The sequence below is a fragment of the Saccharothrix sp. NRRL B-16348 genome (genome assembly GCF_001280085.1).
Taxonomy (GTDB): domain Bacteria; phylum Actinomycetota; class Actinomycetes; order Mycobacteriales; family Pseudonocardiaceae; genus Actinosynnema.
The window spans coordinates 1-45,321 of sequence record NZ_LGED01000236.1 but is presented as its reverse complement, the minus strand read 5'-3'; the positions used below and the strand labels follow the sequence as shown (position 1 = coordinate 45,321).

The following is a 45,321-nucleotide window of genomic DNA, read 5'->3' as shown; positions in this document are numbered from 1 at the left end:
GACTGTGAGACTGGTGGTTGCCACCAGGCGGCCTGACTCCTGTTTACGACTGACCCCGCGGTTCGGGTGTCCTTGCTGTTGATCTGTCGTCCGCCTGGTGGTGCACCACCCAGTGGTGCCGGCCGGACGGGCAGTGACCTCATAGGAGCCTGATCGCAGCAGGTCCCGTCACAGTCCCGTCCACCCGACCGGCCGGCGTCACGAGCCCCGTGTCCCCGGTCCCGGAGGTGGAGCCCACGATGCCCAGTGTGAAGCGCGATCCCAGGTTGCGTCGAGTCGTCATCGGCGTCGACACCCACAAACACATCCACGTCGCCGTCGCCCTGGACGACATCGGCGGACGCCTGGACGACCGCTCGTTCCCCGCCGACCAGGACGGCTACGAGCATCTGCTGGACTGGGCCGCCGGATTCGGCGCGAAGCGGCTCGTGTTCGGCATCGAGGGCACCGGCTCCTACGGCGCCGGCCTGACCTCCGCCGTCCGCCGCCGCGGACTGGGCGCGGTCGAGGTGCTGCGCACCGACCGACGCGACCGCAGGCTGCGCGGCAAGAGCGACACCATCGACGCCGAGAACGCCGCCCGCGCCGTGCTGAACAACACCGCCACCGCCGTGCCCAAGACCAACGACGGCACGGTCGAGATGATCCGCCAGATCAAGGTCGCCAAGGACGTCGCGGTCAAGGCCCGCACCTCCGCCATGATCACCCTCAAAGCCGTGCTCGTCACCGCCGACCCCGAACTGCGCGAGCAACTGCAACCCTTGACGAAGATGGCGCTGATCCACCGCTGCGCCGGCCTGCGCCCCGGCACAGTCGACACCGTCACCGCCGCGACCAAACACACGCTGCGCGCCATCGCCCGCCGGTGGCAACACCTCGACGCCGAAATCAAGGCACACGAGGCACTTCTGGCCCAGCTCACCGGACAACTGGTACCCCAGTTGGTCGACGCGTTCGGCATCGGCGCCGACACCGCATCCGAGATGCTCATCGTCGCCGGCGACAACATCGACCGCGTCCGCTCCGAACCGGCCTGGGCACGGCTGTGCGGCGTCGCCCCGATCCCGGCATCCTCCGGCATGACCAACCGACACCGACTCAACCGCGGCGGACACCGCCAGGCCAACGCAGCCCTCTACCGCGTCGTCATCGTCCGCATGCGCTTCCACCAGCCCACCATCGCCTACGTCGCCCGACGAACCACCGAAGGCAAGACCAAGGCCGAGATCATCCGCTGCCTCAAACGCCTACTGGCCAGGGAAATCTGGGCACTGCTACGACCCCTGCGCACCCACTGCTACGACCCCTGCGCACCCTGTCCACCAACACCGCACAGGCCGCTTGACAACTATAGGAGCGTCAACGCCGTCGCGGAATCGTTCTTCGCCACCCTCAAGACCGAGATCGGCACCACCGTCTGGGACACCCGCGACGACGCCCGACGCGACGTCTTCGCCTACCTCGGCTACTACAACCACGACCGTCTACATTCGACACTCGACTACCGTACCCCGCACGAAGCCCGCGTCGACTATCGTCAAGACCTCACCCACGTGGCATGAAATCCGGTGTCCGGTATCCGGGGACAACCTCCCTGGGCCGCCACCACGTCGTTTGGCACCTTGCCCAGGCACTGGACACTTTTCATATTCGGCGGGGGCACCGGCACGACGCGCTCGCCTCATGGTGGGCTGCGCTGGACGACCGGCGGGCGCTGGACCACGCCCGGCACGCCCTCGACTTCTACCGCGCACTCGACCAGCCGGTGTGGGAAGCCGACGCGCTCAACGCGATGGGCTGGCACACCGCGCGCCTGGGAGACTTCGACACCGCCCGCAGCCGCTGCCACGCCGCCCTCACCTTGCACCGAAACCACCAACGCCACCCGCAGGCGAGGCACTGGAGCTGTACCGGGAACAAGGCCGCGACACCGACGCCGACCGCGTCCAGCATCAACTCAATGATCTCGATGGCACCAGCAGCACTACGCGGTAGCCGAGACGGCCCGTGCGCCGACGACATCTTCGAGGGACTGAGCCCCGGTTTCAGCCGGGCAGGAACACGTGCACATCGACCGGGCCGCTGTTCGGCGGCGAGTCGCACCGGAGCGAGTGCGGACGCCCGAAGGCCTCCCCCGCGCGCGGCCGGTGGCGTTCGACTTCGGGTACATCACTCATCTCAATCCGATACGCCGGACAGTCGATTTATTCCCCGTGATCACGCCACACATCCCGGGCACGCCCGAACGGTGGCTGGTGGCCGCCTCAGGGGCAACCGACCATTGGCATGCTTGAAATCGTGCCGAACCACGGTTTCGCTTTTCGAAAACCCACGGAGGAACGCTTGTCATCGCATCGCCCGATTACCAGGCGCTCGCTGGTCACGAGGACCGTCACGGCCGTCCTCGTCGCGGTGGCCTCATTCGCCGCCGTCACGCCGGTCGCCACTGCCGAAGTCTCGGCCCAGGCTTCGCTCACCACAGCGTTCTACCGGCTCTACAACCCGAACACCGGCGACAACTACAACACCACCAACCGGAACGACGCCATCAGCCCTCCGGCCGGCTACACCTACAGCAGCCTGGACGCGTTCGTGTCCAACTCGTCGCAGGCCGGGTTGATCCCCTTCTACCGGATCTACAGCCCGCAGCGAAAGGACCGGTACCACACCGCGAGCTGGGATGAGGTCGTATCCGCGACCACGACCCAGGGTTACACCTACGAGGGAATCAGCGCCTACGTCTACCCGCCCAATTCCGGATCGGGTATCCCGTTCCACCGGTTGCGCCACTCCGGCAATGGCGACCACGTGCTGATGACCAGCGCGGCCGAGGTGGACACGGCGATCCGCGGCGGCTACGTCTACGAGGGTGTGGCGGCCAACGTCGGCTGACCAGTCCAAACCGCGTGTCCGGACGACCTCGCACACGTCCCAAGGACGATTCGATCATGGCATTGTCGTAGCAGCCACCGATCGAGTCCATCGACGGTAGAAGCCCGGATTCCTTGGCACGCCTGGTGGAAGTCCACGATGCGTGCTCCCGACGAACGGCTCAACCCGACAGCCGACGGTACAACAGCACGTGGTCGGCTGCTGCCTTCTCCCAGCTGTAGCCGGCCGCGAGGGCACGTCCGGCCGCCCGCAGGGAGACGGGGGCGGCGAGGGCCGAGCGCAGCTGCTCGGCGAACCCGGCCGGGTCGTCGGCGAACCGGGCGGCGCCGCCGAGGACCTCCCGCAGCACGGGCAGGTTGCGGGTGACCACGGGCACCCCGGCGGCCAGGGCCTCCATCGCGGCCAGGCCGAAGCCCTCCTTGGTGGAGGGGAAGGCGAACACGCTCGCCGCGGCGACGAGAGGAGGCAGTTCGTCGTGCGGCACCTGGCCGAGCATGACCGGCGCCACGCCGAGCTCGGCGGCGCGCCGGTCGAACCGGTCGCGGTAGCCGCGGTAGTCGAACAACGTCTCGCCGCCCGCGATCACCAGGCGCATGTCCGGTGTGGACGGTCGCAGCAGGGCGTAGGCCTCCAGCAGGTCGAGTGTGCCCTTGCGGGGCTCGATGCCGCCGACGGCCAGCACGTACCGGCCCAGCCGCGCACGCCACCGCTCCAACGCGGAACCGTCCTGCGCGGCGAGCGCGAACCGCCGTGCGTCCACGCCGTTGGGGATGACGTCGGCCCGGATCCCCCAGCCCTGCCGCAGCTCCTCCGCCACCGCCGCGGACACGCACACGTGGGCGAACGGTTCCGTGATCGCCCGTTCGTGGCAGGCGGCGAGCTCGGGGGTGGTGAAGTGGTCGATGTGGTGGACCGTGCGGACGCACCGCGGCGCCGCGTTGGCGCTGATGCAGTCCTGGGCGTGGACGACGTCATAGCCCGCGGGGTCGAAGGCGGCGCGCAGGGTGTCGATGGAACGCAGGATCCGCGCGCCGACGCCTTCGCCTTCGACGTCGGGGAACGGCACGACCCGTAGCCGCACAGCCGGGTCGACCGGCCGGAAGAAGCCGCTGTCGCCGCCGCGTCCGAGCGTCCACACCGTCACGTCCTCGCCCGCCGCGGCCAGCGCTTCGGCCAACGCGAGGGTGTGCACCACGCCGCCGCGCGGTTTGGTCGAGTAGCTCAGGAGCGCGATCTTCACGGGATTCTCCGGTAGGCGGCCGAGTTGAGCTCGCCGAGGTGGTGCAGCACCCGCCGGGCGTTCGCGATCTCCGCCGCCACGTCGAGCTCGGCCACGGCGATGCCCGCCTTGCTCCAGGTGCGGGCCAGCACCTCGCCGCCCGGCCCGACCACCTTGGCCTGCCCCAGGAACCGCATGCCTCCCATGGCGCCGGTCTGGTTCGACGAGACCAGTACGACCTGGTTCTCGGCGGCACGGGCCTGGTCGTAGAGGTCGAACAGCCGGGACTGGCGGTCCTGGGCCATGCGGGGCGCGCGGTTGGTGATGCTCGTGGGCCACGCCGACAGGCACGCCACGATCTCGGCGCCGTCGAGCGCCAGGGATCGCGCCGACTCCGGGAACGTCTTGTCGTAGTCGACCAGCATGCCGACCCGGCCGACCGGGGTGTCGAACGCCGCGAACGTGTCGCCCGGCGAGTACGCGACGCTCTCCCCCGGCGGCTGGTGCACCTTGCGGTGGTGGCCGAGCACGCCGTCGCCGGTCACGCAGACCGCGGCGTTGTACCTGTCGCCGTCGGCCGCCTCGCAGTACCCGACGCACACGACCATCTCGGCGGCGAGCGTCGCGATCTGCTTGACCAGCGGGCTGTCGCGTTCGAGGGCGGGTGGCAGCGCGTGCGGGTCGGGGTGGCGCAGGTCGGCGAGGTAGCCGCCGAGCGCCGCGTCCGGCAGCACCAGCAGGGAGACGCCGGACGCGCGCGCGTGGTCGATGAGCGTGGTGATGCGCTGCAGGGCGAAGTCGAGGTCCCGCCCGAAGTGCGCGGCAACCGCGCCGATGCGGATCGCGGCCATCCGGTCAGCCGCCCGTCACGGTGAGGTGGTCGTACGCCTCCGGTCGCCGGTCCCTCAGGTGTCCCATGTGCCGCCTGGCCGTCTCCAGTGCCTGCCGCACGTCCAGCTCGGCCACCGCGACGCCCTCGGCGACACCGGTGTCGGCCACGATCTCGCCGCCGGGGTCGACCACCTTGGCGCTGGCCACGAACCGCAGGTCGCCGAACGTGCCGGACTGGTTGGCGGACAGCCACACGACCTGGTTCTCGAGCGCGCGCGCCCTGTCGAAGAGGTCGAACCGGCGTTTCCACCGGTCCTGCGCGAGGTCCGCGGCCGGACTGGTCCGGCTGCCCGGCCAGGCCGACATGCACACCACGATCTCGGCGCCGTCCACCGCGAGCGACCGCGCCGACTCGGGGAACGCCTTGTCGTAGCAGATCATCATGCCCAGCCGGCCGACCGGCGTGTCGAACGCGGCGAACCCGCCGCCCGCCCGGTAGGTCGCGTCCTCCGACAACGGCTGGTGCACCTTGCGGTGGTTGCCGAGCACCCCGTCGCCGTGGACGCAGACCGCGCTGTTGTACCGCAGCCCGTCCGCCTCCTCGCAGTACCCGGCGGTGACCACCAGGTCGCCGGCGAGCGCGGCGAGCCTGCGGATCTCCGGCCCGTCGAGCGCGAGCGCCGGTGGCCCGTCCGCGTCACCGTCGAGGTTGGCCAGGTAGCCGCCGAGACACGCCTCCGGCAGCGCGAGCAGCCCGACCCCGTCGGCACGCGCCCGGTCGACCAACCGTGCGATGCGGGCGAAGGCGGCCTCCAGGTCGCGGTCGAACGGCGCGGCCACCGCGGCCATGCGCAGCTTGCTCATGCTGTCCCCATTCCCGTGACCCCGGCCTCGATCGCCACGGTCTGCTCACCGTCGGGCCAGCGCAGCATCACACCCTGGCCCGCCACCAGTTCACCGCACTCGGCGCTCATCGCGGGGCTCACCAGCGCACCGGCACCGGGTTCGTCCGCCGTGAGCACCGCGAAACCGGGGAAGCAGGTGAGCCAGTCCCCCACCGTCGCGCCGGACGGCCGGGGCACGTCGGCGACGGTGAGCACCGACCCGCACCCGCTCGCCTCGGCGAGCATGCCGAGCGTCCCCACGACGCCCGCCATCGACACGTCCTTGGCGGCCGCCGGGAGGGCCGTCCCCACCGACGCGAGCATCGCCCGCAGCTCGGGTGTGCGCCGCGTGGTCGTGGAATCCCATTGCCTGCCCGCGTATCCCGGCCGCCAGCCTCCGGCGAGGTCCGCCGTGAGCCGCACGCGGTGGCCCGGCTTCCCGCCGCCGCCGGGCACCGGCCGCCCGGTGCGGCCGAGCGCGGTCACCGACAGGGCCGCGGGCACGCCGAGCTGGGTGTGCCCGCCGAGCACGGGCACCGCGTAGGCCTCGCTCGCCCGCCGCAGCCCGGCCAGCACGCGGGTCGCGAACGAGCGGTCGCGGGCGCCGAGCGCGTCCAGCAGGCCCACCGGATCGGCGCCCATGGCGGCGAGGTCGTTCACGTTGACCAGCACCGAGCACCAGCCCGCCCAGTCCGGGTCGCGTTCCACCATCGACGGCAGGATCGCGTCGCACGCCGCGACGAGATCGCTGCCGGGCACCGGCACACCGTCGTCGCCGACGAAGCCGGGCATGCCGGTCAGGCCGGCAAGCAACGGTCCGAGGTCGCTCTTGGTGGCCTCGGCCAGCGCGGCGATCCGCCGGATCGGCCACCGCATCAGCACGTGCGCCGAACCGGCCACGGACACCGGCCGCACAGGCGTCCACCCCAGCCGGACGAATAGCGCCTCGGTGCGGACCTGGACCGTGGCCTCGAACCGGAGCACCCCGGCGTTCTCCGCGTACGCGCAGGCCGCCCTGATCAACGCCGAGCCGACCGTCCCGCGGCTCGCCGGCGCGACCACCAGCCGCCCGCCGAGCCACCAGCCGAGGTCGGTGCCTCTGGTCGCGGGACCGAGCCGCACCCCGCCGACGACCGTGCCGGCGCGGTCACGGGCGACCAGCACGACGGTCCGCGGGTCCTCGTCGCGCTCGTCGCGGTCGTGCCCGGTGAACAGGCCTTGGTCGCGCACGAACACGTCGGTCCGCAGCGCGTGGTACGCCGCCATCGTCGCCGCGTCGTCGGCCTGCTCGACGCGGAACTCGGGCTGGCGCGCGATGGTGGCCCGGTCGCCGAGGACCGCGAGGACGTCGATCATCGTCAGGCTCCCGCCGCGCTCAGCGCGCCGCAGGCTCCGCAGGCCGCGCAGCCGGCGCCCTGGTCCGCGCCCTTCATCCCGGCGGCGCGCAGCAACGCGGCCACCCGCTCGGTGACGTCGCGCACCAGCGCCGGCGCGGGAGGCTCGGCACCGTCGCGGCGAGCCAGCGTGCCCAGCATCGGCCGCATCGGCACCACGAACGGGTACACGCCGCGCTCGACGAGTCGCGCCGCGCCCGCCACCAGGTCGTCGGGGTCCTCGCCCAGACCGATGAGCAGGTAGGTCGAGACCCGGTTGCGGCCGAACACCCGGACCGCCTCGTCCCACGCGGCCTCGTACTCGGCGAGCGGCACGGTGGCCTTGCCCGGCATCCACCGCCGCCGTACCTCGTCGTCGAGCGACTCGACGTGGATGCCGATCGACGTCGCGCCGGCCGCGCGCAGCTCGGACAGCACCGCCAGGTCGGCCGGCGGCTCGATCTGCACCTGGATCGGCAGCCCCGGCACGGCCTCGAGCACCTCCCGCACGCACCGCGCCAGATGCCGGGCGCCACGATCGGGCCCGTTCGTGGTGCCGGTGGTCATCACCATCTGCCGGACGCCGTCGAGCCGCACCGCGGCCTCTGCCACCTCGGCCAGCTGCGCCGGGGTCTTCGCCGCGACCGTGGCCCCCGACCGCAGGGACTCCTCGATGGCGCAGAACCTGCAGCGCTGGTCCTCGGCGTACCGGACGCAGGTCTGCACCGCGGTCGTGGCCAGCACGTCGCGTCCGTGCAGCAGGGCGATCTTGCGGTACGGCACGCCGTCCGCCGTGGTCAGGTCGTAGAACTTCGGCCGCGCGACGGGTTCCACCGACAGGCCGAGGTCGATCGCACCGTCGAACACCCGCCCGTCCCTGACGGTGTAAGGGCTGTCCGGGTTCAGCGGCAGCGCCGCGTTGGCACCGTCGATGACGAGGTGGCCGTCGTCGCTCGGCCCCGCGCCCTTGCTGCGCCGCACCGGCGCGTCGACCCGCACGCCCCGAACGGCGAGATCGATCCTCGTGGCCAGTTTCCCCGCCGCTTGCCCATCTGTGTCAACGCGCACGATCACACCCCTGACTCTCCAACGACATCGGACGTCGGGCTGCCGGCCGGACCTCCCGGCCGGCGGCCCGCGTTGCGGAGGAACGCGAACGGGTCAGCGCTCGGCTACCACATGTAGGTCGAGTTGATGATCGCTCCCTTGCGGGCGTAGTGGATCAGCGCGTCCTGCACGTCGAGCGGGTGCGTCGGGATGACTCCCGCGATCAGGTCCTCCTCGCGGAGTCCGTGCAGCGACAGGCCGAAGCGGCAGCAGTAGACCTTGCCGCCTTCCTTGATGAAGGTCTTCAGCTGGTCGTTGATGTTGTGCTCGCCGGGGAAGGCGGAGTTGCCGGTGGTCGGGAACCCGCGCGTGGCCATGCAGTTCATCGCGCCCGGTCCGTAGAAGTAGATCGCGGCCTCGAACCCCTTCCGCAGCGCGCGGGTCGCCTGCAGGATCGCCACGAAGCTGACCGACGACTCGTGCGCGATGCCGTGGACCAGGGTGAAGTAGGACTGCCCGGGCTCGGCCTGGTAGTCGGGGAAGACCTTCGTCCCGCCGTAGAGGTTGGACCCCTCGGGCAGTGAGGGGTGTGGGATCTCCTCGAGGCTCTGCTTCTCGGTCTCGGTCAGCTCGGACACGCGTCCTCCTTGTTGTTCGGTGGGTCTTTCACCACGGGGTGCTACCCGTAGAGCCTTTCGAAGGTGCCGCGGAAGACCAGGTCGGCGAGCTCACCGTCACCTGTGGCGGCGCGCAGGCGGGCGTACTCCCCCTCGTGGTCTCCCCAGGGCTGGTCGCTGGCGAAGAGGATCCGGTCGTGCCCGATCCCGCGCCGGTCGATCTCGCGGGCCAGCCAGCGCGGCGCGAAACCGATCGCCCACGAGAGGTCGGTGTAGACCTGCTTGCCCGCCTCGATCCAGTCGAAGAACCGGTGCGAGACGAGCTTGATGTGACCGCTCATGCCGCCGCCGAAGTGCACGAGGTGCACGGCCACGTCGTCGCCGTACCACTCGACGAGGTTGCCGACCTGGTCGACGTCCGAGGCGGCGCCGGGCGAGGTGTGCACGTGGACGACGAGCCCGTGCTCGCGGGCGACCGCGAAGATCCGGTCCAGGCCCGGCCGGCACGCCGGGTCGTCCGGCCGGCCGCCGAGCAGGAAGCTGAGCTTCAGAGCCCGCACACCCGGTTCCCCGGCCAGCGCCAGCGCGGCCTCGGTCCGGTGCGCGTCGCGCGCCAGCGCCGACACCCACAGGCAGGCGCGGATCCGGTCGTCGCGCGTCGCCGCCTCCACGCACAACTCGTTGAAGGAGAAGGCGAGGTCCGGGTCGGGCACACCGTAGTTGGGCAGGACCAGCGCCCGCTCGGTGCCTTCGGCGTCGAGGTCGGAGAGCAGTTCGTCGATCGTGGCACGGGCGGTGGTGTCGGGCCGCACCGCCGGGCCGCCGTAGAAGGGGTACTCGGGCATCACACCGATGTGCCGGTGCGCGTCGTGGACGGTTCGATCGGCCATGGCACCCCATTCCGTCGGTTCGGGACCTACGCCACGGTGCGCGTGGCTGTCCAGTACTCGTCGCTGGGGAAGGTGCTCTCGGGCGTGCCCGCGATCCACGGCACGTCGCTCGTGGTCTCGGCGCCGCGTGCCCAGGCGATGTGGGTCGCCAGGTGCTCGGCGTCGTCGGCCACACCGCAGAACCGGCCTGAGCCCCAGGTGTGCTGCCACGGCAGGCCGATGAAGTAGAGACCGGGCCGGCTGGTGACGCCGCGCTCGTGCGTCGGGTAGCCCCGCCCGTCGAAGACCGGGACGTCGATCCAGCGGTGGTCGCGGCCGAAACCCGTGCACCACACCACCGCCGCGATCCGCGAGAGGTCCAGTTCGGACGGTTCGGTGTCCGGCGCCCACACGGGCACGTACCTGGCTTCCTCGGGCGCGTCGACGCCGTGGGCGAGGATGTGGCGGTCGATCGAGTCCTTGATCCCCTCCGACACCGCGTCGGCGTTGTCGAGGTTCTCGCGCAGGTCCGGCGCGAACCGGGCGAGGCCGTCGCGGATCTCGGTGAGCCTGCCGTACAACCGCATCCCGTCACGGGCGAACGCCCGCAGGTCGATGTCCCTGCCACCGTCGCGACCCGTGACGTAGTGGTTGGCCCGCAACCGCACCGCCTCGGCGTCCTCGAACTCGTCGATGCCGCGCCGGTAGTAACCCATGTCGTCCAGCCACGCCACCACGTCGCGGCCCCGGTAGAACCGCGCGACCCGCGGCGCGCCGCCCACCGCCAGGTGCACCCGCCGACCGGCCAGGTGCAGGTCCTCGGCGATCTGGCAGCCGGACTGCCCCGTGCCGACGACCAGCACCTCACCCGGCGGCAGCGCACCGGCGTTGCGGTACTCGGAGGAGTGCAGCTGCACCACGTCCGTGGGCACCCGTTCGGCGACCCTCGGCCGGACCGGCACCTGGTACGGGCCGGTGGCGAGCACGACGTGGTCGGCGGTCAGCTCGCCGTGCGTCGTGGACACGCGGAACCCGCCCCCCTCGGCGCGCCGCAACCGGATCGCCGTCACCCCTTCGACGAGCGGGCAGTCGAAGGACCGGGCGTAGTCCTCGAGGTAGCGGACGATCTCGTCGCGGACCATGAACCCGTCGGGATCCGGCCCGCGGTAGGGAAACCCGGGCAGCCGGCACTGCCAGTTCGGCGTCACGAGGCAGAAGGAGTCCCAACGCCGGTCGCGCCACTCGCCACCGGGGCGATCCCGCTCCAGCACGACGTGGTCGATGCCCGCCTGGTGCAGGCAGTAGCTCGTGGACAGCCCGGCCTGGCCGCCACCCACGACCACCACCGTGCGGTGAACGCCGTCCAGGTCGGTGGTCATCGCTCGTACCCCTCGACCACGATGTCCGCCTGCTGGTCGGCGGACCCCGCCGCCTTCAGCTCGATGCCGGCGAGCTGCGCCTCCGCCCGGGCGCACCCGAACCCGTGGCCGGCGCGCACCCGTTCCGATGCCTCGGTCAGCGCCTTCCTGCTCAGCGCGACGAACTCCGTCAACGCGGAGGAGCCGCCCACCCGGAAATACTCCTCGATGACGGTCGAGGGGGAATAACACCGGTGGACCGAATCGTCCGGCCACCGCACGCGAAACAGCACCTCGGGCACGGTCGCCTCCCGGAGTCCGTTGATGACACGGACAAGTTCAACCGCAGATCATATCCGTTCTGTTTCATCCGGAACAGCGTCGAGTTACGTCGCGGTCCGGTTGTTACGAGCACTCGCCCGCCCGGCGGCCCGCCACCCGTAAAGAAGATCTCTGTCCACCCGACACGGATTCGTCTAATTTCCGTGATTCCACGTCGGGTCGACGACCAGGAAACCTCCTTGCGCCCCGTCCGATTCGGCGTCGGGCCAGACCACGACCTTGCCCGCATCCCGGCGAACGTCAGTTCGCTGCCGGCCTGCACGACAGATGGAGTCGCACCCGAGCCGCCGTCGCCGCGCCGCTCGGTGGTCAGGACCCCCTGCAACGTGCCGGTGAAGACGCGGATGCCACCCGCGTCGGCGTAGCCGAGCGCGGTCGCCACCGTGCCGCTGCGGTCCTCGACACCCGCCGCCATGTCGAGGATGGATCCGGCGGACCAAGACGCGAAAGCAGACACGTACAGGTTTCCTGCAAAGAACTAAAAGGCCTTTCGCCGGATGGCTCTGACTCCGAGCGCGGAAGTACACCAGAATCGCCCAGTGGTGTAGCGCACTTCAGTCCGAAGCTGCCCGATGCGCCGAGTCGTGTCACCGACTCGGCGGTACGAGCGTGCCGAACGGGGAAAGTATCGTCCCGAATCCGCCGGGTTCGCAAACGGCGTTGCCGGTCGGTTCCTGAGTTCCGCTCGCATATCTCGGGCGACCGACCGGCGCTTCCTCGCACCCTCGCCTGAAGGGGCTGCCCAAGTGACTTATTCACGTACCGTCCGATTAGCCGGCGCGGTCGTCCTCGCGATCGGTCTCGCCATTCCGTCCCTGCCCGCGGTCGCCGCGCCCGGCGGCGTGGCGACCACGTCCCCCACCTCCGCACCGCGCGTCTCCCTCGGAATGGCCGAGGCGATGAAGCGCGACTTCGGCCTCACCGCCGAGGGCGTGCAAACACGTCTGGCCCAAGAGGAAAGGGCCCGTGGCGCCGAGGTGGTCGCCCGCAAGCTCTACGGCTCCGCCTACGCGGGCAGCTGGTTCGACCCCGCGACCGGCAAGCTCTCCGTCGCGGTGGCCGGTGACGCCGCTGCCGACAAGACCGGTCTCGACGTGACCGTCGTGCCCGTCGCGCACAGCTCGACGCCACCAAGACCGCCCTCGACCGGCAGGCCGGCAAGGCCGCGCCCGCCGGAGTGAACGGCTGGTACGTCGACGTGCAGACCAACACGGTCGTCGTCACCGTCAACCGGCACAAGGTCACGCTCCATCGGCTTCGCCGTGTACGGCGGATTCGTGACCGCCGGCCACTGCGGCACCCCGGCTCTGAGGCCACCGACCAGTACGGCGCGCTCTACGGCTACTTCGCCGGGTCCACGTTCCCCTACTACGACTACGCGTGGGTGCAGACCGTCGCGGGCGTGAACCTGTGGGGCTACATGGAGGGCTACAACGGCTATTGGTACTACGTGCGCGGTTCCGCGCAGGTCCCGGTGGGCTCCGGCGTGTGCCGCTCGGGCTCGACCACCGGCATGTGGTGCAACTACATCCAGGCCCGCAACCAGACCGTGAACTACCCCCAGGGCGTCGTCTACAACCTGACCCGCACGAACGTCTGCGCCCAGCCCGGCGACTCCGGCGGCTCGTCGCTCAGCTCGAACCAGGCCCAAGGCGTGACCTCGGGCGGCTCGGGGAACTGCTCGACCGGTGGAACCACGTACTACCAGGAGGTCAACCCGATCCTGTCCGCCTACGGCCTGTCGTTGATCCTGACCTGATCGCCGGCACGTCTCCCTATCAGACGACCCGACCGGCCTTCGTCCTCTGCCCGAAAGCCGGTCGGGTCGGCCCGGTTACCGAGGTGCGTTCGTTGCCGCAGTCGGTATTGACCCCTCATCCGTTGGTCCATGGGCACCCGGCGGAATAGCACCCTCGACACACTGGACGACAACAGCAAGTGCCCGAACATCCGGGGCCGCTCAGTACCAGCGTTGCCACAAGCCCGTACTCCAGGTCGTGCCGGTACCAAGCCGATCGAAACGCCCGTTCTCATCGGTACGGGTGTCTACCATTCACCGATGCGTGTCCTTGCTCTCGCGCTGATCGCGACACTCCTCAGTGGATGCACCAGCCCCGCCAAGCCCACGCCGACGACGTCCGGGGACCGCGACTTCGACGCGGTGGTCGCGGCGCTGCGAGCGCTGGACCCGTGCGCGCTGCTGGCGGACGCCCGGACCACCGTGCGGAGCGGGCCTTTCGCCTGCCGGAGCGGCGACGATCCGGTGCTGACCGTGACGGTCGGCGTGTGGCTCGATCCGGTAACACCCCGTGCTGCCGCTCCGGTGGCCGGAGTGCGGGCGGTCCGGGCTTCAGGTGACCGGTACTGCTCGACAACCCTGTTCACCGGCGCCGATCTCGGCATCGCCTTCACAGCCGACACGACCAAGGCGGGGCAGGAAAACACACTGTGCCGCGTGGCTGCCGACGCGGCCGCCGCGGCGGCGGGCCTGCTGGCCGAGCCGGACGAGCTGACCGCATCCGCACCACGCCAAGACTCCTGCGACCTGCTGCGCCGGGCCGGCCGTGACGCGGCAGTCGACGTGACCGACGGCCTGGAGCTGCGGTTCGGCACCACGACCGCCACGGGGCTCGGACTGTGCCAGGCCCGGGAGGCCGTCGACGGTGGTTGGCGAACCCGTTTCTCGGCTCGGGTCGTCCACACCAGGTTCGGCTCGATCCCCAACGAGCGCCCGGACGTCCTGAACGGCCGCGACGTGCGGATCTACACAACCGGCGAGGACTGCGAATACGGCTGGCGGGCACGAGGCTCCGGCGAGACGGACCCGGCCTACACAGACACAGTGATCCAGGTGCGTGGCCGCGACTGCGCCGAAGCAGCCAAGCTGGCCGCCGCACTGATGACCACGGACAACGAGGCCTCACCGGCAGTCACCCCACAACGGCCGATCACGGAGCCCGCATAGCCACCCGGTTCGTGGACCGCCGGCGACCGGCAGCGGCACTCGACCGCTTCTGGCGGGGTCTCGCGCTCACCGGGCGCTCCGGTTCCGGAATCCTTGGCTTACCGATCGGCAATCCTCCGTGACACGCGGACCATTCCAAGATCACCGGCAGGGTCGGGCAGCCCATAGACGTCCGATAGGGCCCGGGGTTCCACAATGCGGTCGATCGTGGCGAAACCGTGCCGAATTTCCGTGCCATCAACTCGGAACGGTCACGTTTTCGGCCCGATCTGTCAAGAACGGCGCGTCACAGCGATATGCAACCAGAGAGGAGAAATGCCATGTCGCGATTAAACCGATCCATTGGCGCGCTGTTGCTGGCGGTCGTCGTCTGGGCGGGGGCGTCGGTGGGTCCGGCGTTCGGTGACACGTCGGCTCCGACCGAGTCCACCACGACCGGGTCCACCACCACGGAACCCCCGGCAACCCAACCGACCGAGACCGAACCGGGCACCGCGAAGCCGACGGTCGAGCCCACCGTTCCCGGGGAGCCGTCAGCCCCGGAGGTGCCCGCCGACCCGGCGGAGGGATCGGTCGACCTGACGATCTCGGTCACCTTCGACAAGCCCTCCTTCGTCGCCGACGAGACCATCCGCGCGCAGGCCCGCGTGACCAACACGGGGACCGCCACCGCGACCCATGTCGAGGTCATCTCGGCCGCCGCCGTCGACAGCAACTACTGGCACGGATTCGGCTACGGCGTATCGATCGAGCCCGGTCAGACCGTGGAGGGCGTGCTCAGCGCGCGCCTGAACTCCCGGATCGACCTGCTGACGCTCGAGGTCACGACCCGGTCCGAGGAGCCGGACGCCGATCCGGCCGACAACACGGCCACGGCCACCGTCCCGATCACCTACGTCCGGGGCACCGTCAACGGAACCGTGTACGCCGACTACAACGGCAACACGGTCAAGGACGCCGGCGAGGAGTTCACAAACCTCACGGTCACCGTGATCGGGGGTCATGTGTCGCAAGGCACGTACGCCACGGTGACCGACACGGCCGGGCGCTTCGCGTTCCACGACTTGCCGCGAGGCGGCTACCGGATCTCGTTCGCCGCCCAGGACTGGGCATTCCCGTCGACCAACGTCGAAGTGGACGGGGAGGACGACCCAGACCTCTTGTTCCGGGCCGCCCACCTGCTCGACCCGGTGCTCACCGCCTCGGCGGCGTTCGACCTGCGGAACTACCAGGTGAACGACACCGCCCTGCTGACGCTGACCCTCACCAACAGCGGTGCGGCGCCGATCCCCGGCATCACGGCGTCGTGCACGACCTCGGTGTGGTCCCGACTCGAACTCGGGGAGCTGACGCCCGACGGTCCGGGCGCCACCGTGCCCGCGAACGCCGGCCGCGCCTTCGGCGTGCGGATCCCGATCGACCAGCGGATGGCCGGTCAGGGCTATCTGACGGTCCAGTGCGGGTTCGGCGAACAGCACTACACCAACGGTCACGTCACCGCGAGCACGATCGCGCGGATCCCCGGAGCGACCGCGGAGAAGGTCTCCGGCCAGGTGACGTTGCCACGGACAGCGGTGTCCCCCGGGCCGTGGTGCGGTTGTTCCGGGCCACATCCGGGCCAGCCCGTGCCGGACCTGAAGGTCTACCTGAAAGACCAGTTCACCGGTGCGGTCCTCGCCCGTGCGACGACCGACACCTCCGGCAGGTTCGAGTTCCACCACATCCCGACAGGACTGCACACCCTCGGCGTGGTCGGACCGTGGAAGATCACCCTGGGTGGGCCGGAGTTCCCCGTCGTCGCCGGAGAGAGCCGGCCACGCCTGGTGTACGTCGAACCGGGCCCGGACCAGGCGGACCCCGACCCGCCGCAACCGGGCGGCCCAACCGCGCCCGCGCCCGGCGGCGCCGCGGGGCAACAACCCGCCGGCCAACTTGCCTCGACGGGAGTGAACGCGACCTGGCTCGCGCTCGGCGGGCTGCTCACGTTGCTCGCCGGCGCCGGCCTGATGTTCCACGCCCGCCGGAGGGCGACCTGAGGTGAAGCGGGCCGGATCGTCGAGCACCGTGGATTCCTTGCGGGCTGCGGTGTTCGGTCCGTTCAGGGCTCACGGGCGGTGGTCGGGCCCGTGCGGTGGTGGTTCCTCGATCGGGAAGAAGATCGCGCTCACCAGGTGTGGCCTGCGCTCGGGCGCGGGTTCGTTGTCCGCCTTGGCCCTGAGGACGTCGCGCAGCGCGCCGATCATCTCGGTGTGTTCGTCGGGGCTGAGCCACAGGGTGCCCTGCCGGTAGCCGACGGAGTCGGCGGTGGGGTCGGCTCCCGGGCGGTCGAGGTAGGCGTTGAACTCGGCGAGCAGGGCGGCCATGGCGGCGGCGAACCCGTGGCGGTGGTCGTCGAGGGTCATCGACGCCGCCGCGTCGGCGTCGATGACCGTCTTGTCCCGGCGCAGTCGGTAACTGCGCTCCACGGCGCCGCGCACGCGCTGCTCGTCGGCGACCTCCAGCAGGCCGCCGTCGACCAGCAGGCCGACGTGCCGGTAGACGGTGGTCTTGGGGATGTCGGGCAGGTGGGCGCACAGCTCGGACGTGGTGCGCGTGCGTCCGCCGGACATGCTCCAGGTGATGCGCAGCCGTACCGGGTGCAGGAGCAGTTCGAGCGTGTCCACCGCACCACTGTCCCATATCTGGTACCTTTCCCAAAATTGGAAACGATCGGCTTCGGGGGCTCGGACATGACCACGAACACGACGACGGCCCGGCTCAGTGACGAGGCGGTGATCCCGCTGCGCACGCTGGACCCGGCCCAGCCGCTGGACGACCTCGAATGGCTGGACGAGGCGATCGGCGACGCACGGGTGGTGGCGATCGGCGAGAGCGCCCACTACAACCGCGAGGCCTACCAACTCCGCCACCGGCTGCTGCGCTACCTGGTCGAACGGCACGGGTTCAGCGCCTACGCGATGGAGACGGGGTTCGCCGAAGGGCGGCTGACCGACAGCTGGGTCCGTGGCGGCGACGACCGGCTCGGCCACGTCATGGCGAACGGTGTCACGTCGTTGATGGGGCTGTGGACGCAGATGGGCGCCCATCTGGAGTGGATGCGGCAGCACAATCGCACGGCCGCGCATCCCGTCGGGTTCCACGGCATTGACCTGGGCGGCTCGAACGCGTCCCTGCTACCCGCGCTGGACGCCGTGATCGCCTACCTCGCGCAGGCCGACGACGGGTTCCGGGTCGATCCGGTGATTCGGGACACCGCCGAGGCCTTCGCGGCGATGTCCGCGTTCTCCGCGCCCGCGTCCGTCGTCGCGTACGGCAACCTCGCCGCCGAACACCGTGACGCGCTGACCGCGGGCCTTGCCGATCTCACGGCACGCATGACGGCGCGGCGCTTCGACTACGTTCCCGGGACGTCCGTCGACGCTTACGAGCGTGCGCTCCGCTGCCTGCGCATCGCGGTCACGCTCGACTCGATGTTCCGCTCCCTGATCCGCGGCGACCAGCGCGGGATGATGATGAGCCGTGAGGCCACGATCGCCGACACGGTCGACTGGATCCTGGGCGGGGAAGGCCGGATCGTCGTCGCCGCTCACGACGCCCACGTCCAACGCCAACCCGCCGCCCTTCCCGGCATGTCCCCGGCCACGGTGATGGGCGTGCACCTCGCCGACCGGCTCGGCGCCGACTACCGCGTCATCGGCACGACCACGGGCACCGGCTGGACCCTCAGCGAAGGAGCCGACTTCTACGCCGGCGAGTTCTTCCAGGAGCTGTCAGCGCCTCGGCCGGACAGCCTCGACGGACTCATGGCCGCCAGCCACCACGCACCCTTCGCGACCGACCTGCGGCGACTGTCACCGGCCGACACCGCCACCGTGCAGGCCGTCACCCGGCAGCGCTACGGCACGTTCTACTCCGACCTGAACCCGCTGGACGCCTACGACGTCATCGTCCACCTCCCCCACGTCACCCCGGCCGAGCCCGACCACGACGCGCTCGCCCACTCGCCTCTCGACGTCCGGGAGGCATTCTCCCGTTGGCAGCCGGAGTGATACCCGCTGCGGTGGTCATCACGGACAGGGCTTCCCGTCGGGCGTGAGCCAGTCCGCGATGTCCGCGATGACGGCTGGGTCGACGTGGTGGGCCGCCTGGTAGTCGGCGGGCGTCGAAGGGCCTGTGCCAGGGAAGAACAGGTGGTTGTCGGCGTCGTGGACGCGGATCGAGACGTCCGGTCGGTGTGCGAGGCCCGTCCGCCATCGGGCGAGGTCGTCCTCGACGGTCACCTGGTAGTCGCGGCCACCTTGGAGGATGAGCATCGGCCGGTCCAGCGCCGCTGCGGTAGAGACCGGGTCGTAGCCGCGCAGGTCGAGCCAGTACGCGCCGGTCAGGCCGAAGGGCAGCGCTGCGACCGGTGTGGCGGGTGACAGGTCGGGGCTGTCGACCACCGCGGCCTGCCGGGTGATCGTCTCGACGGCGGCGTCGCCGGCGGGACCGGGGTTGAGCGAGGCGAGGTAGCGGATGACGCGGATGGCGGCGTGGTGCATCGGTTGCGTGTCGCCGGCCAGGATCACCAGTCCGGCGACGGACGGCTCGGCGGTCGCGACCCGCGGGGCGACCTTGCCTCCCATGCTGTGGCCGAGGACGAAGACGCGTGCAGGGTCCACGGTCGGCTGGTGCCGGAGCGCGCGAACGGCGGCGACCGCGTGCGGCACGTACTCGTCCGTCATTCTGAAGTCCGGCATGTCCGCGACGAGAGCGGCGTGGGTGTGGGTGACCTTGTCGAAGCGCACCACCGCGACGCCACGGCTCGCCAGCCCCCAGGCCAGGTCCTTGAGCGGCTTGTTGGGCCCGGTGGTCGCGTCGCGGTCGAACGGGCCACCACCGCTGAGCAGCACGACGCCGGGCCATGGGCCGTCACCCCAGGGAAGGCTCACCGTGCCGGACACGGCAAGCGGACCCGAACCGATCGTGACGTCGTGCTCGTCGAACGTTTCCAGGACGGCGTAGGGCGGCGGTGTCCACGACTCGGTGACCGCCGGGGCCAATTGCAGACCGTGCAGCCTGCCCACGTCGTCGATCGCCATGACCACAGCGAGGGCCCCGTGCTCGCCCTCGACCGGAACGGTCACCTGGACCAGCCCCGTCCCGGCCGACTCGCTCACCGGCTGACCGACGGCCGACACGGCACCGATCCCCGTCATCCACGCGGCGCGCACCGCCTCCGCGTCGATCAACGCCCGCAGCGGCGGGGCGAACAGCTTCTCGATCTCCGCGAAGCGGCCGGCGCGCGCCAGCTCGACAACCGCGACGCCGGTCGCCTCCGGATCGGTTCCCCGCACCATCGGTGCACCTACCTTTCTCAGTTTTGCGAAAGGTAGCAGACGTGAGATCGTCACGGGGTGGACTCGGCGGAACTCCTCACGCACCCGGTGCGGCTGCGCGTCGTGCACGCGATGCGCGGCGGCCGCACGCTCACGACCGCCGAACTGTGCGCCCTGATACCGGACGTCTCGAAGGCGACCGTCTACCGGCACGTCGACCTGCTCGCCACGGGCGGGGTCCTGGAGGTGGCCGACGAACGCCGGGTGCGCGGCGCCGTGGAACGCCGCTACCGACTGCGCCAGGACCGGGCGGTGATCGACGCCGAGACGGCCGCGTCGGCGTCACCCGACGACTACCGACGCGCGTTCGCCGCCGCGATGGCCGTCCTGCACGCCGAGTTCAACGCCTACCTCGACCGGGACGGCGCCGACCCGACGGCGGACCTCGTCGGCTTCCGGCAGCACGCGGTCTGGCTCAGCCCGGACGAACTCCTCGACCTGATCGGCGAACTGCGCACGGCGATCCTGCCGCGCCTGGCCAACGAAGCCGCACCGGACCGCGCGCGCTACCTGCTCAGCCCGATCCTGTTCCCGACCGAAGAACCGCACACCGACTGAACGCCCGGACCTCGATGCGGCCGGCCACGCTAGCTGTTCGGGTGGTGCAGCACGTTGTCGGCGAACGTCCCGATGATGCGGGCGACGTGTTTCGGGGCTTTGAGGTCAGCGCCGTGGTCCCGGTTGCGCATCACGACCCGTTCGGCGTGCGGCATCACGTGTGCGATGGCGTCGAGCCGGTCGGCCAGGTGTGCCGGGCCGCGGTCACCGCCGAGGAGCAGGGTGGGCACGGTGATGCGGGCGTAGACGCCGAGGCGGACACACGTCACGATCGGGTCCTCGATCACCTGCGCGGTCGCTCTGCGCACCGCGGCGACTCCAGCGCGGTTCGGCCGTCGTGGGCGGTGAGCACCTCGTACCCGCGCGCGGACAGGTTGATCCGCAGGGCACGGACGATCCGGTGTTCGTCATCGACCACCAGCACGGTCGTCATGCCTCGTGCTCCTCGCCGTTGTGGTGGACCGGCAGGGAGATGACGATGGTGAGACCGCCGCCCGGAGTGTCCTCGGCGGTGATCGTGCCGCCGATGGCCTCGGTGAAGCCCTTGGCAACGCTCAGACCGAGCCCGACACCCGGTGTGGCGTCACGGTCGCCGAGCCGCTGGAACGGGGTGAACACGGAGTCCAGCGCGTTCTTGGGGATGCCGGGCCCGTGGTCGACGACGCGCAGCTCCACCCGGTCGCCGTGCGTGCTGGCGCGCACCGCGACCTCGGGTTCCTCGTCGGCGATCCGTCCGTCGCCGTCCACGTCGACCGCACGTCGCGGCCTCAGCCTGCCGTGCCGCAGGGCGTTGTCGATGACGTTGGCCACGACGCGTTCCAGCAGCCCGACGTCGGCCGGCACCTCGGGCAGGCGCTCGTCCACGTCGACCGACACCGTGCGCCGCTCGTCGATCCCCGACAACGCCCTGGCCACGATCTCGTAGTAGCTCACCGGGCGCAGCTGCGGCGTCACGGAGCCGGTGGCCAGGCGCGAGGAGTCGAGCAGGTTGTCGACCAGCCCGGTCAGCCGGTCCGCCGATTCCTCCACCGTCGCCATCAGCTCCGCGGTGTCCTGCGCGGACAGCCGCAGTTCGGCGTCGCGGAGGCTGCCGATCGCGGCCTTGATCGACGTCAACGGCGTGCGCAGGTCGTGGCCCACCGCGGACAGCAGCGCCGTGCGCAGTTCGGTGGCCTCGGCGCGTCGCTGGGCGTCCGCGGTCTCCGCCGCCATGCGCTGCTGGCGCAACGCCATGAGCGCCTGCCCCGCGGCGGCCTCCAGGACGCGCTGGTCGCGGGCGGGCAGGGTCCGGCCGCGCAACGCCAGGTGCACGTCCGCGGTCACCGGGACGTCGGCGTCGGCCTCATCCGGGTCGTCGCACGGGCGCGGGCCGACGCACGCGACCCGTTCCCACTCCCCCTCGCGCCGTTCCAGCAACGCGACCGACTCCAGGCCGAAGTTCTCCCGGACCTTCTCCAGCAGCCGGACCAGCGGGTACGGGCTGGTCAGCACTGTGCGGGCGTAGGAGGCGAGCAACGCGGCCTCGGTGCGGGCCCGCGCGCCCTGCTCCGCGAGCCGGGCCGCGCGGTCCACCACCAGCGCGACGATCACCGCGACGATCACCATGGCGATCAGGGTGACCACGTTCTCCGGGCCGGCGACGGTGAGGCTGTAGTAGGGCTGGGTGAAGAAGAAGTTCAGCAGCCCGGCGCCGAGCAGCGCCGCGAACAGCGCCGGTCCCAAGCCGCCGGACAGCGCGACGACGCACGTGGCGAGGAGGAACGCCACCAACTCCGTCGAGTAGGACACCTCGTCGCGCCACAGCGCGCCCAGGCCTGTGATCGCCGCGGGCAGCAGCACCGCCAGCGCCCACCCTGTGACCCGCCGTGACCTGGTCAGCGCGTTGCGACCGAACCGCCAGCGCAGACCGCGACGGGCCTCGTCGTGGGTGACCATGTGCACGTCGATCGGCCCGGAGGCCTGGACGACCGCTTGCCCGATCCCCTCGTCGAACGCCCGCGCCAGCCGTGAGCGCCGCGACGTGCCCAGCACAAGCTGGGTGGCGTTCACCCCGCGGGCGAACTCCAGCAACGCGGTCGGCACGTCGTCGCCCACCACGGAGTGGAACGTGGCACCCAGGTCCTCGGCGACCCGGCGGCACTTGGCGACCACCTCGGGCGCGGCACCGGTCAGGCCGTCACCGCGCATGACGTGCACGACGAGCAGTTCGGCGCCCGCACGCAGCGCGATGCGCCGGGCACGGCGGATCAACGTCTCGCTCTCCGGACCGCCGGTGATCGCCGCGACCACCCGTTCGCGGGTCTCCCACGTCTCGGTGATGGCCTGCTCGGAGCGGTACTGCTGCAAGGCCACGTCGACCTGGTCGGCGACCCACAGCAGCGCCAGCTCGCGCAGCGCGGTCAGGTTGCCCACCCGGAAGTAGTTGCCCAGCGCGGCGTCGATCTTGTGCGCCGCGTACACGTTGCCGTGGGCGAGCCTGCGCCGCAGCGCCTCGGGCGTGATGTCGATCAGTTCGATCTGCTCGGCGCGTCGGACCACCTCGTCCGGCACGGTCTCGCGCTGCTGGACGCCGGTGATGCGCTGCACGACGTCGTTGAGCGATTCGAGGTGCTGCACGTTCACCGTGGAGAGCACGTCGATGCCCGCGTCCAGCAGCTCTTCGACGTCCTGCCACCGCTTCGCGTTGCGGGAGCCGGGCACGTTGGTGTGCGCGAGCTCGTCCACCACCGCCACCTCGGGCCTGCGGGCGAGCACGGCGTCGACGTCCATCTCGGTGAAGTCGGCGTCCCGGTGGACGAGCCGCCGGCGCGGCACGACCTCAAGGCCGTGGAGCAGTTCCGCGGTCTTCACCCGGCCGTGCGTCTCGACGAACCCGACCGCGACGTCGGTACCGCGCTCCCGACGTCGGTGAGCCTCGCCGAGCATGGCGAAGGTCTTGCCGACGCCGGGCGCGGCACCGAGGTAGATGCGCAGCTCACCGCGTCTGCGTCTGGGGTCCACACCCTCAGTCTCAGCCATTCGGCAGCACTCAGCGCGCGGTCTCGAGAGCGCGGTTGAGCTCGGTGACGTTCACCGTCTCGGTGAACGTGCCACCGGCGCTCGCCGCGACGAGGTCGTGCACCGCCTGCGCGGACCGGCCGGTCGCCCGGGCCACGCGGGGTACCTGCAACTCGGCGTACTCCCGGCTGATGTGCGGGTCCAGGCCGGAGGCCGAGGCGGTGACGGCGTCCTGCGGCACCCGGTCCTCCGACACGCCCTCGCGGTGCGCGATCGCGGTGCGCCGCTCGGCGACGACCTGGTCGTAGTCCGCGTTCCGCTCGCCCTTGTTCGAGCCGCCCGACGCGGGCAACGTCGCCGCCGACGGCCGGGTGTGGAACCACTGGTCGCCGTCGCGGGCCACACCGACCAGCGTCGTGTCGACGGCCTCGGCGTTGGACTGGAGACCCGGCAACCGGGACACACCCCACACCGCCGCCGGGTAGAGCACCCCGGTGATCACCGTGAGCACCAGCAGGATGCGCAGTCCGGCCAGCGCCTGCTTGACGAAGTTGTTCACCACGGTCACCCGATTCCAGGGATGAGGCGGACGAGGAGGTCGATCAGCCAGATCCCGGCGAACGGCGTCACGATGCCGCCCAGCCCGTAGACCAGCAGGTTGCGCCGCAGCAGGGCGGAGGCGCTGGACGGCTTGTAGCGGACACCCCTCAGCGCCAACGGGATCAGCACGATGATGATCACCGCGTTGAAGATCACCGCCGAGAGGATCGCCGACTGCGGTGTCGCGAGCCTCATGACGTTCAGCTCGTCCAGCTGCGGGTGGATCGCGGCGAACATGGCGGGCAGGATCGCGAAGTACTTCGCCAGGTCGTTGGCCACGCTGAACGTCGTCAACGCGCCACGGGTGATCAGCAACTGCTTGCCGATCTCCACGATCTCGATCAACTTCGTCGGATCCGAGTCGAGGTCGACCATGTTCCCGGCTTCCTTGGCCGCCGAGGTGCCGGTGTTCATGGCCACGCCGACGTCGGACTGGGCCAACGCGGGAGCGTCGTTGGTGCCGTCACCGGTCATCGCGACCAGTCGGCCGCCCTCCTGCTCCTTGCGGATCAGGGCCATCTTGTCCTCGGGCTTGGCCTCGGCCAGGAAGTCGTCCACCCCGGCCTCGTCGGCGATCGCCTTGGCCGTCAACGGGTTGTCGCCGGTGACCATCACGGTGCGGATGCCCATCGCGCGCAGTTCGGCGAAGCGGTGCCGCATGCCCGGCTTGACCACGTCGGACAGCCGGATCACGCCGAGCACGACGTCGTTCTCCGCCACGACGAGCGGCGTGCCTCCGTCCTCGCTGATCCGGTCGACGATCCGATGGGTCTCGTCGGACGTGGTGAAGCCGCTCGCCGCGCCCTTGCGGATGCGGCGGCCGTCCAGGTCGATGCCGCTCATCCGGGTCTGCGCGCTGAACGCGATGAACTCGCCGGTCTTCTCGTGCTCGCTCGCCTCCGCCGACAGGCCGTAGCGCTCGACGCACAGTTCGACGATGCTGCGGCCCTCCGGAGTTCCGTCCGCCAGGCTGGACAGCCGCACGACCTCGGCGAGCACGCGTTCGTCGGCGCCGTTCACCGCGATGAACTCGGTCGCGCGACGGTTGCCCCACGTGATCGTGCCCGTCTTGTCCAGCAGCAACGTGTCGATGTCACCCGCCGCCTCGACCGCCTTGCCGGACGTGGCCAGCACGTTGCGCTGCACGAGCCGGTCCATGCCGGCGATGCCGATCGCGGACAGCAGCGCGCCGATCGTGGTCGGGATCAGGCACACCAGCAACGCGGTCAGCACGATCACCGACTGCCCGCCACCGGAGAAGATCGCGAACGGCTGCAACGCCACGACCGCGAGCAGGAAGATGATCGTCAACGTGGAGAGCAGGATCGTCAGCGCGATCTCGTTCGGCGTCTTCTGCCGCTCCGCGCCTTCGACGAGAGCGATCATCCGGTCCACGAACGACTCACCGGGCGTGGTGGTGATCTTCACGACCACCCGGTCCGACAGCACGGTGGTGCCACCGGTCACCGCGCACCGGTCACCGCCGGACTCCCGGATCACCGGAGCCGACTCGCCGGTGATCGCGGACTCGTCGACGGTCGCGATGCCCTCGACCACGTCACCGTCACCCGGGATCACCTCGCCCGCCTCGACGACGACCAGGTCGCCGATGCGCAACTCGGTGCCCGGAACGCGTTCCTCGGAACCGTCCTCGGTGAGCCGGCGGGCGACGGCGTCCTTCTTCGTCCTGCGCAACGAGTCGGCCTGCGCCTTGCCCCGGCCCTCGGCCACCGCCTCGGCGAAGTTCGCGAACAGCACGGTCGCCCACAGCCACGCGGCCACCGCGATGGTGAACGCACTCGGGTCGCTCACCGCGAAGACGGTGACCAGCAGCGAGCCGACCCAGACCACGAACATGACCGGGTTGCGCATCTGGTGGCGCGGGTGGAACTTGCGCAGCGCGTCCGGGAAGGACGTGATCATCTGCCGTGGGTTGAACACGCCCGCGCCGACCTGGTGGCCCAGGTTCTCCGCGTGACGTTCGCGGATCTCGTCGGGAGTCCGCTGCGGGTGTTCGGTCGTCGTGGTCACAGCAGGGCCTCCGCGATGGGACCGAGAGCGAGAGCGGGCACGAAGGTGAGCGCGGCGACCAGCACGATGCTGCCCGCCAGCAGGGTCGCGAACAACGGACCCGTGGTGGGCAGGGTGCCCGCCGTCTCCGGCACCTTCTTCTGCGCGGCGAGGGAACCTGCCAGCGCCAGCACCGCGATGATCGGGATGAACCGGCCGAGCAGCATGCAGACGCCCAGCGAGGCCTGGAACCAGTCGTTGGTGACCGTGATGCCGGCGAACGCGCTGCCGTTGTTGTTCGACGCCGACGCATAGGCGTAAAGGATCTCCGACAGCCCGTGCGAGCCGGGATTGTTCAGCGCCCCTTGTGTGCTCGGCAGGATGGCCGCGATCCCAGTGCCGACGAGCAGCACGGTCGGCATCGCCAGGATGGACACCGCGGCGGCGGTGACCTCTTTGCGCCCCAGCTTCTTGCCCAGGTACTCCGGCGTGCGACCGACCATCAACCCGGCCAGGAACATCGCGATCACGGCCATGACCAGGATGCTGTACAGGCCGGTGCCGACACCTCCCGGCGTCATCTCGCCGAACAGCATGTTCAGCATCGCGCCGCCACCACCGAGACCGGTGAAGCTGTCGTGCATCGAGTTCACCGCACCCGTGGAGGTGCCGGTGGTGGAGTTGGCGAACAGCGCGGAGGCCGGGACGCCGAAGCGGAGTTCCTTGCCCTCCAGCGGACGCAGTCCGTGCTCCTCGGCGGTCCAGATCACGGTGAGCATGGCGGCCCAGATCAGGCCCATGACGCCGAGCAGGACGTAGCCCTGCTTCCGGTTGCCGACGAGCGTGCCGAACGTCCGGGTCAACGACACCGGGATCACCAACAGCAGGAAGATCTCGATCAGGTTCGACCAGGCGTTCGGGTTCTCGAACGGGTGCGCCGAGTTGGCGTTGAAGATGCCTCCGCCGTTCGTGCCCAGCTCCTTGATCGCCTCCTGGCTCGCGGCCGGCGCGATCGCCACCTCCTGCCCGTCCACGGTGACGCCGGACTTCAGGCTCATCACCACGCCGAGCGCGACCAGCACGATCGCGAACACGAACGAGAGCGGCAGCAGGATGCGCACGACGCCGCGCACCAGGTCGACCCAGAAGTTGCCCAGCCGGTCGGTCCGGTGCCGCACGAACCCGCGCACCAACGCGACCGCCACCGCCATGCCGACCGCGGCGGAGACGAAGTTCTGCACGGTGAGGCCGACCATCTGCACCGTGTGCCCCAGCACCGTCTCCGGCACGTAGGACTGCCAGTTCGTGTTGGTCACGAAACTGACGGCGGTGTTGAACGCCATGCCGGGCGCGACCGAACCCCTGCCGAAGTCGAACGGCAGCAACGGCTGGAGCCGCTGCAACAGGTAAAGGAAAGCGACGCCGACGAAGGAGAACCCGAGCACGCCGAGCGCGTAGGTGCCCCAGCGCTGTTCGGAGTCGGGATCGACCCGTGCCGTGCGGTAAACCGCCCGCTCGACCTTGAGGTGCGTCGTGCTCGTGTAGACGCGGGCCATGTAGTCGCCGAGCGGACGGTGCACCACGGCCAGTGCCGCAATCAACAGACCGACCTGAACCAGACCGGCCACAGTCGGTGGCATCAGAACTTCTCCGGCCTGATCAGAGCGATGAACAAGTACACGATCAGCGCGAGGGCGAGGACGCCACCGACGACGTTCGCCACCACTCCCGTCCCGTTCACAGCTTCTCCAGTCCGCGCACCGTCAGCGCCAGCACCAGGAACACCCCGACCAGCAGCAACGCGTAGGCCAGATCGGCCATGAGCGCGCCCCTTCCCGACAACAGACCTCGAACCGCCCACGGCGGTCATGACCGGCACAGCGTGCGGCACGAATTCCACCGATCGGGTGGACCTGACGCCTCCTTGACGCACGCGAGCACGTCATTGACACGATCCTTACGCCCGCCGTGACGGCGGCCATGTGGCCTCATCGGACCAGCCCGGCCGTCTTTACGAAATCTTGACGGCCACAGTACGAATCCTGATGCGATTCAAATGGGTATTCATCAACACTCGTCCGGAGTGACGGTCGCTGTAAATCGCGCAGAACGGTCCTGCATGCTGTACGGCGCAACACCACCACGACAGGGGAATACGGCATGACCGACACACCAAAGCCCGCTGTACCGACACGCGTGGACAGCCCCGTCCGGCGGCCCGCGCCGTCGAGCACGTTCGGGCGTTGGCTGTTGGAGCACCGCGTGCAACCCGTGGTCGGCCCGGAGAGCACCGAGCAGCACGCCAAGCCGCACACGTGGTGGAAGGTCATGTGCCTCACCGGTGTGGACTACTTCTCCACGCTGTCCTACTTGCCCGGTATCGCGGCCTTGGCGGCCGGGGCGATCTCGCCGTTGGCGACGTTGCTGATCGTGGCGTTGACGCTGTTGGGCATGTTGCCGATGTACCGCCGGGTGGCGAAGGAGAGCCCGCGCGGCCAGGGGTCGGTGGCGATGTTGGAAAACCTGCTGCCGTTCTGGCGGGGCAAGCTGTTCGTGCTGGTCCTGCTGGGGTTCGTGGCCACGTCGTGGATCATCACGATCACCCTGTCCGCCGCCGACGCCTCCGTGCACGCGTTGGAGAACCCCCGCGTGCCCGACTTCCTGCACGGACAGGAAGTCCTGGTCACCGTCGTGCTGCTGCTGATCCTCGGCGGGGTGTTCCTGCTCGGGTTCAGCGAGGCGGTCGGCGTGGCGATCCCGCTGGTCGCGGTGTTCCTGCTGCTCAACGCGGTGGTCGTGGTCGCCGGGGTGGTCGAGGTGCTGGCCGAACCGGTCGCGCTCGACCGCTGGGTGGACGCGCTGACGTCCGGCGGCGGCGGGATCGGCGGTGTGATCGGCCCGGCGATCCTGGCGTTCCCGCTGCTGGTGCTGGGCCTGTCGGGTTTCGAGACCGGTGTCAGCATGATGCCCTTGGTCGCCGCCGACGGACGGACCGAGCAGGAGCGGCTGGACAACCGGATCCGCAACACCCGCAAGCTGCTCACCGCCGCCGCGGTGATCATGTCGGTCTACCTGCTGGCGACCAGCTTCGTCACCACCGTCCTGGTGCCCGTGGACGAGTTCCAGCCCGGTGGCGAGGCCAACGGCCGCGCCCTGGCCTACCTGGCGCACGAACTGCTCGGCGAGTGGGTCGGCACCGCCTACGACATCAGCAGCATCCTGATCCTGTGGTTCGCCGGCGCCTCCGCCATGGCCGGACTGATCAACATCGTGCCCCGCTACCTGCCCGCCTACGGCATGGCGCCCGACTGGACCCGCGCCATCCGCCCGGTCGTCCTCGTCTACACCGCCATCTGCATCCTGGTCACCATCGTCTTCAACGCCGACGTCAACGCCCAGGCAGGCGCCTACGCCACCGGCATCCTCGCGATGATGGTGTCCGCCTCCGTCGCGGTGACCATCTCCGCGGCACGTCGTCGGCAGCGTCGCTCCGCGATCGCGTTCACGATCCTCACCCTGATCATGCTCTACGCGTTGGTGGAGAACGTGATCGAGAAGCCCGACGGCATCACCATCTCGTTCTTCTTCATCCTGGGCATCATCGCGATCTCCCTGATCTCACGGGTCAGCCGCACCACCGAACTGCGCGCGGAACACATCGAGTTCGACGAACCCGCCCGCCGGTTCATCACCGACTCCATCGCCCACGACAACGCCCTGACCCTCATCGCCAACCGCCGTCAGGCAGGCGACGCGGCCGAGTACCGGGCGAAGGAAACCGAACAACGCCTCGCCAACCCGGTGCCCGGCGCGGCCGACGTGCTGTTCCTGGAGATCGACGTGATCGACCCCTCGGACTTCAGCGACGTGCTCAAGGTCCGCGGCGTCGAAGTCGAGGGACACCGCGTCCTGCGCGCCGAGAGCCCCGCCGCACCCAACGCCGTCGCCGCGATCCTCTTGGCGCTGCGTGACGCCACCGGTGTGCGCCCGCACTGCCACTTCGCGTGGAGCGAAGGCAACCCCCTCGGTCACCTCCTCCGCTATCTGATCCTCGGTCGAGGCGACACCGCCCCCGTCGTCCGCGAGATCATCCGCACCAGCGAACCCGACCCCGACCGCCGCCCCGGCATCCACGTCGGCGGCTGAAACCACCCAGACCGCCCTCACCCCACGTGACCGTTCGCGGCAACGCACAAGCCCTGCGCGCCCCGGAGAACGACATCCGCGACTGGATCAAGGCATGGAACGAGGATGATCCCAAGCCCTTCGTCTGGACCAAGGAGGCGGACGAGATCCCTCGACCGCCTCGCCTCATGTCTTGATCGAATTCCTGGCGCAGGACACTAGTGGACGAGGGCTTCCAGTGCGGTGACGGCGTCGCCCACCCCGTTCTCGGCACGCACGAGGTCACCGATCTCCGTGGCACGGCGCCGGATCTCCGGTTCGCGCACGGCGGCGGTCAGGGCGGTGGCGAGCGCGTCGGCGGTGAGCCGCTGCTGCCGCACTGGAGCCGGGGCGACGCCGAGGGCGTGCACTCGTTGTGCCCAGTGGGGTTGGTCGGCGACGAACGGGCACACCACCTGAGGCACGCCGGCAGCCAGCGCGGCACCGGTGGTGCCTCCTCCGCCGTGGTGCACCACGGCGGCCATGCGCGGGAACAAGTGGTCGTGCGGCGCCTGGTCGATGACGTGCACGTCGGTCGAACCGGTGGCGCTGATGCCGCCCCAGCCGGTGGCCAGCACGGCGCGGACGCCGGCTCGGCGCACGGCGTCGGCCACGGTGTGGCCGGTGCGCTCGGCGTCGCGGCCGGCCATGCTGCCGAAGCCGATGTAGACCGGCGGAGGTCCGTCGGCCAGGAACCGCTCCAATGTCCTGGGTGGTGTCCAGGGTCGGCTGGGCAGGTACCAGAAGCCCGTGGTGCGCACCTGCTGAGGCCAGCCGGGGTCGACCGGCGTGACGTGCCGGCTGAACGCCTGCAGCACCAGCCGGAGACCCCGGTCGGAGTCGTGCAGCAGGTCGTGGCCGTTGCGGCGACGTGGCAGACTCAGCTCCTCGACCCGCCAGCGGTCGGCGATGCCGGCGAAGGCGCGCAGAGTCGCGGAGACGGTCAGGTAGGTGGCCCGGTTCAGCGACTTGGGCATGCGTGGCAGCGGCACCATCGGGCAGGGGAACAGGCTGGTCGGCACCCAGCCTGGTTGGAAGGCCGCCACGGCGGAGGGCACGTCGAGCATTTCGGCGACGTGCTGGGCGGGCACCGACGGGGTGTGCACGACCACGTCGGCACGCGAGCGGCGGGCGATGCCGCCCAGGTCGTGCAGCACCCGCGCCATCAACGGTTTGATGCGGCGGGCGGTGCGCAGGGCGGTGATCTTGCCGCGCACGCCCCGGTAGCCGCCGTCGATCGCCTGCTTGACCACCGGGTCGTCCATGAGCCGGTTGGGACCCTCGTCCAAGGCCGCGAACTCGACGTCGTGCTCGGCGGCTGTCGCGGCGAACGACGCGGGCGCGGCCAACAACGCCTCGTGCCCGGCGTGGCGCAACGCGACGGCCAGCGCCAGCATCGGTTGCACATCCCCGCGAGTGCCGTGCGTGACCAGCAGCGCCCTCATCGCGCGCCCCCGTCCAGCTGGGTGAACGCCGTCAGCCAGCGCTCGTCGACGAACAGGCCCTTGGTGAGCATCTCCAGGCCCGCGCGGGCCGCCCTGGTGGCGGTCGCGGTCTCGGCCGGGTCACCGCCCAGCAGTCGACCGACCTGCTCACCGAGCACCAGCGGCGCGAGCTGCCACGACACGTAGACCGCGGCGCGTGCCCGCTCATCGTCGGTAGGACGCACCTGGCCGGCCTTCTCGCCGTCGGCCAGCCACCGTTGCGTGAGATCGACGATCCGGGTGAACAACGACGACGCGGCGTCGGTGCCGTCCAGCAACGCCCTGGCCAGGTAGCGGCGAGTCGGGGCGGCCGCGGCGAGCAGGTCGGCCAGGGCCGCCAGGTCGAGGTCGTCACCGGCTCCCATCGCGGCCAGCACGTAGTCGTCGCAGGCCTGCCGCAGCCCTTCCTTCGAACCGAAGTGGTGCACCACCAGCGCCGGCGACACCCCCGCGTCGGCGGCGATCGCCCGCATCGAGGCGCCCGCAACGCCGTCGTCACCGAAGCGGACGAGCGCGGCGTCGCGAATACGTGCTCGGGCGGTCAAGTCGGTCACTGAACGCATGTGCAGATGATTGAACAGTTGTTCAGCCATGTCGACCAGAGACGTCAGGTCTTGATGCGATCTTTGCGCCCACCGCGTTACCTGTACCGCCAGATGGGCCTGCTGACCCGACTCGCCCTCACCGCACCGTCAGCCCACTGAGAACCGGAACCGGACTCCGAGCGTGGAACCGAGGGGAGGTGAATAAGGATGTGTGCCCAACTCGTGCACGACGTTCTGTGGTCAGGGTGCAAAGGGTTGCATCGGGCTGCCGACTGGCTGCAGCGAGTTCCGTGGCCCGCTGACTCGCTCAGGTGCGCCGTGCAGCAGACCCGGCGGTTGACCGCCGATCTCGCCGACGCGCTGGCCAACCAGGCACAGGCCCTTCCGGTGCGCGAGACGCTGTCCGACCAGCGCCCCGGCAACACTCCGGTCGACCAGACCATGCGGGCGCCGAGGAACCGCTCGACGAAGTCCTGGAGCGCGTCACGGCCACAGCCGCCCGCGCCATCCCCGACGCCGACGCGGCCACGATCACCGTTCTCACCGGAAACCAACCCCGCACCGCGGCTTGGACCGACGAGCGGTCGGTCGACATCGACAAGCAGCACTACGCCGCCGACCGCGGCCCCTGCGCGTTGCCAACGGTAGCGGGCTGCACCCGATCCCGGATCGGGTCCACGATCCACCGCCCGCCGGTGCGGTTCACCAGGGCACTGTTCCGGCGTCGTCGAAGAATTCGCCGGTCGGTCCGTCGTCGGGCAAGGTCGCGAGGTGAATCGCGATGGCCGCCCCCTGCTGTGGTGTGCGGAGGCCTCGGAAGCCGTTGAGGTCGGTGGCGGTGAAACCGGGGCAGCCGGAGTTGACAAGGATGTTGGTGTCGCCCAACTCCTTGGCGTATTGGATGGTGAGGGCGTTGAGGAAGGTTTTCGAGGCCAGGTAGGCGGAGGGAACAGGGCCCATGTCGATGCCGGGTGTGGTTTGCAGGGCGAGTGAGCCGACGGTGCTGGACATGTTGACGATTCGCGGTGAGGCCGAGGCGCGCAGCATCGGCAGCATCGCGTTGGTGACCCGGATGGCCCCGATCACGTTGGTTTCCACGACGATTCGCACGGTCGCAGGATCGACCGTGGTGGGTGTCTGCGGCGCGCCGCCGGCGATCGCGGCGTTGTTGACCAGGACGTCGAGCCCTCCGGCGTGACCGGCGATCAACTCGGCCGCAGCGGCCACACTCGCGTCGTCTGTCACGTCGAGCGGCACACCGAACGCGTCCGTCCCGGCCGCGCGCAGCTTCTCCACCGCGGTGTCGCGGCGATGTCGATCCCGCGCGCCCACACCGATTCGCCAGCCGAGGGCGCCCAGGCCCGCGGCGATCTCGTAACCGATCCCCTTGTTCGCGCCCGTCACCAGCGCGATCGTCTGTTCACTCACACCGCCGATCCTGCTGCGACTCAGGCTGCGGCGTCCAAGACCGGCCGGGTGGGCAGCGATACCGCGAGGGTATTGGTCGTGGTCAGCGCCGGATACGATGAGCTGGTGGAGACGCGGGAGTTGCGATACTTCGTCGCCGTCGCCGAGGAGTTGCACTTCGGCCGGGCGGCACAACGGCTCACGATGGCGCAACCACCGCTGTCGCGGGCGATCCAGCAGCTCGAACGGCGGCTCGGAGTCGTTCTGCTGCACCGCACCGCTCGCGCCATCGCTTTGACCGACGCCGGGTCGGTGCTGCTGAGGGAGGCCCGGACCGCGCTCGACGCGGTCGAAGCCGCCGAGCGTCGCACCCGCCGCGCCGCTGCCGACCAGCCCGGTGTGGTGCTGGCCGCCAAGGCCGGAGCGTCCAGGGAACTGTTGTCGAAGCTGCTGGACGCCTACGCCGCTGAACCGGGCGCCGTGGCCGTCGAGGTGATGCTGTGCGGGCCCGGCGAGCCGGAGAATCTGCTGCACAAGGGGCGCGCCGACGTTGCACTGCTCCACCGGCCTTACGACACGACAGCCGGATTCGACTCCGAAGATCTGCACACCGAGCAGCAGGTCGCGGTCCTGCCCGCGGGTCATCCCCTCGCCAACCGGGCGAATGTGTCGTTGGCCGAGGTCAACGCCCTGACGGACCTGCCCCTGCCCCGCTGGCCCGGACGGGATGGCAGCTATCCGGACGGCCCCGGCCCGCAGGTGCGCGACCACACCCAACTGTTCCAACTGATCGCGCTCGGGTTGGCCTGCGCGGTCGTTCCCGAGTCGCTGCGAAACCAGCTAAGCGACGATCACGCCATCGTGCCCATGCCAGACGCACCAACCGTCACGACCGTCATCGCCTGGCCACCACACAGTAAATCCAAAGCCGTTGCCAAGCTGGTCCGCACCGCGACACGGCTCTAACCGACACGGCTACGCCACCACCGCTCGTCGCCGGAGCAGGCCGCCGCGTCGGCGATGGTGGCCGAGGCCAAAGCGCCGCGGTCGAAGACGGTGATCTCGGCGCGCGGACCGCTGTCAGGACCGGTTGTGCCGGCCGTCGTCGGCACCCTCGGCGGCAGCGGGCGGGGCGTCGGCAAGCTCGGCAGCCCACCGCCGCGACCACTCGATGACCGGACCGAGGGACTCGCGGGCGTCGTGGCCGAGCGGGGTGAGGGTGTAGTTGCCGTCGCTCAGCACCTCGGCGAGCCGAGCCTCTTGGAGCTCTGTGAGCCGTTGCTGCAGGACGCTTGACGACATGCCGTCGCAGCGCCGCTGCAGGAGCCGGAAGCCGAGCGGCTCGTTCCCCAGCTCCCAGATGATGCGCAGAGTCCAGCGGCGCCCGAACAGGTCCAGTGCCGCCATCAACGATCGTCCCGTGGTGGAACCACGGACCGGCCGGCCCGGCATGGGCGTCGGCGACGCGTTCATGACTCTCCGTCAACTCTTGTGCTTCGGATTTCGAATCGGTAGTTTCGCACACCTCGGCAGTGCTTCGAAATCCGAAGCACTCATCCCAACACTGGAGGTTCCATGCCCACGGGCTACTGGGTCAGCGTCTACCCCACCATCGATGCCCCCGAGAGGCTTGGTGTCTACAACGAACTGGCCGGTGTGGCAGTCAAGGCCGCAGGCGGGCGGGTGCTCGCCGGCGTCGGCAGCCGGGTTGTCGCACACGAAGCCGGAATCGCCGAGCGCGTTGTCCTGATCGAGTTCGACAGCTTCGAACAGGCCGTCGCCGCGTACGAGAGTGCGGCCTACCAGGAGGCGCTGGCCGAACTCCCCGACGGCTTCGAGCGCGACTTCCGCATCGTCGAAGCCTCAGCGATGCGATGACAACGAGGGCTCCAGGCCTCAGGGCACGCGGTCGAAGCAGTTGAGGCAGCGCGGAACCGGTCATGGCGTCAGTGTCGCCAGTACCTTGCCAGGGTCACGCGATTTCGCCGGTCCTCCGCCCCGGCGCAGGCACTTCTCGCTGCGGATGCGGGCTCCCTTGCGGCGCTGCCCACGAAAATATCCGGATGGCGGGTGTCGGTGTCGCGCCAGCACAGGTAGGCCCGCAGGGCGCGAGTCCGGAGGGTGTGGTTGCGGTGGTGGGAGTTGGCGACGCCGAACTGCCGCCAGTGGCCCGAAGCGGGCCGCAGGATTGCCTGTCCGGCGTGTTCGTGATCAACCAGGCCTGGCTCCTCGATCACCACCACGGACGCACCGAAGGCGTGAACACCAAGACGAGCTGATCAAGCGCCAGGTGTACGGAAGAGCCAGCTTCGACCTTGTCCACCACCGCATCCTCCTCGGGTGACACCACCGAAAGTGCGCCAGAGCCGATTGCGAGATAGACCCGATCCCGGTGCCGGAGATGCAGGGCCCGGATTGCCACTACTTCTACCTGGACGACTACTCCACCAGTTCGACGGCCGGGTTCTGCTCGTGGAGCGGCCTCCCGCCGAGCCTGGCCACCGGCTGCCGGGCCGCGACGCCCACCGAGCGCAACAACGCCGTGCCCAGCCAGTCGCTGCCGACCCTCGGCACGGGGCGCGATCATGGACCCGGCGGACCTGAACTCGTTGCGTGCGGCCAAGTACAACCAGTACCAGTCGTCGCGCAACGTCCAGGCGATCAGCCGCCTGCTCGGCAAGGCCAAGCTTCCTCGACCTGCGCGGCGAGGGCTGGTTCGGGCGGACTGACCGCGCGGGCGACTCCGAAGCCCTGTGGGCCAACCTCCAGTCGGTGTTCAAGGCCGTCGACAAGATCCAGCTCGCGGGCGCGAACGCCTACCAGCCCCAGGTCGCGGTGTTCGTGGACGACCTCTCGCCGAACTACCAGGCAGCCCTGACGCCGGCGGGTGAGGCCACCTACGGGTTCGCCGTCGACCAGCTGCCCAACCTGGCGGAGGACTTGGCACGGATCGGCACGCCGGTCCGGCACTACCTGCTCAGTGACCTCACCAAGGGCAACCTGGACCTCAGCGCGATCAAGCTCGCCGTCCTGCCCAACGCCTACGTAGTGCCCTCCGCGGTGCGTTCGGCGATCAACACCAAGCTCAAGACGCCCGGCCGCACCGTGTTGAGCTTGTACGCCGCCGGCTACGTGCAGGACGACCAGGCCGCCTCGACCGCGTCGATGGCCGCGCTCACCGGCATCACCGTCGCCAAGGGCTCCGGGACGCCCTTGTTGGCCCAGAACTACTCGTTCGCGGGCCAGAGCGGTGGTCCGGACTACCCGCTCACCCCGTGGTTCACCGTCAACGACCCGGCCGCAACTACCCTCGGTACGTACCAGGCGGGCGGGGCGTCGTTGGCGCGCAAGGCGATCCCGGTCGCGGGCGGCAGCTACACGTCCGTGTACGCCGCCGCGCCCAGGCTCCCGTTGGCCGCGCTGCGCAAGATCAGCGAAGACGCGGGCGTGCACCACTTCGCGCCCGTCGGCGACGCGGTGGAGGCCACCGGCAACATGCTGGCGGTGCACGCCGGCACCTCCGGCGTGAAGACCTTCCGGTTGCCGCAGACCATGCCGCGCGTCTACGAGACGGCGCTCTACCCCAATGACGTCGAGGCGTGCCGCAACTGCTCGCAGCTCGTCAACCAGTCGATCAACGCGGGCGACACCCGCGTGTACCGCTGGACGTCCCCGCCACGCGGCAACTTCGAACTCATCACCGGGTCCACCGTGGAGGGCTGGGCGTTCGACCCGGACCTGTCCGCGGCATCCTCGGCGGTCGCCGCCTACCGGGGCGGTCCGGCGGGCGTGGGCACCTACCTCGGGGAGTTCCCCACCTCCACCAACCGCCCGGACGTGAACTCCTACTTCGGCGGCATCACCGGCGTACACGGCTTCCGGTTCGCCGTGCCGGGCTGCACGCCCGGCACGCAGGTCCACCTCTACGCCCTCGACCCCGAGGGCGGCAACGGCGACGGCAGCACCTATCTGGGGCCGCGCTCCTGCACGTGACGCCACACCGGTCGGCGCGTCCCCGGCTCGCGGTCCGGGACGCGCCCACGGCCGTCGACCGGTCGCCGTCCACCAGGTCATCCCGTGCCGGTCTGGGCCGCTGCGGTGCCCGTCGAGGTCGGCGAGCGTGGGGCGACGTGCCTCGCGGTGGCCGAGCGGTGATCAACCCTCGCTATTCCACGCGATCGGTGCGCGGAAGGGCATGTGACGAGTTCGCCCCGACGTCGGCAATCGGAAGCACGAATGACCCGAACAGCCGGATCGTCGATCACCCCCACGAACAAGGCCGAGGTCAGAGCGGTGCAACCTGCGAGAACACGACACTCCGCAGTATTGCGCCCAGGTACCGGATTCCGACGAAAGACTCCTGACCACCGCCCGTTTCCTGTGTCAGGGTGTCGCCACCCATCCGATCCGGGCATGAGGAGACAACGTGAGACCTCACAGACTTATCCGCCCCGCGCTCGCGGCGGCGAGTGCGGCGGCGATGCTTGTGGCGGGCGTCCAACCGGCGTTGGGTCAGCAGGGGACTGCCGACTACACCGTGCTGGTGGAGGTCGGCGCGACCGGTCAAGCGGCACGTGCCGCCATCCGGGCCGCGGGTGGCCGGGTGACCGCGGAGAACACCGCGGTCGGCACGCTGACCGTGAGCGCACCGGCCACCGGCTTCGTGCAGCGCGTCACCGCCTCCGACGCGGTGTTCGGCGCCGCCCCGGTGACACCGATCGGGCAGCTTCCGGGCAGCGGCAACCGCAGCGCCCGGGAATGGCACGAGGTGGAGAGCGAGCACGTCGGGGCGGCGAAGGTGGCCACTCCCAAGGCCGCACCCAAGGCCGCACCCTCTGCCACGACCGGTCTGGATCCCCTCGACGACGCCCTGTGGGGCCTGCGCCTGGTCCGGTCGGACATCGCCCGGGTTCGGCAGGCCGGTGACCGGCGTGTCTACGTCGGCGTGCTGGACACCGGGGTCGACGGCACGCACCCGGACATCGCGCCCAACTTCAACCGGGTGCTGTCCCGGAACTTCACCATCGACATCCCGAACGACAGCACCGGCGGCGTGCTGGACGGGCCGTGTGAGTTCCGCGGTTGCGTCGACCCCGCCGACCACGACGACGGCGGCCACGGCACGCACGTCGCGGGCACCATCGGCGCGGCGGCCAACGGCTTCGGCGTGTCCGGTGTCGCGCCGAACGTGTCGCTGGTCAACATCCGCGGCGGGCAGGACTCCGGCTTCTTCTTCCTGCAACCGGTGGTGGACGCGTTGACCTACGGCGCGGACGTCGGCCTCGATGTGATCAACATGTCGTTCTTCGTCGACCCTTGGTACATGAACTGCACGGCCAACCCGGCCGACAGCCCCGAGGCGCAGATCGCCCAGCGGACCACGATCGCCGCGATCCAGCGCGCGTTGAACTACGCGCACGGCAAGGGCGTGACACTGATCGGCGCCGGCGGGAACAACCACGAGGATCTCGGCAGCCCGCGGACCGACCAGTCCAGCCCGAACTACCCGCCGCGCTCGAGCTACCCCCGCCCGATCGACAACGCGACGTGCCTCAACCTCCCGACCGAGGGCGACCACGTCATCTCGGTCTCCGCGCTCGGCCCGTCGACGCTCAAGGCCGACTACTCGAACTACGGCACCGAGCAGACCGCCCTGTCGGCTCCCGGCGGCTACTTCCGCGACGGTCTGGGCACCGACTGGTACCGGACGAACGAGAACCTGATCCGCTCCGCCTACCCGCGCAACGTCGCGCTCGGCGCCGGCAACATCGACGCCGACGGCAACATCACCCCGGCGGGCCTCGCGGCCGGCGTGGCCAAGTACTGCGACGGCTCCACCTGCGGCTACTACCGCTACGCCCAAGGCACCTCGATGGCCGCTCCGCACGCCTCGGGCGTGGCCGCGCTGGTGGTCAGCCAGTACGGCAAGCACGACCGGTCGCACCCCGGCACGCTGACGCTGTCGCCGGACAAGGTCGAGCAGGTGCTGTACAAGACGGCCACGCCGAGGGCGTGCCCGGAGCCGCGGACGGTGTCCTACGAGAACGTGGACAGGCCGGCCGAGTTCACCGCGACCTGCGTCGGGGACGCGACGTTCAACGGCTTCTACGGCCACGGCATCGTGGACGCTTACGGCGCCGTGACGCGCGGCGGCGACTTCCTCTGACCTGACGCGGGAACGCCCGCCATCCCGAGGACGGGCGTTCCCGCGAACCGGTCAGCCGTTGCCGTCCACACCCCGGTAGGAGCCACTGGTGACACCGTCGGCGCCGCCGGCTCCATGCGGGCCGAGTCCATGCTGGCGATCCCCGGGGACCACCACCCGGCTCCCCAACGAGACTGGCGGCACATGGAGCCGATACGCCCCAGGAGGTCACGGAAGGTCAGCGGGCTGGACTCCTCGGGGAACCGTCGACAGCTGATTACGCGAGTCCACCAGTACCGAGGGCTCCTCCTACGGGAACTGTTCCCCCTCGCGGCCGACATCGTCGATCGGGCCGAGGATCGTCCAGCCGGGCCCGAGGGTGCGGGTGGAGCGGAAGCCGTGGGCGTCCGCGTACTCCTCGGCCTCCTCCGCGGTGTCCTCGGGGGCGCTCATGATCGTGTAGCGCGGGGGATCCTCGTGGTAGAAGCGGTAAAATATGCGGCCCTCGTCCTTGGACTGGTAGAGGATCACGCTGACGCCCCTGAGGGCGTCGTACACCTCCTGGTCGCTCGGGGGCGTCGTCGTGCACGTGTCGGAGGGGCGGCCGGGCTCGCGGACGCAGGTTCGGTACTGGCTCCAGTCGATGCGTTCGGCGCGGGGGTGTTCCGCGATCAGCTTCCGCATCCGGGCATCGGCGCGGGCGAAGGCGTCCTCGTGGCGGTCGTACTCCTGCTGCAGTCGGTTGAAGCGCTGCTCGTCGAGGCCGCTGCCGAAGTGGGCCTCCAGGCCCGCGAGGACGGCGACCCACCAGGCCAGGCACCCGGCCGTCACGACGAGCAGCGTGACGACCAGGACCCGGCCCGGCGAGCGCTTGTGGGGCATCAGGTCGGCGAGGTCAGAACGTGCCGCTGACGGGGATCTCGACGTCCGCCTGCGCGATCGCCGGGGGGTGCTTCCCGTCGAACCGGTCATAGTGCTGGAGCGTAAACCAGTCGATGAAGCCGTACTCCGTGATCTCGTCGTCCGGGTCGAGACCGAAGTGGTCGTAGGAGTGGAAGACGAGCTTGCCCGAGAAGGAGTTGCCCTCGACCTTGTAGTCCTTCAGCGCGATCGTGTGGCCGTGGAACTGGTGGATCGCGATGGAGAGGGCGCGCTGGCTGGCGTCCCAGGAGGAAGTTCGTGGAGAGATCCTCCTGAACCTTGAGCTGATCGGTGTACGCCTTCTCCTGTGGTGAGGCGCCGACGGCGCGGGAGAGGGCCGTGCCGGAGCCGCGGTAGAGGTAGCGGCCGGGGTCGAAGTTGTCGTCGACGGACTGGGCGTAGTCGGCGTCGGCGCCGAGCTTGCCGAAGTTCATGATGTCGTTGAACTCGGCCCACATCCAGGACTCGGGCGTGATGCGGGCGACCCAGAACTCCCAGCCGAGGTCGGTGAGTTCGTCGAAGTTGTAGTCGTTGAAGGTGGGGTCGTCGGCGACGCGCGGGTCGGCCGGACGGGCGGGTGCTGGGGGTCGGGGCCTTACGGTGGCCCTCGAGGAAGGCCGACTGGTGGATCAGCAGTGATGGGCGTCGTTGAGCCAGATCACCGTCCGCGGCGCGACGAAGGGCAGTCCCGCCAGGCACGCCTCGGCGCGTTCGGGGTTGATCGGGTGCCACAGCCGCCAACCGGGTGGCAGGCCGCGCACCGCCTCCCAACACGCCCGCGTCTTGCCGGTCGAGCACGTTGAAACACCGCTGTCCACCAGGAGGCGGTACTCGATTACGCCCACCGAACCCCGGACCCATCGCACCGCATACGCAGAATTGCGGACGGTTCCAGCCGTCGCGGTCAGGTGGTCGGCACGCTCCACGTCTGGTTCGGGCCGCCGACGCAGTCCCACACCTGCAACTGACGGGTGCAGTTGACCGCCGAGCAGCAGACCGGCGCGGCGGTGCTGCTCGGCGACGCCTCGGCGATCATCCGCGCCCAGGGCGCAGCCGGCCGCGCGGCCCAAACCGTGCTCGCGGGCATCCGGGTGTCCACGCGGGCCGGTGACGGTCCGGACGGTGGCCCGCCGCCCGAGTCCCGCCACGAGCGGTCAGGTTTGGGGGACCGGCTGGTCGGTGGGGATTTTCTGCTTCGTGGCCACGAAACCGATCGCCGCCGCGACGAGCGACAGCACGCCGAGCACGGGCCACACGGCGTGGCCGATTTGGACGAACAGGAACCCGCCGACGATCGGCCCGGTCGCGGTGCCGAGTCCGAAGACGAACTGGAAGCTGCCGATGTACCTGCCCTTGAGGTGCGAGGGGGCGATCACACCGGGGTACGAGAACACCACCGGTCCGCCGATGATCTCGGCCAGCGTCCACAGCAGCGTGCCGAGGATGATCACGGCCGGGCCCAGCGGCAGGCCGTAGGCGGCCACGCCCAAACCAAGCAGCACGAAGCTCGTCACCACCACGATCTTGGCGGGCAAGTTCTGCGTCCACTTGGTCACCAGCAGCTCGAACATGATCACCACCGCGCCGTTGAGCGCGACCGCGAACGTGTACCAGAAGATCGGCACCCCGGACTTCTGCACGTCCAGGGGCAGCGTGGACAAGTACTGCATGTACACCACGCCGTTGATGAACACCATCAGCAGGAACGCCAAGTATCTGCGGTCGCGGAACACGTCGGCGTAGCCGCCGGTCGCGGCCGCGACGTCGGTGTCGCCGGAGCGGATGCGCTTCTCCTCCTCCCTGGACGGCAGCACGAGGTGCGCCAACACCGCGTAGGTCACCGCGATCAGCGCCTCGCCCCAGAACAGCAGGTGGTAGCTGTCGCCGCCCCAGTGGTACAGGGCCAACCCGATCAGCGGCGCGGCGGTCGTGCCGAGGTTCAGGCCGAAGCGGTACATCGCGAAGATCATGACCTGGCGGTCGTCCTCGGTCAGCTCGGACAGCAGCGTCGCCGACGCCGGCCGGTAGACCTGGGAGACCGCGCCCACCAAGGCGACCGCGGTCATCAGCAGCGGGTAACCGGGCAGGTAGAGCAGCGCCGCGACGAGCGCGGCGGACCCCGCCATGCTGACCACCGTCGAGTTCCGCGCGCCGAGCCGGTCGGCGAGCACGCCGCCGATGAGCACGCCGATCACGCTGCCGACGCCGTACACGCCCAGCGCGGTGGCCGCCTGCCCGTCGGAATAGCCCTTCGCGGTCAGGAACAACACCAGGAAGATGTTGAGGAAACCACCGACCTTGTTGACGAAGACGCCACCCAGCACCGCCTTCACGGCCACCGGCGACTCGACGAACGTGCTCCAGATACCTGCCGACCTGTCTTCTGTCGCCATCACTTCACATCTCTCGGGGGTGTGCGGGAATCTCAGGCGGGCTTGACGTCGAACGCGGCTTCGGCCTCGGCCAACCGGGCGGCGACCTGGGCGCGCGAGTCGCCGGTGGCTATGGCGAACGCGATGCGGCCCCACACCGTGCCCTTGGGCGGCGGCGAGACGACGGTCCCGGGCTCGGCCACCACGACGACCCGATCCATGCCGTCGGGCAACGCGTCCTCGGCGAACCCGAGGGAACCGATCGTCGTGTCCTCCTCGGCCACGTAGAAGAACCGGATCCCGGCGACTCCGGCACGCGTGGGCGTCAGGTCGACGGGCCTGCCGGTCGCCGCCGCCGCCGCGACCAGACCGGGGTCGATGCCGGTCGCGAGCGAACCCAGGTACGGGATCAGGTCGCCGCCGAGGCGGCCGTTGACCTCGATGACCTTGGGACCGGACGCGGTGAGCATGAACTCCGAGTGCGTGACGCCGTCGGTGAAGCCCAACGCCTCGTGCGTCCACTGCAACGCCTTGAGCAGGGCGGGGTCACCGAGCAGCGGGTCGGCGGCGTCGACGAAGTGCCCGACCTCCTCGGCGTAGGGCGGGTAACCGATCACCTTGCGGCCGATGAACAGCGGGGTCACCTCGCCGTCGCGCACCACCGAGTCGACGCTGATCTCCTCGCCGGAGACGAACTCCTCCACCAGGACCGGCTGGTCGGTGTCGAACACGACCGGCTCGGGTCCTTCCGCGTTCCGGGTGAACGCGAAGTTCGCCCGCAACTGCTCCTCGTCCGCCACCTTTATCACGCCGAGGCTGGCGCCCAGGCCGCGCGGCTTGAGGATCGCCGGGTAGCCGACCACCCCGGCGGCGGCCACCGCGTCGTCCACGGTCTTCACCGGGATGGACCGGGGTTGCGCCACGCCGGCGGCAGCCAGCGTGGCGCGGGTCTGCCCCTTGTCACGCAGCCGCCACACCACCGCCGGGTCGCCGTTGCGGGCGCCGACGGCCTGCGCGACGAACGCGGCGGCGTGGATGCGGGCCTCGTCCCAGCACAGCACGCCCGCGATCGCCTCGCGTTCGGCCAACGCGGTCGCGGCGCCGGCCATCGCCGGACCGTCCATGGTGTTGGGCAGGACGGTCCAGCCCGCGACGTACTCCTTCTCCCACTCGGGCGCGGTGCTCAGGAACAGGTGGACGCGGTACTCGGCGCTGATCGAGCGCAGCAAGTACTCGCGGTAGGTCCGCATGCCGGTGGCGACCACCAGCAGCAACGGGCGGGTGTCCTCAGGTGCGGTCATGTGGCGCTGCCTCGTTCCTGGCCGGCGTCCAGCCGGTGTGCGGGGTGGGGATTTCCTCGATCACGGACACTCCGACGGACGCGTGCGCGCCGAAGCGCTCCCACACCTCGTCCAGTCGGATCCGGCCGTCGTCCAGCACGTTCGGGGTGCTGCGGCAGCGTCCGGAGACCACCTCTCCGTCGTCGAGCACCATGCAGTAGGCGAAGTCCAACGTGCCATCGGGCCCGGCGGTCCCGGTGAGCGCGCCGCGGCGTGCCCGGCCACCCAGGAACTCGCCCCACAGCAGGTCGCCGTTCTGGTGGTAGACCGCGACCCGGCTCTCCTCGGGCTCACCGTCGGCGACCGGCCGGAACCTCTTGCCGTCGTAGTTGATCACGTTCGTGGCTCCCCACGCAGTTCGAGCGCGCAGCACTGGCGCTGCCGCCGGATTCGAGCAGTTCGGCAAGGCCCGGCACCACGAGTGACGTGGTGCCGGAGCCCGGGAAAGAGCTAGCGGAAGGAGACTTCGATCTTGGCTGCGTAGTCGTTCATCAGGGCGAAGGCGTCGGCTTCCGAGGTGCCGGTGGCGCCGAGGAAGCCGATGATGGTGTTGCCGTCCGGTGGGCGTTTGACGACGTCGCCCGGTCGTGCGGTGATCTTGAGCAGGAAAACGCGGTCGGAGGTGGACACCTCGTCGGGCACGCGCACCTCGCGTACGACGCCGGCGTCGGAGATGAGGCACATCGCGGCGATGTGCGTGCCGGTGGGCCGGAAGTGGCGGACGTCGGGCCGTCGGCCGGCGGCGATGTCGACCACGGCCGCGATCGGGTCGTGTTCGGCGGTGATGCGGGCGATCATGTCCAGTCCGCCGCCGCCGACCCGGGCCGCGATCTCCAGCAGGTACGGCCTGCCGTCGTGGAAGCGGACCTCGGCGTGCATGACGCTGTTGGTGAGGCCCTGCGCGAGCGCGCCCGCCGTGACGACCTCGTGCACGGCTTTCAGGTCGTGCGGGCTCATCGACGTCGGCGCGTGGTGCACGTCGTCGTCGAACGTCCCGCCCTCG

Annotated in this window: 45 protein-coding genes and 2 pseudogenes; 15 read left to right on the top strand and 32 right to left on the bottom strand. The window is 70.1% G+C overall.

Features of this window, described 5'->3' with window-relative positions; translation table 11 throughout:
* Positions 1 to 239 precede the first annotated feature (239 nt).
* Complete coding sequence (locus ADK67_RS37220) at positions 240 to 1,562, top strand: IS110 family transposase (RefSeq protein ID WP_157621279.1); 1,323 nt, start codon at positions 240 to 242, stop codon at positions 1,560 to 1,562.
* An 850-nt stretch (positions 1,563 to 2,412) separates the two neighbouring features.
* Positions 2,413 to 2,892, top strand: a complete 480-nt coding sequence (locus ADK67_RS37210) for a hypothetical protein (RefSeq protein WP_053721262.1) — start codon at positions 2,413 to 2,415, stop codon at positions 2,890 to 2,892.
* Positions 2,893 to 3,052: 160 nt separating this feature from the next.
* On the opposite strand, the gene ADK67_RS37205 is transcribed toward ADK67_RS37210, so the two are convergent.
* From ADK67_RS37205 to ADK67_RS55165, 10 genes are all read right to left on the bottom strand, one after another.
* Positions 3,053 to 4,132, bottom strand: coding sequence for an MSMEG_0565 family glycosyltransferase (locus ADK67_RS37205; RefSeq protein WP_053721261.1), 1,080 nt, complete (start codon positions 4,130 to 4,132; stop codon positions 3,053 to 3,055).
* Positions 4,129 to 4,962, bottom strand: coding sequence for a carbon-nitrogen hydrolase family protein (locus ADK67_RS37200; protein WP_053721260.1), 834 nt, complete (start codon positions 4,960 to 4,962; stop codon positions 4,129 to 4,131). Before ADK67_RS37200 ends, ADK67_RS37205 begins: the two co-directional genes overlap by 4 nt.
* A gap of 4 nt (positions 4,963 to 4,966) precedes the next feature.
* Positions 4,967 to 5,806 carry a carbon-nitrogen hydrolase family protein gene (locus ADK67_RS37195; protein ID WP_053721259.1) on the bottom strand — a complete coding sequence of 280 codons (840 nt, stop codon included), beginning with the start codon at positions 5,804 to 5,806 and terminating at the stop codon, positions 4,967 to 4,969.
* Positions 5,803 to 7,182: an MSMEG_0567/sll0787 family protein gene (locus ADK67_RS37190; RefSeq protein WP_053721258.1), complete on the bottom strand. Its 1,380-nt coding sequence runs from the start codon at positions 7,180 to 7,182 to the stop codon at positions 5,803 to 5,805. The genes ADK67_RS37195 and ADK67_RS37190 overlap by 4 nt, the downstream gene beginning before the upstream one ends.
* A gap of 2 nt (positions 7,183 to 7,184) precedes the next feature.
* On the bottom strand, positions 7,185 to 8,267 hold the full coding sequence (locus ADK67_RS37185) for an MSMEG_0568 family radical SAM protein (RefSeq protein ID WP_053721269.1): 1,083 nt from the start codon (positions 8,265 to 8,267) through the stop codon (positions 7,185 to 7,187).
* Between the two features lie 104 nt (positions 8,268 to 8,371).
* The gene (locus ADK67_RS37180; protein ID WP_053721257.1) at positions 8,372 to 8,884 is read right to left on the bottom strand and encodes an MSMEG_0572/Sll0783 family nitrogen starvation response protein; all 513 of its coding nucleotides are present in this window, start codon (positions 8,882 to 8,884) and stop codon (positions 8,372 to 8,374) included.
* Positions 8,885 to 8,925: 41 nt separating this feature from the next.
* Entirely contained in the window at positions 8,926 to 9,753 is an 828-nt protein-coding gene (locus ADK67_RS37175) for an amidohydrolase family protein (protein WP_053721256.1), read from the bottom strand.
* A gap of 26 nt (positions 9,754 to 9,779) precedes the next feature.
* Entirely contained in the window at positions 9,780 to 11,111 is a 1,332-nt protein-coding gene (locus tag ADK67_RS37170; RefSeq protein ID WP_231648539.1) for an MSMEG_0569 family flavin-dependent oxidoreductase, read from the bottom strand.
* A complete protein-coding gene (locus ADK67_RS37165) occupies positions 11,108 to 11,383 on the bottom strand; it encodes an MSMEG_0570 family nitrogen starvation response protein (RefSeq protein WP_269436122.1) in 276 nt (91 codons plus the stop codon). Before ADK67_RS37165 ends, ADK67_RS37170 begins: the two co-directional genes overlap by 4 nt.
* On the bottom strand, positions 11,281 to 11,847 hold the full coding sequence (locus ADK67_RS55165; protein WP_331459362.1) for a hypothetical protein: 567 nt from the start codon (positions 11,845 to 11,847) through the stop codon (positions 11,281 to 11,283). Before ADK67_RS55165 ends, ADK67_RS37165 begins: the two co-directional genes overlap by 103 nt.
* Before the next feature lie 1,005 nt (positions 11,848 to 12,852).
* Here ADK67_RS55165 and ADK67_RS55160 point away from each other — a divergent pair.
* From ADK67_RS55160 to ADK67_RS37145, 3 genes are all read left to right on the top strand, one after another.
* Positions 12,853 to 13,191, top strand: coding sequence for a S1 family peptidase (locus ADK67_RS55160; RefSeq protein ID WP_331459360.1), 339 nt, complete (start codon positions 12,853 to 12,855; stop codon positions 13,189 to 13,191).
* A 129-nt stretch (positions 13,192 to 13,320) separates the two neighbouring features.
* Positions 13,321 to 14,397, top strand: a complete 1,077-nt coding sequence (locus ADK67_RS37150) for a hypothetical protein (protein ID WP_157621277.1) — start codon at positions 13,321 to 13,323, stop codon at positions 14,395 to 14,397.
* Between the two features lie 218 nt (positions 14,398 to 14,615).
* Positions 14,616 to 16,433 carry an SdrD B-like domain-containing protein gene (locus tag ADK67_RS37145; protein ID WP_157621275.1) on the top strand — a complete coding sequence of 606 codons (1,818 nt, stop codon included), beginning with the start codon at positions 14,616 to 14,618 and terminating at the stop codon, positions 16,431 to 16,433.
* A 69-nt stretch (positions 16,434 to 16,502) separates the two neighbouring features.
* On the opposite strand, the gene ADK67_RS37140 is transcribed toward ADK67_RS37145, so the two are convergent.
* Complete coding sequence (locus ADK67_RS37140; protein WP_053721251.1) at positions 16,503 to 17,060, bottom strand: helix-turn-helix domain-containing protein; 558 nt, start codon at positions 17,058 to 17,060, stop codon at positions 16,503 to 16,505.
* Between the two features lie 66 nt (positions 17,061 to 17,126).
* On the opposite strand from ADK67_RS37140, the gene ADK67_RS37135 reads away from it, so the two are divergent.
* Positions 17,127 to 18,446 carry an erythromycin esterase family protein gene (locus tag ADK67_RS37135; protein ID WP_053721250.1) on the top strand — a complete coding sequence of 440 codons (1,320 nt, stop codon included), beginning with the start codon at positions 17,127 to 17,129 and terminating at the stop codon, positions 18,444 to 18,446.
* Between the two features lie 18 nt (positions 18,447 to 18,464).
* Here the strand turns inward: ADK67_RS37135 and ADK67_RS37130 are convergent, their stop codons facing one another.
* Entirely contained in the window at positions 18,465 to 19,736 is a 1,272-nt protein-coding gene (locus ADK67_RS37130) for an alpha/beta hydrolase family protein (protein ID WP_053721249.1), read from the bottom strand.
* 57 nt (positions 19,737 to 19,793) lie between these two features.
* On the opposite strand from ADK67_RS37130, the gene ADK67_RS37125 reads away from it, so the two are divergent.
* The gene (locus tag ADK67_RS37125; protein WP_053721248.1) at positions 19,794 to 20,333 is read left to right on the top strand and encodes a helix-turn-helix domain-containing protein; all 540 of its coding nucleotides are present in this window, start codon (positions 19,794 to 19,796) and stop codon (positions 20,331 to 20,333) included.
* 29 nt (positions 20,334 to 20,362) lie between these two features.
* On the opposite strand, the gene ADK67_RS37120 is transcribed toward ADK67_RS37125, so the two are convergent.
* The 7 genes and pseudogenes from ADK67_RS37120 to kdpF all read right to left on the bottom strand — a co-directional run bounded on the left by ADK67_RS37120 (position 20,363) and on the right by kdpF (position 27,681).
* Positions 20,363 to 20,641, bottom strand: coding sequence for an alpha/beta fold hydrolase (locus ADK67_RS37120; protein WP_157621273.1), 279 nt, complete (start codon positions 20,639 to 20,641; stop codon positions 20,363 to 20,365).
* Positions 20,642 to 20,646: 5 nt separating this feature from the next.
* A pseudogene (locus ADK67_RS51605) lies at positions 20,647 to 20,766 on the bottom strand (DNA-binding response regulator); the annotation flags it as partial.
* On the bottom strand, positions 20,763 to 23,351 hold the full coding sequence (locus tag ADK67_RS37115; RefSeq protein WP_053721246.1) for a sensor histidine kinase: 2,589 nt from the start codon (positions 23,349 to 23,351) through the stop codon (positions 20,763 to 20,765). The gene ADK67_RS37115 and the pseudogene ADK67_RS51605, both read right to left, overlap by 4 nt.
* A gap of 10 nt (positions 23,352 to 23,361) precedes the next feature.
* Entirely contained in the window at positions 23,362 to 23,889 is a 528-nt protein-coding gene (locus tag ADK67_RS37110; protein WP_157621270.1) for a potassium-transporting ATPase subunit C, read from the bottom strand.
* A gap of 5 nt (positions 23,890 to 23,894) precedes the next feature.
* Entirely contained in the window at positions 23,895 to 25,961 is a 2,067-nt protein-coding gene (gene kdpB / locus ADK67_RS37105; protein WP_053721245.1) for a potassium-transporting ATPase subunit KdpB, read from the bottom strand.
* On the bottom strand, positions 25,958 to 27,580 hold the full coding sequence (gene kdpA / locus ADK67_RS37100) for a potassium-transporting ATPase subunit KdpA (protein WP_053721244.1): 1,623 nt from the start codon (positions 27,578 to 27,580) through the stop codon (positions 25,958 to 25,960). The genes kdpB and kdpA overlap by 4 nt, the downstream gene beginning before the upstream one ends.
* Positions 27,580 to 27,681 (bottom strand): K(+)-transporting ATPase subunit F, encoded by a 102-nt coding sequence (gene kdpF / locus ADK67_RS37095; protein WP_053721243.1) that lies wholly within the window; start codon positions 27,679 to 27,681, stop codon positions 27,580 to 27,582. Before kdpF ends, kdpA begins: the two co-directional genes overlap by 1 nt.
* A 419-nt stretch (positions 27,682 to 28,100) precedes the next feature.
* Here kdpF and ADK67_RS37090 point away from each other — a divergent pair, with 419 nt between their 5' ends.
* Positions 28,101 to 30,086, top strand: a complete 1,986-nt coding sequence (locus ADK67_RS37090; RefSeq protein WP_053721242.1) for a hypothetical protein — start codon at positions 28,101 to 28,103, stop codon at positions 30,084 to 30,086.
* Positions 30,087 to 30,112: 26 nt separating this feature from the next.
* On the top strand, positions 30,113 to 30,262 hold the full coding sequence (locus ADK67_RS51600; protein WP_197289797.1) for a hypothetical protein: 150 nt from the start codon (positions 30,113 to 30,115) through the stop codon (positions 30,260 to 30,262).
* Between the two features lie 21 nt (positions 30,263 to 30,283).
* Here ADK67_RS51600 and ADK67_RS37085 read toward each other — a convergent pair whose 3' ends face one another.
* From ADK67_RS37085 to ADK67_RS37075, 3 genes are all read right to left on the bottom strand, one after another.
* A complete protein-coding gene (locus ADK67_RS37085) occupies positions 30,284 to 31,549 on the bottom strand; it encodes a glycosyltransferase (protein ID WP_082404381.1) in 1,266 nt (421 codons plus the stop codon).
* Positions 31,546 to 32,151: a TetR/AcrR family transcriptional regulator gene (locus tag ADK67_RS37080; protein ID WP_053721241.1), complete on the bottom strand. Its 606-nt coding sequence runs from the start codon at positions 32,149 to 32,151 to the stop codon at positions 31,546 to 31,548. The genes ADK67_RS37085 and ADK67_RS37080 overlap by 4 nt, the downstream gene beginning before the upstream one ends.
* A gap of 684 nt (positions 32,152 to 32,835) precedes the next feature.
* Positions 32,836 to 33,561, bottom strand: coding sequence for an SDR family oxidoreductase (locus ADK67_RS37075; protein ID WP_053721240.1), 726 nt, complete (start codon positions 33,559 to 33,561; stop codon positions 32,836 to 32,838).
* A gap of 105 nt (positions 33,562 to 33,666) precedes the next feature.
* Between ADK67_RS37075 and ADK67_RS37070 the strand changes: the two genes are divergently transcribed.
* Entirely contained in the window at positions 33,667 to 34,506 is an 840-nt protein-coding gene (locus ADK67_RS37070) for a LysR family transcriptional regulator (RefSeq protein WP_053721264.1), read from the top strand.
* A 114-nt stretch (positions 34,507 to 34,620) separates the two neighbouring features.
* On the opposite strand, the gene ADK67_RS37065 is transcribed toward ADK67_RS37070, so the two are convergent.
* Positions 34,621 to 34,947 carry a winged helix-turn-helix transcriptional regulator gene (locus tag ADK67_RS37065; RefSeq protein ID WP_157621267.1) on the bottom strand — a complete coding sequence of 109 codons (327 nt, stop codon included), beginning with the start codon at positions 34,945 to 34,947 and terminating at the stop codon, positions 34,621 to 34,623.
* Between the two features lie 168 nt (positions 34,948 to 35,115).
* On the opposite strand from ADK67_RS37065, the gene ADK67_RS37060 reads away from it, so the two are divergent.
* On the top strand, positions 35,116 to 35,418 hold the full coding sequence (locus ADK67_RS37060; RefSeq protein WP_053721238.1) for a DUF1330 domain-containing protein: 303 nt from the start codon (positions 35,116 to 35,118) through the stop codon (positions 35,416 to 35,418).
* Positions 35,419 to 35,603: 185 nt separating this feature from the next.
* On the top strand, positions 35,604 to 35,819 hold the full coding sequence (locus tag ADK67_RS51595; protein ID WP_157621264.1) for a hypothetical protein: 216 nt from the start codon (positions 35,604 to 35,606) through the stop codon (positions 35,817 to 35,819).
* A gap of 160 nt (positions 35,820 to 35,979) precedes the next feature.
* On the opposite strand, the gene ADK67_RS54875 is transcribed toward ADK67_RS51595, so the two are convergent.
* Positions 35,980 to 36,114: a hypothetical protein gene (locus ADK67_RS54875; protein WP_269436121.1), complete on the bottom strand. Its 135-nt coding sequence runs from the start codon at positions 36,112 to 36,114 to the stop codon at positions 35,980 to 35,982.
* Between the two features lie 11 nt (positions 36,115 to 36,125).
* On the opposite strand from ADK67_RS54875, the gene ADK67_RS51590 reads away from it, so the two are divergent.
* The 3 genes from ADK67_RS51590 (at position 36,126) to ADK67_RS37050 (ending at position 39,706) form a co-directional block, all read left to right on the top strand.
* On the top strand, positions 36,126 to 36,269 hold the full coding sequence (locus tag ADK67_RS51590; protein ID WP_157621261.1) for a hypothetical protein: 144 nt from the start codon (positions 36,126 to 36,128) through the stop codon (positions 36,267 to 36,269).
* 43 nt (positions 36,270 to 36,312) lie between these two features.
* Entirely contained in the window at positions 36,313 to 37,533 is a 1,221-nt protein-coding gene (locus tag ADK67_RS37055) for a hypothetical protein (protein WP_053721237.1), read from the top strand.
* A gap of 487 nt (positions 37,534 to 38,020) precedes the next feature.
* Complete coding sequence (locus tag ADK67_RS37050; RefSeq protein WP_082404379.1) at positions 38,021 to 39,706, top strand: S8 family serine peptidase; 1,686 nt, start codon at positions 38,021 to 38,023, stop codon at positions 39,704 to 39,706.
* A 288-nt stretch (positions 39,707 to 39,994) separates the two neighbouring features.
* Here ADK67_RS37050 and ADK67_RS37045 read toward each other — a convergent pair whose 3' ends face one another.
* From ADK67_RS37045 to ADK67_RS52960, 8 genes and pseudogenes are all read right to left on the bottom strand, one after another.
* Positions 39,995 to 40,567, bottom strand: coding sequence for a hypothetical protein (locus ADK67_RS37045; protein WP_231648537.1), 573 nt, complete (start codon positions 40,565 to 40,567; stop codon positions 39,995 to 39,997).
* 13 nt (positions 40,568 to 40,580) lie between these two features.
* On the bottom strand, positions 40,581 to 40,820 hold the full coding sequence (locus tag ADK67_RS55500; RefSeq protein ID WP_442974224.1) for a DUF3289 family protein: 240 nt from the start codon (positions 40,818 to 40,820) through the stop codon (positions 40,581 to 40,583).
* A gap of 415 nt (positions 40,821 to 41,235) precedes the next feature.
* A complete protein-coding gene (locus ADK67_RS51585; RefSeq protein ID WP_157621258.1) occupies positions 41,236 to 41,451 on the bottom strand; it encodes a hypothetical protein in 216 nt (71 codons plus the stop codon).
* 59 nt (positions 41,452 to 41,510) lie between these two features.
* Positions 41,511 to 41,693 carry a hypothetical protein gene (locus ADK67_RS51580; protein WP_157621255.1) on the bottom strand — a complete coding sequence of 61 codons (183 nt, stop codon included), beginning with the start codon at positions 41,691 to 41,693 and terminating at the stop codon, positions 41,511 to 41,513.
* Positions 41,694 to 41,760: 67 nt separating this feature from the next.
* Positions 41,761 to 42,999: an MFS transporter gene (locus ADK67_RS37040; protein ID WP_053721234.1), complete on the bottom strand. Its 1,239-nt coding sequence runs from the start codon at positions 42,997 to 42,999 to the stop codon at positions 41,761 to 41,763.
* Positions 43,000 to 43,031: 32 nt separating this feature from the next.
* Entirely contained in the window at positions 43,032 to 44,279 is a 1,248-nt protein-coding gene (locus ADK67_RS37035) for an ATP-grasp domain-containing protein (protein WP_053721233.1), read from the bottom strand.
* On the bottom strand, positions 44,266 to 44,655 hold the full coding sequence (locus ADK67_RS37030; protein WP_053721232.1) for a hypothetical protein: 390 nt from the start codon (positions 44,653 to 44,655) through the stop codon (positions 44,266 to 44,268). Before ADK67_RS37030 ends, ADK67_RS37035 begins: the two co-directional genes overlap by 14 nt.
* A 113-nt stretch (positions 44,656 to 44,768) precedes the next feature.
* Positions 44,769 to 45,321 (bottom strand): annotated as a pseudogene (locus ADK67_RS52960) (ATP-grasp domain-containing protein); the annotation flags it as partial.

Coding starts and splice junctions, on each gene's coding strand:
- ADK67_RS51595 (WP_157621264.1), top strand. CDS start 35,604: ATGGCGGGTGTCGGTGTCGCGCCAGCACAGGTAGGCCCGCAGGGCGCG.
- ADK67_RS55165 (WP_331459362.1), bottom strand. CDS start 11,847: ATGGCGGCGGGTGTCGAGGACCGCAGCGGCACGGTGGCGACCGCGCTC.
- ADK67_RS37065 (WP_157621267.1), bottom strand. CDS start 34,947: ATGGCGGCACTGGACCTGTTCGGGCGCCGCTGGACTCTGCGCATCATC.
- ADK67_RS37050 (WP_082404379.1), top strand. CDS start 38,021: ATGCTTGTGGCGGGCGTCCAACCGGCGTTGGGTCAGCAGGGGACTGCC.
- ADK67_RS37060 (WP_053721238.1), top strand. CDS start 35,116: ATGCCCACGGGCTACTGGGTCAGCGTCTACCCCACCATCGATGCCCCC.
- ADK67_RS37080 (WP_053721241.1), bottom strand. CDS start 32,151: ATGCGTTCAGTGACCGACTTGACCGCCCGAGCACGTATTCGCGACGCC.
- ADK67_RS37090 (WP_053721242.1), top strand. CDS start 28,101: ATGACCGACACACCAAAGCCCGCTGTACCGACACGCGTGGACAGCCCC.
- ADK67_RS51580 (WP_157621255.1), bottom strand. CDS start 41,693: ATGCCCGCGAGCACGGTTTGGGCCGCGCGGCCGGCTGCGCCCTGGGCG.
- ADK67_RS37190 (WP_053721258.1), bottom strand. CDS start 7,182: ATGATCGACGTCCTCGCGGTCCTCGGCGACCGGGCCACCATCGCGCGC.
- ADK67_RS37045 (WP_231648537.1), bottom strand. CDS start 40,567: ATGCCCCACAAGCGCTCGCCGGGCCGGGTCCTGGTCGTCACGCTGCTC.
- ADK67_RS37085 (WP_082404381.1), bottom strand. CDS start 31,549: ATGAGGGCGCTGCTGGTCACGCACGGCACTCGCGGGGATGTGCAACCG.
- ADK67_RS37195 (WP_053721259.1), bottom strand. CDS start 5,806: ATGAGCAAGCTGCGCATGGCCGCGGTGGCCGCGCCGTTCGACCGCGAC.
- ADK67_RS37200 (WP_053721260.1), bottom strand. CDS start 4,962: ATGGCCGCGATCCGCATCGGCGCGGTTGCCGCGCACTTCGGGCGGGAC.
- kdpA (WP_053721244.1), bottom strand. CDS start 27,580: ATGCCACCGACTGTGGCCGGTCTGGTTCAGGTCGGTCTGTTGATTGCG.
- ADK67_RS37035 (WP_053721233.1), bottom strand. CDS start 44,279: ATGACCGCACCTGAGGACACCCGCCCGTTGCTGCTGGTGGTCGCCACC.
- ADK67_RS37150 (WP_157621277.1), top strand. CDS start 13,321: ATGGGCACCCGGCGGAATAGCACCCTCGACACACTGGACGACAACAGC.
- ADK67_RS51590 (WP_157621261.1), top strand. CDS start 36,126: ATGGACCCGGCGGACCTGAACTCGTTGCGTGCGGCCAAGTACAACCAG.
- ADK67_RS37175 (WP_053721256.1), bottom strand. CDS start 9,753: ATGGCCGATCGAACCGTCCACGACGCGCACCGGCACATCGGTGTGATG.
- ADK67_RS37115 (WP_053721246.1), bottom strand. CDS start 23,351: ATGGCTGAGACTGAGGGTGTGGACCCCAGACGCAGACGCGGTGAGCTG.
- ADK67_RS37135 (WP_053721250.1), top strand. CDS start 17,127: ATGACCACGAACACGACGACGGCCCGGCTCAGTGACGAGGCGGTGATC.
- ADK67_RS37170 (WP_231648539.1), bottom strand. CDS start 11,111: ATGACCACCGACCTGGACGGCGTTCACCGCACGGTGGTGGTCGTGGGT.
- ADK67_RS37220 (WP_157621279.1), top strand. CDS start 240: ATGCCCAGTGTGAAGCGCGATCCCAGGTTGCGTCGAGTCGTCATCGGC.
- ADK67_RS37130 (WP_053721249.1), bottom strand. CDS start 19,736: ATGGTGCGGGGAACCGATCCGGAGGCGACCGGCGTCGCGGTTGTCGAG.
- ADK67_RS37040 (WP_053721234.1), bottom strand. CDS start 42,999: ATGGCGACAGAAGACAGGTCGGCAGGTATCTGGAGCACGTTCGTCGAG.
- ADK67_RS55160 (WP_331459360.1), top strand. CDS start 12,853: ATGGAGGGCTACAACGGCTATTGGTACTACGTGCGCGGTTCCGCGCAG.